General features: G+C 62.5%; 61 protein-coding genes (2 of these 61 running past the window's edge). 46 read left to right on the top strand and 15 right to left on the bottom strand.

The annotated features are described in order from the left end of the window. On the bottom strand, positions 1-302 hold the 5' end (the start) of the coding sequence (locus tag U0004_RS13030; protein WP_034784211.1) for an alpha/beta fold hydrolase. 580 nt of this gene lie to the left of the window's left edge; only the first 302 of its 882 coding nucleotides appear in the window; the start codon lies at positions 300-302; the stop codon falls past the left edge of the window. A 215-nt stretch (positions 303-517) separates the two neighbouring features. Here U0004_RS13030 and U0004_RS13025 point away from each other — a divergent pair, with 215 nt between their 5' ends. Then, positions 518-1,855: a dicarboxylate/amino acid:cation symporter gene (locus U0004_RS13025; protein WP_230521989.1), complete on the top strand. Its 1,338-nt coding sequence runs from the start codon at positions 518-520 to the stop codon at positions 1,853-1,855. Between the two features lie 235 nt (positions 1,856-2,090). After that, entirely contained in the window at positions 2,091-2,501 is a 411-nt protein-coding gene (locus U0004_RS13020; protein WP_070253676.1) for a DoxX family protein, read from the top strand. A 50-nt stretch (positions 2,502-2,551) separates the two neighbouring features. Here U0004_RS13020 and U0004_RS13015 read toward each other — a convergent pair whose 3' ends face one another. Continuing rightward, positions 2,552-3,202: a CoA transferase subunit B gene (locus U0004_RS13015; protein ID WP_070253603.1), complete on the bottom strand. Its 651-nt coding sequence runs from the start codon at positions 3,200-3,202 to the stop codon at positions 2,552-2,554. A gap of 20 nt (positions 3,203-3,222) precedes the next feature. Next, positions 3,223-3,924 carry a CoA transferase subunit A gene (locus U0004_RS13010; protein WP_034784215.1) on the bottom strand — a complete coding sequence of 234 codons (702 nt, stop codon included), beginning with the start codon at positions 3,922-3,924 and terminating at the stop codon, positions 3,223-3,225. A gap of 147 nt (positions 3,925-4,071) precedes the next feature. Here U0004_RS13010 and U0004_RS13005 point away from each other — a divergent pair, with 147 nt between their 5' ends. Then, positions 4,072-4,638: a LuxR C-terminal-related transcriptional regulator gene (locus U0004_RS13005; RefSeq protein WP_034784217.1), complete on the top strand. Its 567-nt coding sequence runs from the start codon at positions 4,072-4,074 to the stop codon at positions 4,636-4,638. A 22-nt stretch (positions 4,639-4,660) separates the two neighbouring features. On the opposite strand, the gene U0004_RS13000 is transcribed toward U0004_RS13005, so the two are convergent. Continuing rightward, positions 4,661-5,437, bottom strand: a complete 777-nt coding sequence (locus tag U0004_RS13000; protein ID WP_034752351.1) for an SDR family oxidoreductase — start codon at positions 5,435-5,437, stop codon at positions 4,661-4,663. A gap of 264 nt (positions 5,438-5,701) precedes the next feature. Here U0004_RS13000 and U0004_RS12995 point away from each other — a divergent pair, with 264 nt between their 5' ends. The 13 genes from U0004_RS12995 to U0004_RS12935 all read left to right on the top strand — a co-directional run bounded on the left by U0004_RS12995 (position 5,702) and on the right by U0004_RS12935 (position 21,171). After that, a complete protein-coding gene (locus tag U0004_RS12995) occupies positions 5,702-7,378 on the top strand; it encodes an electron transfer flavoprotein-ubiquinone oxidoreductase (protein ID WP_174718100.1) in 1,677 nt (558 codons plus the stop codon). Positions 7,379-7,564: 186 nt separating this feature from the next. Beyond that, the gene (locus U0004_RS12990; RefSeq protein WP_070253607.1) at positions 7,565-8,293 is read left to right on the top strand and encodes an LbetaH domain-containing protein; all 729 of its coding nucleotides are present in this window, start codon (positions 7,565-7,567) and stop codon (positions 8,291-8,293) included. A 172-nt stretch (positions 8,294-8,465) separates the two neighbouring features. After that, positions 8,466-11,678, top strand: coding sequence for a tetratricopeptide repeat protein (locus U0004_RS12985; RefSeq protein ID WP_081345403.1), 3,213 nt, complete (start codon positions 8,466-8,468; stop codon positions 11,676-11,678). After that, positions 11,675-12,823 (top strand): dTDP-4-amino-4,6-dideoxy-D-glucose aminotransferase VioA, encoded by a 1,149-nt coding sequence (vioA, locus tag U0004_RS12980; protein ID WP_070253609.1) that lies wholly within the window; start codon positions 11,675-11,677, stop codon positions 12,821-12,823. The genes U0004_RS12985 and vioA overlap by 4 nt, the downstream gene beginning before the upstream one ends. Then, on the top strand, positions 12,820-13,530 hold the full coding sequence (locus U0004_RS12975; protein ID WP_070253611.1) for a WbqC family protein: 711 nt from the start codon (positions 12,820-12,822) through the stop codon (positions 13,528-13,530). The genes vioA and U0004_RS12975 overlap by 4 nt, the downstream gene beginning before the upstream one ends. A 106-nt stretch (positions 13,531-13,636) precedes the next feature. Beyond that, complete coding sequence (locus U0004_RS12970; RefSeq protein ID WP_070253613.1) at positions 13,637-14,626, top strand: glycoside hydrolase family protein; 990 nt, start codon at positions 13,637-13,639, stop codon at positions 14,624-14,626. After that, complete coding sequence (locus tag U0004_RS12965) at positions 14,623-15,594, top strand: glycoside hydrolase family protein (protein WP_070253614.1); 972 nt, start codon at positions 14,623-14,625, stop codon at positions 15,592-15,594. Before U0004_RS12970 ends, U0004_RS12965 begins: the two co-directional genes overlap by 4 nt. Further along, complete coding sequence (locus U0004_RS12960; protein ID WP_070253615.1) at positions 15,594-16,046, top strand: GNAT family N-acetyltransferase; 453 nt, start codon at positions 15,594-15,596, stop codon at positions 16,044-16,046. The genes U0004_RS12965 and U0004_RS12960 overlap by 1 nt, the downstream gene beginning before the upstream one ends. A gap of 10 nt (positions 16,047-16,056) precedes the next feature. Beyond that, entirely contained in the window at positions 16,057-16,821 is a 765-nt protein-coding gene (locus tag U0004_RS12955; protein WP_034784226.1) for a class I SAM-dependent methyltransferase, read from the top strand. Positions 16,822-16,959: 138 nt separating this feature from the next. Beyond that, positions 16,960-17,835 (top strand): flagellin N-terminal helical domain-containing protein, encoded by an 876-nt coding sequence (locus U0004_RS12950; RefSeq protein WP_070253616.1) that lies wholly within the window; start codon positions 16,960-16,962, stop codon positions 17,833-17,835. A 242-nt stretch (positions 17,836-18,077) separates the two neighbouring features. Further along, on the top strand, positions 18,078-18,950 hold the full coding sequence (locus U0004_RS12945; protein WP_070253617.1) for a flagellin N-terminal helical domain-containing protein: 873 nt from the start codon (positions 18,078-18,080) through the stop codon (positions 18,948-18,950). Positions 18,951-19,131: 181 nt separating this feature from the next. Then, entirely contained in the window at positions 19,132-20,007 is an 876-nt protein-coding gene (locus tag U0004_RS12940; RefSeq protein ID WP_070253618.1) for a flagellin N-terminal helical domain-containing protein, read from the top strand. Positions 20,008-20,064: 57 nt separating this feature from the next. Next, positions 20,065-21,171 carry a hypothetical protein gene (locus U0004_RS12935; RefSeq protein WP_070253619.1) on the top strand — a complete coding sequence of 369 codons (1,107 nt, stop codon included), beginning with the start codon at positions 20,065-20,067 and terminating at the stop codon, positions 21,169-21,171. A gap of 67 nt (positions 21,172-21,238) precedes the next feature. Here the strand turns inward: U0004_RS12935 and U0004_RS12930 are convergent, their stop codons facing one another. The 8 genes from U0004_RS12930 to U0004_RS12895 all read right to left on the bottom strand — a co-directional run bounded on the left by U0004_RS12930 (position 21,239) and on the right by U0004_RS12895 (position 28,073). Continuing rightward, positions 21,239-23,326, bottom strand: coding sequence for a flagellar biosynthesis protein FlhA (locus U0004_RS12930; protein ID WP_070253620.1), 2,088 nt, complete (start codon positions 23,324-23,326; stop codon positions 21,239-21,241). Then, the gene (gene flhB / locus U0004_RS12925) at positions 23,323-24,462 is read right to left on the bottom strand and encodes a flagellar type III secretion system protein FlhB (protein WP_034787883.1); all 1,140 of its coding nucleotides are present in this window, start codon (positions 24,460-24,462) and stop codon (positions 23,323-23,325) included. Before flhB ends, U0004_RS12930 begins: the two co-directional genes overlap by 4 nt. Then, the gene (locus U0004_RS12920) at positions 24,452-25,252 is read right to left on the bottom strand and encodes a flagellar biosynthetic protein FliR (RefSeq protein WP_070253621.1); all 801 of its coding nucleotides are present in this window, start codon (positions 25,250-25,252) and stop codon (positions 24,452-24,454) included. The genes flhB and U0004_RS12920 overlap by 11 nt, the downstream gene beginning before the upstream one ends. Positions 25,253-25,263: 11 nt before the next feature. Continuing rightward, on the bottom strand, positions 25,264-25,536 hold the full coding sequence (locus U0004_RS12915; RefSeq protein WP_034757874.1) for a flagellar biosynthetic protein FliQ: 273 nt from the start codon (positions 25,534-25,536) through the stop codon (positions 25,264-25,266). Positions 25,537-25,539: 3 nt separating this feature from the next. After that, positions 25,540-26,310 carry a flagellar type III secretion system pore protein FliP gene (fliP, locus tag U0004_RS12910; protein ID WP_034787879.1) on the bottom strand — a complete coding sequence of 257 codons (771 nt, stop codon included), beginning with the start codon at positions 26,308-26,310 and terminating at the stop codon, positions 25,540-25,542. Continuing rightward, positions 26,307-26,672, bottom strand: a complete 366-nt coding sequence (locus tag U0004_RS12905; protein ID WP_070253622.1) for a FliM/FliN family flagellar motor switch protein — start codon at positions 26,670-26,672, stop codon at positions 26,307-26,309. Before U0004_RS12905 ends, fliP begins: the two co-directional genes overlap by 4 nt. Before the next feature lies 1 nt (position 26,673). Then, positions 26,674-27,474 carry a FliM/FliN family flagellar motor switch protein gene (locus U0004_RS12900; protein WP_034787875.1) on the bottom strand — a complete coding sequence of 267 codons (801 nt, stop codon included), beginning with the start codon at positions 27,472-27,474 and terminating at the stop codon, positions 26,674-26,676. Between the two features lie 359 nt (positions 27,475-27,833). After that, positions 27,834-28,073 (bottom strand): hypothetical protein, encoded by a 240-nt coding sequence (locus U0004_RS12895; protein WP_139144042.1) that lies wholly within the window; start codon positions 28,071-28,073, stop codon positions 27,834-27,836. Between the two features lie 24 nt (positions 28,074-28,097). On the opposite strand from U0004_RS12895, the gene U0004_RS12890 reads away from it, so the two are divergent. The 17 genes from U0004_RS12890 to U0004_RS12810 all read left to right on the top strand — a co-directional run bounded on the left by U0004_RS12890 (position 28,098) and on the right by U0004_RS12810 (position 41,773). Next, positions 28,098-28,436, top strand: coding sequence for a flagellar hook-basal body complex protein FliE (locus U0004_RS12890; RefSeq protein WP_034787870.1), 339 nt, complete (start codon positions 28,098-28,100; stop codon positions 28,434-28,436). 60 nt (positions 28,437-28,496) lie between these two features. Next, positions 28,497-30,227, top strand: a complete 1,731-nt coding sequence (fliF, locus tag U0004_RS12885) for a flagellar basal-body MS-ring/collar protein FliF (RefSeq protein ID WP_070253625.1) — start codon at positions 28,497-28,499, stop codon at positions 30,225-30,227. Beyond that, positions 30,205-31,245: a flagellar motor switch protein FliG gene (locus U0004_RS12880; protein ID WP_034787864.1), complete on the top strand. Its 1,041-nt coding sequence runs from the start codon at positions 30,205-30,207 to the stop codon at positions 31,243-31,245. Before fliF ends, U0004_RS12880 begins: the two co-directional genes overlap by 23 nt. After that, on the top strand, positions 31,242-31,931 hold the full coding sequence (fliH, locus tag U0004_RS12875; protein WP_034787861.1) for a flagellar assembly protein FliH: 690 nt from the start codon (positions 31,242-31,244) through the stop codon (positions 31,929-31,931). Before U0004_RS12880 ends, fliH begins: the two co-directional genes overlap by 4 nt. Further along, entirely contained in the window at positions 31,928-33,238 is a 1,311-nt protein-coding gene (gene fliI, locus U0004_RS12870; protein WP_034787854.1) for a flagellar protein export ATPase FliI, read from the top strand. The genes fliH and fliI overlap by 4 nt, the downstream gene beginning before the upstream one ends. Before the next feature lie 8 nt (positions 33,239-33,246). Beyond that, the gene (locus tag U0004_RS12865) at positions 33,247-33,684 is read left to right on the top strand and encodes a flagellar export protein FliJ (protein WP_046684908.1); all 438 of its coding nucleotides are present in this window, start codon (positions 33,247-33,249) and stop codon (positions 33,682-33,684) included. Between the two features lie 89 nt (positions 33,685-33,773). After that, on the top strand, positions 33,774-35,186 hold the full coding sequence (gene fliD, locus U0004_RS12860) for a flagellar filament capping protein FliD (protein ID WP_034787851.1): 1,413 nt from the start codon (positions 33,774-33,776) through the stop codon (positions 35,184-35,186). A gap of 50 nt (positions 35,187-35,236) precedes the next feature. After that, positions 35,237-35,626, top strand: coding sequence for a flagellar export chaperone FliS (gene fliS / locus U0004_RS12855; protein ID WP_034757830.1), 390 nt, complete (start codon positions 35,237-35,239; stop codon positions 35,624-35,626). A gap of 31 nt (positions 35,627-35,657) precedes the next feature. Next, the gene (locus tag U0004_RS12850) at positions 35,658-35,936 is read left to right on the top strand and encodes a hypothetical protein (protein ID WP_254675965.1); all 279 of its coding nucleotides are present in this window, start codon (positions 35,658-35,660) and stop codon (positions 35,934-35,936) included. Beyond that, on the top strand, positions 35,933-37,078 hold the full coding sequence (locus U0004_RS12845) for a flagellar hook-length control protein FliK (RefSeq protein ID WP_070253627.1): 1,146 nt from the start codon (positions 35,933-35,935) through the stop codon (positions 37,076-37,078). Before U0004_RS12850 ends, U0004_RS12845 begins: the two co-directional genes overlap by 4 nt. Further along, positions 37,078-37,554: a flagellar basal body-associated FliL family protein gene (locus U0004_RS12840; protein WP_081345405.1), complete on the top strand. Its 477-nt coding sequence runs from the start codon at positions 37,078-37,080 to the stop codon at positions 37,552-37,554. The genes U0004_RS12845 and U0004_RS12840 overlap by 1 nt, the downstream gene beginning before the upstream one ends. 33 nt (positions 37,555-37,587) lie before the next feature. After that, a complete protein-coding gene (locus U0004_RS12835) occupies positions 37,588-38,331 on the top strand; it encodes a FliA/WhiG family RNA polymerase sigma factor (RefSeq protein WP_034787845.1) in 744 nt (247 codons plus the stop codon). A gap of 56 nt (positions 38,332-38,387) precedes the next feature. Continuing rightward, positions 38,388-39,302: a flagellar motor stator protein MotA gene (gene motA, locus U0004_RS12830; RefSeq protein WP_034757817.1), complete on the top strand. Its 915-nt coding sequence runs from the start codon at positions 38,388-38,390 to the stop codon at positions 39,300-39,302. Beyond that, the gene (locus tag U0004_RS12825; RefSeq protein ID WP_034787914.1) at positions 39,286-40,290 is read left to right on the top strand and encodes a flagellar motor protein MotB; all 1,005 of its coding nucleotides are present in this window, start codon (positions 39,286-39,288) and stop codon (positions 40,288-40,290) included. The genes motA and U0004_RS12825 overlap by 17 nt, the downstream gene beginning before the upstream one ends. A gap of 16 nt (positions 40,291-40,306) precedes the next feature. Further along, the gene (gene flgM, locus U0004_RS12820; protein WP_070253629.1) at positions 40,307-40,597 is read left to right on the top strand and encodes a flagellar biosynthesis anti-sigma factor FlgM; all 291 of its coding nucleotides are present in this window, start codon (positions 40,307-40,309) and stop codon (positions 40,595-40,597) included. Beyond that, positions 40,594-41,034, top strand: a complete 441-nt coding sequence (flgN, locus tag U0004_RS12815) for a flagellar export chaperone FlgN (RefSeq protein ID WP_081345406.1) — start codon at positions 40,594-40,596, stop codon at positions 41,032-41,034. The genes flgM and flgN overlap by 4 nt, the downstream gene beginning before the upstream one ends. Further along, positions 41,021-41,773 carry a glycoside hydrolase family 73 protein gene (locus tag U0004_RS12810; RefSeq protein WP_070253630.1) on the top strand — a complete coding sequence of 251 codons (753 nt, stop codon included), beginning with the start codon at positions 41,021-41,023 and terminating at the stop codon, positions 41,771-41,773. Before flgN ends, U0004_RS12810 begins: the two co-directional genes overlap by 14 nt. Before the next feature lie 6 nt (positions 41,774-41,779). Here U0004_RS12810 and flgA read toward each other — a convergent pair whose 3' ends face one another. Then, positions 41,780-42,427 carry a flagellar basal body P-ring formation chaperone FlgA gene (flgA, locus tag U0004_RS12805; RefSeq protein WP_052140608.1) on the bottom strand — a complete coding sequence of 216 codons (648 nt, stop codon included), beginning with the start codon at positions 42,425-42,427 and terminating at the stop codon, positions 41,780-41,782. A 254-nt stretch (positions 42,428-42,681) separates the two neighbouring features. Here flgA and flgB point away from each other — a divergent pair, with 254 nt between their 5' ends. The 13 genes from flgB (at position 42,682) to U0004_RS12740 (ending at position 53,904) form a co-directional block, all read left to right on the top strand. Beyond that, on the top strand, positions 42,682-43,044 hold the full coding sequence (gene flgB / locus U0004_RS12800; RefSeq protein WP_034758109.1) for a flagellar basal body rod protein FlgB: 363 nt from the start codon (positions 42,682-42,684) through the stop codon (positions 43,042-43,044). Between the two features lie 8 nt (positions 43,045-43,052). Next, positions 43,053-43,469, top strand: coding sequence for a flagellar basal body rod protein FlgC (gene flgC / locus U0004_RS12795; protein WP_034757795.1), 417 nt, complete (start codon positions 43,053-43,055; stop codon positions 43,467-43,469). A 3-nt stretch (positions 43,470-43,472) separates the two neighbouring features. Then, on the top strand, positions 43,473-44,126 hold the full coding sequence (locus U0004_RS12790) for a flagellar hook capping FlgD N-terminal domain-containing protein (protein WP_070253631.1): 654 nt from the start codon (positions 43,473-43,475) through the stop codon (positions 44,124-44,126). A gap of 58 nt (positions 44,127-44,184) precedes the next feature. Beyond that, on the top strand, positions 44,185-45,363 hold the full coding sequence (locus U0004_RS12785) for a flagellar hook protein FlgE (RefSeq protein WP_070253632.1): 1,179 nt from the start codon (positions 44,185-44,187) through the stop codon (positions 45,361-45,363). A 26-nt stretch (positions 45,364-45,389) separates the two neighbouring features. Next, on the top strand, positions 45,390-46,118 hold the full coding sequence (locus tag U0004_RS12780; protein WP_034787834.1) for a flagellar basal body rod protein FlgF: 729 nt from the start codon (positions 45,390-45,392) through the stop codon (positions 46,116-46,118). A gap of 32 nt (positions 46,119-46,150) precedes the next feature. Next, the gene (flgG, locus tag U0004_RS12775) at positions 46,151-46,939 is read left to right on the top strand and encodes a flagellar basal-body rod protein FlgG (RefSeq protein ID WP_167468652.1); all 789 of its coding nucleotides are present in this window, start codon (positions 46,151-46,153) and stop codon (positions 46,937-46,939) included. Next, a complete protein-coding gene (flgH, locus tag U0004_RS12770; RefSeq protein WP_070253633.1) occupies positions 46,939-47,613 on the top strand; it encodes a flagellar basal body L-ring protein FlgH in 675 nt (224 codons plus the stop codon). The genes flgG and flgH overlap by 1 nt, the downstream gene beginning before the upstream one ends. Before the next feature lie 9 nt (positions 47,614-47,622). Then, positions 47,623-48,735, top strand: coding sequence for a flagellar basal body P-ring protein FlgI (locus tag U0004_RS12765; RefSeq protein WP_034787825.1), 1,113 nt, complete (start codon positions 47,623-47,625; stop codon positions 48,733-48,735). A 108-nt stretch (positions 48,736-48,843) separates the two neighbouring features. Continuing rightward, the gene (locus U0004_RS12760) at positions 48,844-49,239 is read left to right on the top strand and encodes a flagellar biosynthesis protein FlgJ (RefSeq protein ID WP_370452801.1); all 396 of its coding nucleotides are present in this window, start codon (positions 48,844-48,846) and stop codon (positions 49,237-49,239) included. Positions 49,240-49,320: 81 nt separating this feature from the next. Further along, positions 49,321-50,682, top strand: a complete 1,362-nt coding sequence (flgK, locus tag U0004_RS12755) for a flagellar hook-associated protein FlgK (RefSeq protein WP_070253634.1) — start codon at positions 49,321-49,323, stop codon at positions 50,680-50,682. Positions 50,683-50,692: 10 nt separating this feature from the next. Further along, positions 50,693-51,604 (top strand): flagellar hook-associated protein FlgL, encoded by a 912-nt coding sequence (gene flgL, locus U0004_RS12750; protein ID WP_034787818.1) that lies wholly within the window; start codon positions 50,693-50,695, stop codon positions 51,602-51,604. 5 nt (positions 51,605-51,609) lie between these two features. Further along, the gene (locus U0004_RS12745) at positions 51,610-52,656 is read left to right on the top strand and encodes a hypothetical protein (RefSeq protein WP_034787803.1); all 1,047 of its coding nucleotides are present in this window, start codon (positions 51,610-51,612) and stop codon (positions 52,654-52,656) included. 147 nt (positions 52,657-52,803) lie between these two features. Next, positions 52,804-53,904, top strand: coding sequence for a glycosyltransferase family 9 protein (locus tag U0004_RS12740; RefSeq protein WP_070253635.1), 1,101 nt, complete (start codon positions 52,804-52,806; stop codon positions 53,902-53,904). On the opposite strand, the gene U0004_RS12735 is transcribed toward U0004_RS12740, so the two are convergent. Then, positions 53,889-56,054, bottom strand: a complete 2,166-nt coding sequence (locus U0004_RS12735; RefSeq protein ID WP_327076258.1) for a putative bifunctional diguanylate cyclase/phosphodiesterase — start codon at positions 56,052-56,054, stop codon at positions 53,889-53,891. The genes U0004_RS12740 and U0004_RS12735 overlap by 16 nt on opposite strands. Before the next feature lie 117 nt (positions 56,055-56,171). Next, positions 56,172-56,174: the 3' portion of a hypothetical protein gene (locus U0004_RS12730; RefSeq protein ID WP_034787797.1), read on the bottom strand. It continues 450 nt past the right edge of the window; the window shows 3 of its 453 coding nt (coding positions 451-453); its start codon lies beyond the right edge, outside the window; its stop codon occupies positions 56,172-56,174.

Genomic DNA, 56,174 nt, shown 5'->3' with positions numbered 1-56,174 from the left:
TCGCCATTGGCCAGCACGCGCGCCAGCAGGGTCACCATGTCGCTCACATATTGCGGCACGCGGTAGAACTGGGGATTGGCCAGCCAGCCCGAGCGCCCGCGTCCCACCACATCGGGGCAGATCACGCGGTAATCGCTGGCCATGGCGCGCGCCAGGTTGTCGAAGTCGTCCGCCACGCGCGTCACGCCATGGGCGCAGACGAGCACGTTCGGGTTGTCCGCCGCGCCCCACTCCTTGTACGACATGGTGTGCAAGCCTGCGGGGGAGATGCACTGGACGGATTTGATGCTCGCTTCGATCATGCCAATTCCTTATTCGATATAAAAAGAGCACCGCTTCCTGCCTGCCATGGGGTGTCCCGCGCGCGACGCTACGGCAGTGTAGCGCAGCGCGGGCAATGCTCCAAGCGCACGCCTGAAATGCTGCGCCGCAGCACGCCAGTCATGGCGCAATACCCGATATAGCGAAAATGCATATCTGCGGTTATCCACAATTGAGGCGGCCTGGCAATGAGTGGATGATCGCAGCATCAACCCGCAAGAGGAGACCACTCGTGAAAAAACCATTCTATAAAATCCTGTACGTGCAGGTGCTGTTCGCCATCGTGGCCGGCGTGCTGCTGGGCGTGTTCTACCCTTCCAACGCTGTCGACATGAAACCGCTGGGCGACGGCTTTATCAAACTGATCAAGATGATCATCGCCCCAGTGATCTTCTGCACCGTCGTCTCCGGCATCGCCGGCATGCAGGACGTCAAGAAGATCGGCCGCGTGGGCGGCAAGGCCCTGATCTACTTCGAAGTGGTCTCCACCTTCGCGCTGGCCATCGGTTTGCTGGTTGCCAACATCCTGAAACCGGGCGCCGGCTTCAACGCCGATCCGGCCCACCTGGACGCCAAGTCGATCGCGCAATACACGCACGCCGAAGGCATGACGACCATCGATTTCCTGATGAACATCATCCCGAAGACTTTCGTCGATGCGTTCGCCAAGGGCGACATCCTGCAAGTGCTGTTGATCGCCATCCTGTTCGGTTTCTCGCTGTCCCTGCTGGGCGAGCGCGGCCGTCCCGTCACCAAGCTGATCGACGAGCTGTCGCACGCCATCTTCGGCATGGTCAACATCATCATGAAAGTCGCCCCTGTCGGCGCGTTCGGCGCGATGGCATTTACCATCGGCAAATACGGCCTGGCTTCGCTGATCCCGCTGGCTAAACTGATGGGTTCGTTCTACCTGACCTGCTTCCTGTTCGTCTTCGTCGTGCTGGGCCTGATCGCCAAGTACACGGGCTTCTCCATCGGCCGCTTCTTGCTGTACATCAAGGAAGAACTGCTGATCGTGCTCGGTACCAGCTCGTCGGAATCGGCCCTGCCGGCCCTGATGAAAAAACTCGAGCGCCTTGGCTGCTCGAAACCGGTGGTCGGCCTGGTCGTGCCTACCGGCTACTCGTTCAACCTGGACGGCACCAACATCTACATGACCATGGCGGCCCTGTTCGTGGCACAAGCCACCAACACGGAACTGACGATCTGGCAAGAGCTCACCATCCTGGGCGTGGCGATGCTGACCTCGAAAGGCGCGTCCGGCATCACGGGCGCCGGCTTCATCACCCTGGCCGCCACCCTGGCCGTGGTGCCGACCATCCCCGTGGCCGGCATGGCGCTGATCCTGGGCATCGACCGCTTCATGAGCGAATGCCGCGCGCTGACGAATTTTGTGGGCAACGGCGTGGCCACCATCGTCGTGTCGAAATGGGAAAAAGAACTCGACATGGACAAGCTGCACAGCGAGCTGGCCCACCCCACCCACCCGACCGACGACGCGTATGTCGCCCCGGCCGTGAATATCGTCAAGTAAGCCGTACTCTTCATTGAAAAGCCCCGTAGAGCGATCTGCGGGGCTTTTTTCATGGCGCGCGCATCTTATCGCATCATCAACCCACAGTAAATCATGCATCAATATTTCACTGGATGATCAATGAATCAAAAACAATTACAGTTACAATACTGTTCGCCCGCAAGCTCCCGCATAATGACATTGCGTTAATGCAAGCCTGACACCGAACCATCCTCACTTTTGAATGGAGTACGTCATGTCCCTCTCGCCCGCCTTCTACGCCACCTGGAGTCCACGCCTGCTGGGCGTGCTGCGCATCATCCTCGGTTTCCTCTTCCTGCAACACGGCACGGCAAAACTGTTCGGCGCGCCGCATGTGGCCATGTTCGACGGCCTGCAACTGTTTTCCGTGATGGGGGCGGCCGGCGTCATCGAGCTGGTCGGCGGCACCTTGCTGCTGGTCGGCCTGTTTACGCGCCCCGTCGCCTTCATCCTGTCGGGCCAGATGGCGGCCGCCTACTTCATGGCGCATGCGCCAGCCGGTTTCCTGCCGATCCTGAACGGCGGCGAAATGGCCGTGATGTACTGCTTCACCTTCCTGTATTTCGCGGCAGCGGGCGGGGGCGCCTACAGCCTGGACGGGCTGCGCGGCAAGGCCGGCGCATAAAAAAAGGGCGGACATCGCTGTCCGCCCTTTTATTCCATACAACAAGCCATTTATACGGCCGAAACATCCAGCTCAGCGCCCGTGGCCTCTTGCACTTGCTCCTTGGTCACGCCAGGCGCCAGTTCCACCAGCTTCAGGCCGTTTTCCGTCACGTCGATGACGCCCAGGTCGCTGATGATGACGTCGACCACGCCCACGCCCGTCAACGGCAAGTCGCACTGTTTCAGCAACTTGTGCGACGTCGTGCCATCCTTGGCCGTGGCCACGTGCTCCATCAGCACGACGACGCGCTTGACGCCGGCGACGAGGTCCATCGCGCCGCCCATGCCCTTGACCATCTTGCCTGGAATCATCCAGTTCGCCAGGTCGCCCTTTTCCGACACCTGCATGGCGCCCAGGATGGCCAGGTTGATCTTGCCGCCGCGAATCATGCCAAACGAATCGGCCGAGCTGAAGTAGGCGGCGCCGGGCAAGGCCGTCACCGTCTGCTTGCCTGCGTTGATCAGGTCGGCATCGACCTCATCGTCCGTGGGGAACGGGCCGATGCCCAGCAAGCCGTTTTCCGACTGCAGAAACACTTCGATATTCTCCGGCACATAGTTCGCCACCAGGGTCGGCAAGCCGATGCCCAGGTTCACATAAAAGCCATCCTGCAATTCTTTCGCCGCGCGCGCGGCCATTTCGTCTCTAGTCCAAGCCATGATGTTCTCCGTATTCTTTTTTATGCTTCAGTGCGCACGGTGCGCTGCTCGATGCGTTTTTCCGGATTCGCGTTGACCACGATGCGGTGCACGAAGATGCTCGGCGTGTGGACCTGGTCCGGGTCGATCTCGCCCACTTCGACCAGTTTTTCCACTTCGACGATGGTGATCTTGCCGGCCATGGCCACGTTCGGGTTGAAATTGCGCGCCGTCTTGCGATAGACCAAATTGCCCGCGCGGTCGGCCATGTAGGCTTTCACCAGCGACACATCGGCCACCAGGCTGCGTTCCATCACGTATTGCTCGCCATCGAATTCGCGCAGCTCCTTGCCGTCGGCAACGATGGTGCCCACGCCCGTCTTGGTGAAGAAGGCGGGAATGCCGGCGCCGCCGGCACGCAGTTTCTCGGCCAGGGTGCCTTGCGGCGTGAATTCCAGTTCCAGCTCGCCGGCCAGGTACTGGCGCGCGAATTCCTTGTTTTCGCCCACATAGGAGGCGATCATTTTCTTGATCTGGCGCGTGGTCAGCAGCTGGCCCAGGCCGAAGCCGTCCACGCCGGCGTTATTCGAAATGGCCGTCAGGCCCGTCACGCCCGAGTCGCGCAAGGCGCCGATCAGGGCTTCGGGAATGCCGCACAGGCCGAAGCCGCCGACGGCGATGGTCTGGCCATCTTGGACGATACCGGCCAGCGCCGAGGCGGCGTCAGGATAAACTTTATTCATGGGTGTCCCTCTATCTTTTGTTAAGCTTTGGTCTTGAGTCCATGACTCAGGCAGCGACTCAGCATAAAATACGCGAGTGGAAAGTACAATACCGTAGAACTACCGGCGCCGTGCCGGCAATCCCCCTGTGAGAGTGATACGTATCAGATGAACGCCGCGTCAGCCATCGATTATGAAAGCATCTTCCTGCACGCGCCCGTGGGCATGTGCATGTCGGAAAACCGCATCATGCGCAGCTGCAACGAAGCGCTGGCAGCCATGTTCGGCTATGCGCGCGCCCAGCTGGACGACCAGTCGTTCGAAGTACTCTACCCCACGCACGATGAATTCCTGCGCACGGGTGACCGCATCATCCCCATCATGAACGCCAAGGGCCGCTATTCGGACGAGCGCATCATGCGCCGCAGTAATGGTGAATTGTTCTGGTGCCACGTCACGGGCCACGCCATGCTGGCCGCACAGCCGCTGGGGCCGGGCATCTGGACGTTCGAGGATGTCAGCGAGAAACGTCCCGTGACGGCGGAACTGACCCCGCGCGAGCGCGAAATCGCCGCCCTGCTGGTCGAAGGCAAGACCAGCAAGGTCATCGCCCGCCAGATCGACCTCAGCCCCCGCACGGTGGAAATGCACCGTGCCAAGCTGATGCGCAAGTTCGCCGCTTCCACCTCGTCGGAGCTGGTGCACAAGCTGGTGGGACTGCAACTGCAGCGCTAGGGCTGCAGCGCAAGCCGGTGCCTTAGAAGGTACTCATTCCACCGTCTGCAGAAATAATGGCGCCATTGATGAAATGCGAATCCTCGCCCGCCAGCAACAGCAGCAGGCCGTCGAGGTCTTCCGGCTTGCCCGGACGTTTATTCGGCAGCATTTCGATCAATTTCTTGCCCTGCTCGGTGGCAAAGTAATCTTCATTGATTTCCGTGGAAATATAGCCGGGGCAGATGGCGTTCGTGTTGATGCCGTACTTGCCCCACTCCACCGCCATGGCGCGCGTCATGTGCACCATGCCCGCCTTGCTCATGCAGTACACGCCGATCTGCGGCAGCACCTGCAAGCCTGCCATCGAGGCGATATTGATGATGCGGTGCTGTTTCTTCGGGTCGCCCTTGGCGCGCGCGATCATGCGCTTGGCCGTTTGCTGGGCCACGAAGAACGATCCGCGCAGGTTGGTGTCCATCACGAACGAGTAATCTTCGGGCGTGACGTCGACCAGGCGTTGCGTGGTGGAGACACCGGAATTGTTGACGAGGATATCGATGGGGCCCGCTTCCGTTTCCGCATGCGCGATGGCCGACTTGATGCTGGCGAAATCGGTCACGTCGAGCGACACCACGTGCGCGGCGCCGCCGTCCGCTTCGATCTCGGCGCGCAATTCCTTCAGGCGTTCGGTGCGGCGCGACGCCAGCACGACCTGTGCGCCAGCCTGGGCCAGCACTTTCGCAAAGCGCGCGCCGAGGCCGCTCGATGCGCCGGTAATCAGGGCAATCTTGCCCTCGAAATTGACTTCTATGCCCACGAGCTACTCCTGTTTTATTTTAGACAACACTTTACGCCGTGCCACTGGCACAGGGGCAAAATACCCCGCATCGCACTTGAGCAAAGGTAAACGCCATCATTACACAAAATGGCCGGATTTAGATTGCGGCGAGGGGCAATGTCACGCAAAATGGCGCCAAAGTTGCAATCCTCGCCAAAAACAAGCACACTCGTGCTTAAATTTCCCCGATGATGCTTTATTCCCTATCCTTGCTACCTAATTGAGTGACTATAAATCGAGACCATGACACAGCCTAATAACTTAGTTGAACAGTACGGACCGCGCGAAACCATGGAGTATGACGTGGTGATCGTCGGCGGTGGCCCCGCAGGCTTGGCCGCGGCGATCCGCCTGAAGCAGCTGGCCGCTGAAAAGAGCCAGGAAGTGTCCGTCTGCGTGCTGGAAAAAGGCGGCGAACTGGGCGCGCATATCCTGTCGGGCGCCATCATGGACCCGAAAGCGCTGACGGAACTGATTCCAAACTGGAAAGAACTGGGCGCGCCCCTGAACACGGAAGTGACGGAAGACCGCATCCTGTTCCTGACCGAAACCAAAGCGTATAAAACGCCAGGCTTCGCCGTGCCGGCCTGCTTTGAAAACCACGGCAACTACATTGTCTCGCTGGGCAATGTGGTGCGCTGGATGGGCCAGCAGGCGGAAAACCTGGGCGTGGAAATCTTCCCCGGCTTCCCTGCCGCGGAAATCCTCTACAACGACGACGGCTCCGTGAAAGGCGTGGCGACCGGCAACATGGGCGTCAAGCGCGACGGTGAGCCGGGCCCCGACTTCCAGCTCGGCATGGAATTGCACGCCAAGTACACCCTGTTCGCCGAAGGCGCGCGCGGCCACCTGGGCAAGCAATTGATGGCCAAGTATGACTTGAACGCCGGCAAGGATCCCCAATCCTACGGCATCGGCATCAAGGAATTGTGGGAAATCGACCCGGCCCAGCACAAGCCGGGCCTGGTGATCCACTCGAGCGGCTGGCCGCTGGACACGAAAACCTACGGCGGCTCCTTCCTGTACCACCTGGAAAACAACCAGGTCATGGTCGGCTACGTGGTGGGCTTGAACTACGAAAACCCGTACCTGTCGCCGTACGAGGAATTCCAGCGCTACAAGACGCATCCGGAAATCCGCAAGTTCTTCGAAGGCGGCAAGCGCATTTCGTACGGCGCGCGGGCGATTGCGGCCGGCGGCCTGCAATCGCTGCCGAAACTGGTGTTTGCCGGCGGCGCGCTGATCGGCTGCGATGCGGGCTTCCTGAACATGAGCCGCATCAAGGGCAGCCACGCGGCCATCAAGAGCGGCATGCTGGCGGCGGACGCGGCCTTCGGCGCGCTGGGCGAACAGCGCCAGCACGACGAACTGACGAGCTACCCTGTCGCCTTTGAACAATCGTGGCTGCATGAAGAACTGCACGTGGCGCGCAACGTCAAGCCATGGCTGTCGAAAGGCCTGTACCTGGGCAGCCTGATGACGGGCATCGACCAGCTGATCTTCCGCGGCAAGGCGCCATGGACCCTGCACCACTCGCATGGCGACCACGAATGCCTGAAACCGGCCGCCCAGTCGAAAAAGATCGTGTATCCGAAACCCGATGGCAAGCTGACCTTCGACAAGATGTCGTCCGTGTTCATCTCGAACACGAACCACGCGGAAGACCAGCCGATCCACCTGACGCTGAAGAACGCCAGCGTGCCCGTCGACGTCAACCTGGCCACGTATGCGGGTCCGGAAGCCCGTTACTGTCCCGCCGGCGTGTACGAGTTCGTGAAGAACGACGACGGTGCCGAACGCCTGCAGATCAATGCGCAGAACTGCGTGCACTGTAAAACCTGCGACATCAAGGACCCGACGCAGAACATCGTGTGGGTGACACCGGAAGGCGGCGGCGGGCCGAACTATCCGAACATGTAAGTTTCCCGCACGCCCCGGCTTCTTCGCCGGGGCGTTTTTCATACGGCCGCGATAAATTTCCTATTGGAAATTTTCCCATCGCTTCCCGCGCCAGTTACAATTCCCGCCACGGCAGCGGCCGACCTGGCCGGACAGCCGCATATCGCATCACCCTCCCGCAACTTCACCGTCACAAAGAGCAATGTAGTGCAAATCACAACAGAAGCCAATTACACAGGCACCCTGCAAGATCATCCCCTCTCCGCCCACTTCACCGTGCTCGGCTATGCCGATGGCGCCAGCAGCACCTTGCCGCCGCAGTTTTTCCGCGACTGGCTCGACCAGGAGCCGGGCTTTGGCCATTTCTTCATCGGCCGCTGCTCCGGTTTCGGCGTCGGTTCGCAAGTGAAATACGACAGCGGCAAGCAAAGCCTGTGCGTGGGGCGCTTTGTCGCCGGCGGCGCGCGCCTGCGCTTCGTGCTGAATGGCCAGCATGAAATGCGCACGATATCGACCTATATGCTCGGCGTGCTGGGCGGCGGCCTGAAATCGGCCGAGCCACCGCAGTACGACGACACCGTTATCAAGAACGATGTCTGGATCGGCGATGAAGTCATGATGTTGGGCGGCAGCGTGATTGAAAACGGCTGCGTCATCGGCGCGCGGGCGCTGCTGCCACCCAATTTCCGCTCCGAACCCTACGGAATATATGCGGGCTCGCCGGCGCGCCTGCTGCGCTACCGCTTTTCCGAAAAGGTGCGCGCCGGGCTGGTGGAACTGGCCTGGTGGGAAATGCCGCTGGCCTGGATACGCGCCAACAATGCCATGTTCATGGAAGACCTTTCCACGGATGAGGCAAAAGCGCTGCTGGTCATCGACATCCTGAAGACCAGCCGCAAGCAATGGGAACAGGAGCACGGCGCCATCGCCGTGTGAAGCCGCCGTCGGGGCGGCACTGCCATTCGCACAATATTTTCCGGTGCGCTGTGGCTTTGCGGGCACGCCGCTGCCAGCGGCGCATCGCCACGCAATAAAATTCCCATGGGAAAGTTTCTATTCCCCTCCCCAACAGTTACAATTCCAGCTGACCTTACTTTTCCCACTTGCCATGACCGATAGCGCCACCACTGAGATGCCTCTCGACAACGACCTGCAAGCAGCGCTTGCGGCGCACCAGGGGGGGCTGCTGGAGCAGGCAGAAGAGCTGTACCTGGCTATTTTGCAGGCCCAGCCTTATCACGCCATCGCCAATCACAACATGGGCTTGCTGGCGGGACAGGTTGGCCAATTCAAGGCCGGCCTGCCATACCTGCACAAGGCGCTGTCGGTGAATCCGGACGAAGGCCAGTTCTGGCTCTCCTACGCGGACGGCTTGCTGAAAGCGGGCGAGCGTGAGCAGGCGCTGGAAATCGTCAACGAAGCGATCACCCGCGGGCTGGACAACGAACAGTCGCAAACGCTGCGCAAGCGCGTGGAAACGGCGATTGCCGCCGCGCCGGGCGCACAGGAAATCCAGGCCGTCATCGACCTGTACCAGGCCGGCCGCCATGCCGAGCTGGAAGCGGCCAGCCGCGACCTGACGCAGCGCTACCCGCTCTCCGACTTTGCCTGGAGCGTGCTGGGCACCGCGCTGCAACAGCAGGGCAAGGATGCGCTGCAGGCATGGCAACGCACCGTGGAGCTGGCGCCGCACGACGCCGAAGCGCATGGCAACCTGGGCACCGCCTGCCAGGCGCGCGGCATGCACGAGGAGGCCGTCGCCAGTTATACGCGCGCGCTGCAGCTGAATCCGGACTTTGTCGAAGCTTATGGCAACCTGGCCGTGACCTTGCAGTCGCTGGGCCAACTGGAGCAGGCCGAGCAGGCTTACCGGCAGGCGCTGGCGCTGCGCCCCGATTATGCCAAGGCCCACTTCAATCTTGGCAATACGTTAAAGGCCATGCAGCGCAATGACGACGCCATCGCCAGCTACAAGGCGGCGCTGGCTCTGCTGCCCGGCGACGCGGAAGTCTACCTCAATCTCGGCAACGCCCAGCAAGACCTGAAACAATGGCAAGCCGCCATTTTCAGTTACCGCGCCGTGCTGCAGCTGGCGCCGCATAACACCGCCGTGCATGCCAACCTGGCCAGCGCGCTGCATGAAGCGGACGACTTCACGGGCGCAGCGGCCAGCTACCGGCGCGCCATCGAGGCAACACCGAACGAAGCCATGCTGTACAACAACCTGGCCCGCGCGCTGCAATCGCAGGGCCACGTCAGCGATGCCATCGCCGCCTATGAACAGGCACTGGCCATCGATGGCAACTTCGTGCAGGCGCTGAGCAGCCTGGGATTGCTGCAATGCCAGGAAAAAAATTATGCGTCGGCCATCGCCTTGTGCCAGCGCGCGCAGCTTCTGCAACCCGGCGATGCCCAGGCCTGCGGCCAGCTGGCCATCGTCTACGGCGCCGCCGAAGAGCAGGACAATGCGCTGCTGTACTTCCAGCGCGCGATCGACCTGGCGCCTGGCAGCGCCCTCGCCTACAACCAGCTGGGCGATTATTACAACACCATCCGCCGCTATGCCTTGGCCGTCGAAGCCTATCACGGCGCGACCGAGCGCGAACCGGACAACGACGAGATACACAACAATCTCGGCGTAGCGCTGCAGGCACTGCAGCGCTACGACGAAGCCCATGCCGCCTATCTGCGCGCGCTGGAACTCAACCCGAAGAACGTCTCGGCCATGTGCAACCTGGGCTCCGTGTTCCAGGCGCAAAAAAACTATGCGCAGGCGCAGACACACTACCAGGCGGCGGTTGCGCTCGACCCCACGTACGAGCGCGCCCACTTCGCGCTCGGCAACTGCCACGCGCTGACCAATGCGCCAACTGCGGCGCTGGAATGCTACCGCGCGGCGCTGGCCCTGAATCCCGACTTTCGCGACGCCTATGTCAACATCAGCGCCACCCTGAGCAATCTCGGCCGCATCGATGAAGCCATCGAAACCTGCCGCGCCGGCCTGAAAGTGTGCCCGCTGTGGGAGACCCTGTTCAGCAACTACCTGTTCCTGCTGTCGCACAGCGCCAAGCTCGATGCGGCCAGCCTGTTTGCCGAGCATCTGCGCTTTAGCGATACGTTCGAGACGCATGTGGCGAAAAGTGTCAAGGAGCACGGCAATGCGCGCGACCCGCTGCGCACCCTGAAAGTGGGCCTGGTCTCGGGCGACCTGCACAACCATCCCGTGCCACATTTCATCATCCCGGTGCTGGAGAATATCCGCGCCGAAGCGGGACTGTCGCTGCATGCCTACCATAACAATGCGCAGGATGACCACGTCACGCAGCGCTTGCGCGAAGTCATCCCCCACTGGCGCCAGGTCGAGCAGATGACCGACCTCGAACTGGCGCAGCAGATCCGCGACGACGGCATCGACATCCTGATCGACCTGTCGGGCCACACGGGCAAGAACCGCCTGCTGGTCTTTGCCAGCAAGCCGGCCCCCATCCAGGCCAGCTGGATCGGCTATCCGCTGACGACGGGCCTGCGCGCCATGGATTATTACCTGACCGATCCCTATTTCGCGCCGGACGGCATACTCGACAGTCAATTCACGGAAAAGCTGGTCCTGCTGCCGGCCTGCTCGCCGTTCCTGCCATCGGAATATGCACCCGGTATCCACCCTGCTCCCGCGCTGGCGAATGGCTACCTCACCTTCGGCAGCTTCAACCGCCTCAGCAAGATCAACCGCCAGGTCATCGCGCGCTGGTCCATGCTGCTGCGCGCCATTCCGGATGCCCGCATGCTGATCGCGGCCATGCCCACTTCCACGCCGTATCCGCTGCTCATGGACTGGTTCGAGGAAGAAGGCATCGCGCCGGAACGCCTGACCTTCGAGGGCCGCACGGGCATGACGCAGTTCATGGCAATGCACCATCGCGTCGATATCTGCCTCGACACTTTCCCGTACGGTGGCGGCACGACGACCTTCCACGCGCTGTGGATGGGCGTGCCCACCCTGACGACGGCTGGCGCCACCATGCCCAGCCGCGCCGGCACGTCGATCCTGCTGCAGGTGGGACTGGAAGAATTCATCGCCAAGGATGACGACGACTATGTGCGCAAGGCGCAGGCCATGGCGGCCAACCCGATGCTGCTGGGCGCCTACCGCTACAGCATGCGCCACCGCCTGGAACAATCGGCCATGGGCAACCCCAAGCTGATTACGGAAGGCCTGGAAAACAGCCTGCGCATCATGTGGCAGCGCTGGTGCGAAGGCTTGCCGCCCGTCTCGTTCGAGGCCCCCGTGGCCGCCCCCAACCCGCCGATTGGACTCGCATGAGCACGCAAAACAAGAATCCCGTGTATGTCACGCAGCCGCTGCTGCCTGACTTGCAGGACTTCCTGCCCTATCTGGAAACCATCTGGAAAAACAAGATCCTGACGAATGGCGGCCCGTTCCACCAGCAACTCGAACAGGCATTGTGCGACTACCTGGGCGTGAAATACATCAGTCTGTTCGCCAATGGCACCCTGGCGCTGATGACGGCGCTGCAGGCGCTGCGCATCAACGGTGAAGTCATCACCACGCCGTATTCGTTTGTCGCCACCGCGCACTCGCTGCTGTGGAACAGCATCAAACCCGTGTTCGTCGATATCGATCCGGACAGCCTGAACCTCGACCCGGCCAAGATCGAGGCCGCCATCACGCCGCAAACCACGGCCATCATGCCGGTGCACTGCTACGGCCGGCCATGCGACGTCGCCGCCATTGAAAAGATCGCCGACAACTACAACCTCAAGGTGATCTATGACGCGGCACACGCGTTCGGCGTGCGCCACCAGGGAAGTAGTGTGCTCAACCATGGCGACCTGTCCGTCCTCAGTTTTCACGCCACGAAGGTCTTCAACACCTTCGAAGGCGGCGCCATCATCTCGCCGGACGCCAAGACCAAGCAGCGCATCGACCACCTGAAAAACTTCGGCTTCGTCGACGAAGTCACGGTGGTAGCGCCTGGCATCAACGGCAAGATGAGCGAAATCAACGCCGCCTTCGGCCTGCTGCAGCTGAAAAATATCGATGCGGCACTGGCGCAGCGCAAGGAAATCGATGCGCGCTACCGGCGCAACCTGGCGCCCGTGCATGGCATCGACTGCCTGCAGCCGGCGCTGGACGCCACCACCAATCACGCGTACTTCCCCATCCTCGTGCGGCCGGAATTTCCGCTGAGCCGCGACGCGCTGTTTGCCATACTGCGCGAAAACAATATCTATGCGCGGCGCTATTTCTACCCGCTCATCAGTGACTTCCCCATGTACCGCGGCATGCCATCGGCGGCGCCCGCCAACCTGCCCGTGGCCCGCAGAGCGGCGGAACAGGTGATTTGCCTGCCCCTGTACCCGACCCTGGAAACGGCGCAGATCGACGCCATCAGCGACCTCATCGCCATGCACGGGGCGCCAGCGGCGCTGCTGAAAACAGCATGAGAGTGGCCATCATGCAGCCGTATTTCCTGCCGTACATTGGCTATTACCAGCTGATCGCGGCGGCCGACCTGTTCATCGTGTACGACAACATCAAGTACACGAAGAAAGGCTGGATCAACCGCAACCGCATGCTGCTCAACGGGCAAGACGCGACCTTCAGCGTGCCGCTGAAAAATGGCTCGGACCAGCTGCACATCGGCGAGCGCGAGGTCTCGGCCCAGTTTGACGGGGAAAAGCTGCTGAACCAGCTGAAGGCGGCGTATGCGCGCGCGCCGCACTTCCAGGACATCTTTCCGCTGCTCGAAGCGGTGGTGCGCCACCCTGCCGCCAACCTGTTCGACTTCCTGCTGCACAGCCTGCAAGCGACCTGCCGCCAACTGGGCATCGACACGCCCCTGGTGCGCTCGTCCGGCATTGCCATCGATCATGGACTCAAGAGCCAGGACAAGGTGCTCGCCCTGTGCCAGGCGGTGGGCGCGCAGCGCTACATCAATGCATCCGGCGGACAGGAGCTGTACCAGGCGGAGGCCTTCCAGGCCCGCGGCATCGCCCTGGAATTCATCCAGCCGCGCCCGGCGAGCTATGCGCAGTTCGGCGGCGAATTCGTGCCGTGGCTGTCGATCGTTGATGCCATGATGTTCAATGCCCCGCAAACATTGCAACTTGCCATCCAGAATCAGTATGATGTCATTCATCCGCCTGCCTGACAGCGGCAGCGCGCAAGCATCAGCCCATGACGACCTCTAACCATGCCCGTGCAGGCATCCACGCCATGCCAGCCGTGGACGCGCCCGGCGCAAGCAAGGAATAACAATGATTCAATCCTCCCCACGCGAAGCACCCTTCCGCTGGAAAAAACTCGGCAAGGTATTCACGCCCCAGGCCGTCGAAGGACGGCCCTGGCTGAAGGAATTTGCCCAGGCGCCTGCCACGCTCGTGTTCGACGACTACGTGCGCGTGTACTTCTCGTGCCGCCCAGGCCCCGACGCACAGGGCCAGTACGTCAGCTATTCAGCCTTTGTCGATCTCGAACGCAGCGACCTGTTCAAGATACGCCGGGTCAGCGAGCAGCCGATTCTCGCCCTGGGCGGCCTGGGCGAGTTCGATGAATTCGGCACCTATCCTGTCTCCGTGATCCGCGACGGCGGCCAGGTGCGCGCCTATTACGCGGGCTGGACGCGCTGCGAATCCGTGCCCTTCAACGTGGCTATCGGCGGCGCCGTCAGCGACGACGACGGCGTCACCTTCAGCAAGCTGGGCAAAGGTCCCGTGCTGCCCTACACGCCCGACGAGCCATTCGTCCTCAGCGGACCGAAGATCCGCCGTTTCGGCGACCTCTGGTACCTATGGTATATCGCAGGCAGCAACTGGAAGATGGTCGATGGCCGCGCCGAGCCTGTCTACAAGATCCGCATGGCCACCTCCGACGATGGGCTGCACTGGAACAAGGTCAACCGCGACCTGATCGATAGCCGCGTCGAGGCCGACGAGGCGCAAGCCAGCCCCGACGTGTTTTATGCGAATGGCAAGTATCACATGTTCTTTTGCTATCGCTATAGCGGCAATTACCGCGGCAAGGAATTTGGCTACCGCATCGGCTACGCATCCAGCAGCAACCTGCTCGACTGGGTGCGCGACGACAGCAAGGCGGGCATCGACGTGGCAGAGGAAGGCTGGGATGCTGAAATGATCAGCTATCCGCATGTCTTCGAGCTCGACGGCAGCATCTACATGGCTTACCTGGGCGACCAGGTGGGCCGCCACGGTTTCGGCCTGGCCGTATTGGAAGGAAACCTCGCATGAGCAAGACCCTGCAGTGGAAAAAGCTGGGCCATATCTTCGATCCCGCCGGACACGTCCTGCCAAATGGCTGCCAGCACTTCGCCCAGTCGCCGCAGGCGCTGGTCTTCGACGACTTCGTGCGCATCTATTTCTCGACCCGCGCGGTGGACCCCGTGAACGGCAAGTACCTGAGCCATATCGCCTTCGTCGATATGCAAAAGGACTTGCGTACCGTCATTGCAGTGGCGCAGCAGCCCGTCATCGCCCTGGGCGCCCTGGGATGCTTCGATGAACACGGCATTTTTCCCATGAGCGTCATGCGCCATGGCGACGCCGTGTATGGCTACACCTGCGGCTGGAACCGGCGCGTTTCCGTGTCCGTGGATACCGCCATCGGACTGGCCATCAGCCATGACGATGGCCTCACGTTCGAACGCATCGGCCCAGGCCCCGTACTGGGCCCGTCCCTGCACGAACCCTGCCTGGTCGGCGATGGCTTCGTCAAGCGCATCGGCGACGTGTTCCACATGTGGTACATCTTCGGCACGGGCTGGCGCCGCTACAGCGCCGACAGCGCGCCCGACCGCACCTACAAGATCGGCCATGCCGTCTCCAGCGACGGCATCAACTGGACCAAGGAAGAGGCACGCCAGATCATCAGCGACCGGCTCGGCGCCGACGAAAGCCAGGCCCTGCCCACAGTGGTGACGATCGACGGACGCCACCACATGTTCTTCTGCTATCGCCAATCGTCGGATTTCCGTGTCAACAGCGGGCGCGGCTACCGCATCGGCCATGCCTGGTCCGACGACCTGGTCAACTGGACGCGCGATGACGAGCAACCGGCGCTGCACGGCACTGATGGCGCATGGGATAGCGACATGCAATGCTATCCGCACGTGTTCGAATGCGACGGCGCAGTCTACCTGCTCTACAACGGCAACCAGTTCGGCCGCCACGGCTTCGGCCTGGCCGTGCTGGAACAATGATGCCGGTGCTCGACTACCGGCACGGGCAAGCGGGTGAAGACGCGCTGCTGGCCCACTTCCTGGCCTGCGATGCCGGTTTTTTGGCCGCTTTGCGCGCGCGCACGGAGTTGGGCGCCTATGTCAGCAAGCTGCATGCGCGGGCACTGCGCTACGAGGCGTGGTCGGGTCCGCGCCTGGCGGGCTTGCTGGCTGCCTACCAACACGACGCGTCGGCAACCGTCCACATCAGCAATGTCAGCGTACTCGGCGACTTTTGGCGCCTGGGCATCGCGGGCCGCCTGCTGGAACTGTGCCTGGAACAGGCGCGCCGCGATGGCATGCGGCACGCCTCCCTGGAAGTGGCCGGCGACAACCATGCCGCACTTGCCCTGTATGGCGCAGCGGGGTTCCTGCCGGCCGGCCCGGCGGAAGGCACGATGCTGCGCATGCAGCTACAACTAATTCACCCATAGCGAGACCGCCATGACCAATACACGTGATTACAATCAAGAAATGATCGACAGCCAGGCCAGGAAATATGCCTACGGCTTCGATTTCGATGTCATGCATCCCTATATGCTGACGTCGTTCCAGCCTTTTTTCCGCCCTGGCAGCCTGCTCGAACTGGGCAGCTTCAAAGGCGACCTGACGCGGCGTCTGGCCAGCCACTTCGACGACATCACCTGCGTCGAGGCGTCCGAAGTGGCCGCCGCGGAGGCACGCGCGAAACTGGGCACGGCGGCGCAGATCATCGTCTCGCGCTTCGAACAGGCCGTCCTGCCGCGCAAATATGACAATATCGTGCTCACGCACGTGCTGGAACATATCGATGATCCCGTTGCGGTGCTCAAGCGCATCAATGACGAATGGCTGGCCGACGGCGGCAGTTTTTTCCTCGTCTGCCCCAACGCGAACGCACCGTCGCGCCAGATCGCCGTCAAAATGGGCTTGATCAGCCACAATACGGCCGTCACACCGGCCGAGGCCGAACATGGCCACCGCTGCACCTACACGCTCGATACCCTGGAACGCGATGCGCGCGCCGCCGGCCTGAACGTGGTGCACCGCTCCGGCATCTTCTTCAAGGCCCTGGCCAATTTCCAATGGGATCGCTTGCTGCAGACGGACATCATTTCTCCCGCCTACCTGGATGGCTGTTATCAATTAGGCCAGCAATATCCGGATTTATGCTCGAGTATTTTCCTGCTCTGCACGCGCGGCCCCACGGCACCGGCACCAGCGGTTTGAGCAGTCAGGCGATATGCGGGGAAAAAATAAAAATATTTCCTCATTGCATTTAATAAGTTCCGCGGCCCGGTCGTCTTGTACTGATAGGAGCAGCTAAAAGTCGCTCCTCACCGCAACCACCCAATTAGGAATGACACCATGCTGAGCCTTCACACCAACGCTGCCTCCCTGTCGGCACAAAATTCGATCACGAATACCCAATCCAAACTGTCGACTTCGATGACGCGCCTGAGCACCGGCTTCCGCATCAACTCGGCAATGGACGATGCTGCCGGCCTGCAAATCGCAACCCGCCTGAAAGCACAAACCAGCGGCATGACCGTTGCGATGAACAACACGCAAAACAGCACCTCGCTGCTGCAAACGGCTGAAGGCGCGTTCGCCGAAGTGACCAACATGCTGGTACGCATGAAAGACTTGGCAACCCAGGCAGCCGATGCCTCGTCGACCGCCAACGACAAGACCGCCATGCAAGCTGAATACAATGCATTGGGCCAGGAACTGTACAACGTCATGACCAACACCACGTTCGGCGGCACCAAGCTGCTGGGCGACGGTTCGGCCGCTACGGCTGGCACGCTGTCGGCATCGATGACGTTCCAGATCGGCGCCAGCTCGACCGAAAAAATGAGCTTCGACGTTTCCGGCAACCTGACCTCGCTGAACGCAGCTCTGACGGGGCTGAGCACCAACTTCGCCGCTGCCGCATCGACCGGCGCCACGGAACTGACCGCCACCGCCAACGCCACCATCGGCAAGCTGGCCGCCGCCATCGACAGCGTCAGCACCGTGCGTTCGGCACTGGGCGCGACGGCTAACCGTCTGGACCACGTCAACACCAACTTGTCGAACATCGCCACCAACACCAAAGCCGCTACCGGCCGCATCATGGACACCGACTTCGCTACCGAAAGCTCGAACATGACGTCGTCGCAAATGCTGCTGCAAGCTGGCACCGCGATGCTGAAACAAAGCAACAGCATGTCCTCGATGGTCATGTCCCTGCTGCAATAATAGTGACTTGGCCGCTGGCGGCCAGTCTCTCGAAGCCAGACTCCGGTCTGGCTTTTTTTTCGTGCGCAGCTGGCGCAAGCATGCCGCAACACGGGCCAAACAGGCCGGCGGAGCAAGAAATGGCATTTATTTCAAAAAATTTCCTTAAAGCATTTAATTAAGGTGGCGGCACGGTCGTCTTGTACTGATAGGAGCAGCTAAAAGTCGCTCCTCACCGCAACCACCCAATTAGGAATGACACCATGCTGAGCCTTCACACCAACGCTGCCTCCCTGTCGGCACAAAATTCGATCACGAATACCCAATCCAAACTGTCGACTTCGATGACGCGCCTGAGCACCGGCTTCCGCATCAACTCGGCAATGGACGATGCTGCCGGCCTGCAGATCGCAACCCGCCTGAAAGCACAAACCAGCGGCATGACCGTTGCAATGAACAACACGCAAAACAGCACCTCGCTGCTGCAAACGGCTGAAGGCGCGTTCGCCGAAGTGACCAACATGCTGGTACGCATGAAAGACTTGGCAACCCAGGCAGCCGATGCCTCGTCGACCGCCAACGACAAGACCGCCATGCAAGCTGAATACAATGCATTGGGCCAGGAACTGTACAACGTCATGACCAACACCACGTTCGGCGGCACCAAGCTGCTGGGCAACGGCGCAGCCGGCAATGGCACGCTGTCGGCTTCGATGACGTTCCAGATCGGCGCCAGCTCGACCGAAAAAATGAGCTTTGACGTCTCCGCCAATCTGAGCGCGCTGAATACCGCCCTGAGCGGCTTGAGCACGAACTTCTCGTCGGCAGGCACGACGACTTCCACGGAACTGACCGCTTCCGCCAATGCCACCATCGGCCTGCTGGCTACCGCCATCGACAGCGTCAGCACCGTGCGTTCGGCACTGGGCGCGACGGCCAACCGTCTGGACCACGTCAACACCAACTTGTCGAACATCGCCACCAACACCAAAGCCGCTACCGGCCGCATCATGGACACCGACTTCGCTACCGAAAGCTCGAACATGACGTCGTCGCAAATGCTGCTGCAAGCTGGCACCGCGATGCTGAAACAAAGCAACAGCATGTCCTCGATGGTCATGTCCCTGCTGCAATAATAGTGACTTGGCCGCTCGCGGCCAGTCTCTCGAAGCCAGACTCCGGTCTGGCTTTTTTTTCGCCTGCCGTGTCTGGCATTTCCCGCATATTGAACTAAATTGCCATCACGTTTAACGATGTTGCCGGCATAGTCGCCTATACAAGGTAGAACACCGAACAATCGCCTACTGGAGCCGCCGCGTGCTGAGCATTCATACCAATACTGCCGCACTGTCAGCCCAGCGGGCCATGGGCTGGGCCCAGCAAATGCTGTCGACGTCGATGACGCGCCTCTCCACCGGTTTTCGCATCAACTCGGCCATGGACGATGCGGCAGGCTTGCAGATCGCCACCAGGCTGAGCGCCCAGACCAGCGGCATGGCAGTGGCCATGCGCAACACGCAAAACAGTACTTCCCTGCTGCAGACGGCCGAAGGCGCGTTTGGCGAAGTCACCAGCATGCTGGTGCGCATGAAGGACCTGGCCACCCAGGCGGCGGACGCCTCGTCGAACCAGAAGGACCGCGAGGCCATGCAGGGCGAATACGATGCGCTGGGCGCCGAGCTGTACAACGTGATGACAAACACCCGCTACGGCGGCACTTTATTGCTGGGCAACGGCAGCGCCGGCAAGGGCACCCTGTCGCAAGCCATGACATTCCAGATCGGCGCCACCGGCAGCGAGACCATGCAGTTCAACGTGGCGGGCGACATGGCCGGCCTGGATGCCGCCCTGCAGGCGATCTCCGTCAATTTCGCGCCAGGCGCCACAGCCGGCAGCGAATTTACCAGCAACAGCAGCGCCAACGGCATGATCGACATGCTGGTGGCGGCCGTCGACAAGGTCGGCAGCGTGCGCTCGGCGCTGGGCGCCACCGCGAACCGGCTCGGACACGTCTACAACAACCTGTCGAACATGATCACCAATACCAGGGCCGCCATCGGCCGCATCATGGATGTCGATTACGCGGCCGAAAGCGCCAACATGGCCTCGGCCCAAATGCTGCTGCAAGCGAGCACGGCCATGCTCAAGCAAAGCCAGAGCATGAGCAAGTTGATTCTTTCTTTACTACAATAGTGACTGGCAGGGCGCGATGGCGGATCGGATGAATATGTATCAGCAGGAAGCAATGGTATGGCGATAGACCGCATCTCATCGGGCAACCCGGTGCCCCTGATTACCCAGCGCTTCGACGTCAGCCCCGCGACGCCGATGGTGCCGGGCGTGGTCCAGCCGCTGGTGCCCATCGGCCCCTACATGGCGCCCGCGCCCGACGCCGGCACCCTGCCCGCCCAGCTGCAACAGAAGGGGCAAGACAGCCTGGCGTCCCTCATCAAGCCGAATGCCGATGGCACGGGCGGCGCCATGCCGCGCGACAGCAGCGCCATGCAGGTCAATCAACTGTTCTTCACGCGCCAGCTGGTCTGGCAACCGCCCGACGCGGCGCAGCTGGCCGCCTCGTGGCGCGTGATGGTCAAGACGTATGGCGAGCAATATGCGGCCCTGCAGGAGCAGGCGCGCGGCCAGCACGTGCCGGGCAACCTGTTCATGGCAGAGCAGCAACCGGCCCTGCTGCGCGAAGGCGCCCGCCCGCCCTTGAGCGTCGACAGCGAAGCATGGCGCTTCGCCGTATATGGCTGGGGCGGCCAGCGCCTGCTGCTGCGCGTGCTGGCCAGCGACGAAGACGAAGATGCCACGCCCAGGCGGCGCGGCAAGGTGGCGCTGCGCGTCGAACTGATCATCATCGGCATCGGCCGGGTCGTGATCCAGATGGAGCCGGCCGGCGACGGCGTGCTGCTGGAACTGGCCGCCGACGAGGAAGCCGCATTGCGCCATTTGCGCCTGGCCCTGCCCGAGATCGCCGACGCCGTGCGGCGCGCGGGCCTGCGCGTGGTGCGCTGCCGCCTCAACCGCCAACTGCATGCCCAGCGCGTGCACGGCAACTACCCGATGCAGGCGGGCGCCGCCTCGCTGTCGCTGGCACTGTTCCGCGCCATGGCCGAAGTGGCGCTGCTGCTGACGCAGCCGGAAGCGGAAGCGGCGGCCAATCCCGATGCGCCCGCTGCCAGCGAAGCCGCGGCGGCGGCCGAAGAGGAAACCATCGCCGTCTCGAAGGAAGTGGCGGCGCCGCTCGGTTACGACTATGGCGACGACGAAGAGACGGCGCAAAGCGGCACCGTACTGCTGCTGGCCGACGGCCAGGAGCACGACCTGCTGCCGCCCATCGACGAACAGGATTGACGCAACAGAATTGATACAGCAAAAAAAACGGCGCCCGAAGCGCCGTTTTTCTTTTCATGTCACCGTCCTATCCCACCGTGCCGATGATGCTCACTTCGCGGTTTTCCGGGATTTCGTTGTATGACAGCACATGCAGGCCAGGCGCGAACAGGCGCGCATAGCGGGCCAGCAGCGGACGGATCTGCGGCAGCACCAACAGCAGCGGCGGCGTGGCCTGCTGCTTCATCTGTTCGCGCGCCACCGGCATGTTCACTTGCAGCTGCGACAGCAGATGAGGGTCGATCGGATAGTTATCCAGGGTCACCTTGCCCGACTGGCGCGCCTGGTTCAGGGAGCCCAGCAGCATGTTTTCCAGCTCGCCGCCCAGGTTAAACGCCTGCATTTCCATCTTCTGGCCAAACAGCCCGCTGACGATCTGGCGCCGCAGCGCGCAGCGCACTTCGGCCGCCAGCAGGATCGGATCCTTGGTCGTTTCCGAGCTGTCGAGCAAGGTGGTGGCGATGGGCACGATATCTTTCAGCGATACATTTTCCGCCAGCAAGACGCGGAACACGCGCAGCAGTTGCGTGTGCGTCAGCGCCTTGTCCAGCGCGCCAGCCAGTTTCGGCGACAGGGCCGTCAGGCGCTCCATCATGTTCGAGACGTCTTCGTGGCGGAACAGTTCAGGCAGGTATTCGCGCACCATCTTCGACAAGTGCGTGGCGATCACGCTGGGCGCCTCGATGACCTGGTAGCCGAGGCCCAGCGCATGCGCCTTCTCACCCGGTTCGATCCACGTGACGGGCATGCCGTAGGCCGGCTCGATGCCGGGAATGCCGTCCAGTTGGCCATACACATTCGGCGACGGGATCGCCATCAGGCGGTCGGCCTGCACTTCCGCCTGCGCCACCACGGTGCCCGACAGCACGATGGCGTATTGCGACGGCTTCAGGGCCAGGTCGTCGCGCACGCCGATATTCGGCAGCAGCAAGCCCATCGCCTCGGACAGGCTCTGGCGCACGCCCTTGACGCGCTTGTTCAGCGGTTCGCCTTGCGTTTTATCCACCATGCCAACCAGCTTGTAGCCGAGCATCACCATCAAGGGCTGCACGGCAGGCAGTTGCTGCCACTCCAGTTCGGCCGGACGCTCGTCGCGCAAGGCTGCCTCGATGGCGGCCATGCCGGCCGCGTCGGGTCCTTTCACGCGCTTGGTCAGGCGCCAGGCAACAAAAGCCAGCACGCCGGCAAAGGTCATGAACATGAACCATGGCATGCCCGGAATCAGGGCCAGCGCCACCATCATGCCGGCCGCGCTGTAGATCACCGTTGGCGACGTCAGCACCTGGCCCGCCACTTGCTGTTCGAAGTCGCCCGAATCACTGATGCGGGTCACCAGGATGGCGGCCGCGGCCGACAGCAGCAGCGCCGGAATCTGCGCCACCAGGCCATCACCGATGGTCAAGAGTGCGTATTGACGGAAGGCATCGCCAAACGACAGGTCGTGCATCAGCGAGCCGATGGCCACGCCGCCCACCATGTTGATGATCAGGATCAGGATACTGGCGACGGCATCGCCGCGCACGAACTTCGACGCGCCGTCCATGGCGCCATAGAAATCCGCTTCGGCGGCCACGTCCTTGCGGCGGATCTGGGCTTTTTCCTGGTTGATCAAGCCGGCGTTCAGGTCGGCGTCGATGGCCATCTGCTTGCCGGGCAAGGCATCGAGGGTAAAGCGCGCGGACACTTCGGAGATACGCTCGGCGCCCTTGGTGACGACGGCGAAGTTGATGATCATCAAGATCACGAAGACCACGATACCGACGACGAAGTTACCGCCGATCACGACGTTACCAAATGCCTCGATCACCTTACCGGCCGCATCCGCGCCCGTATGGCCGTGCAGCAGCACCACGCGCGTCGACGCCACATTCAAGGTCAGCCTGAGCATGGTGGTCGCCAGGATCACCGTCGGGAAGACGGAGAAATCGAGCGGCCGCTTGGCCGACACGCTGACGAGGATGACGATCAGTGCCAGCACGATATTGAAAGTGAACAAGATATCGAGCAGCACCGGCGGCAGCGGCAAGATGATCATTGCCAGGATCACCAGCAGGAACAGCGGCGTGGCGAACTTGTGGCGGCGCATTTCAGCAACCACTCGGTTCAGGAAATTCATGGCGGTACGACCTCGCTCAGATGAGATGGCACGGCCATCTCGGTGGGTAATACGGGCTGGGCAGCACGCTGCCCGGACCGGAATGCTTTCAATTGCAGGATGTAGTTCAGCACCTGCGACACGGCCTGGTACAGCTGCACGGGAATCTGCTGCTGCACCTGGCTGGTGTTGTAGATGGCGCGCGCCAGCGGCGGCAACTCCAGCGTTTCAATATGGTGCTCCTTCGCCACTTGCCGGATATACAGCGCCATCTCGTCGACGCCCTTGGCCACGACAAACGGCGCCTCGGCGCGATCCTGGTCATACTTCAGCGCGACAGCGTAATGCTCGGGATTGACGATCACCACGTCGGCGTCGGGCACGGTCTTGCGCACGCTGCGCCGGCCGATCTGCTGCTGCAGCTGGCGGATGCGCTGGCGCACTTCGGGGCGGCCTTCGCTGCTTTTATGCTCTTCCTTGACATCCTGCTTGCTCATGCGCTGGTTGCGGGCAAAGAAAAATGCCTGCGCCGGCACGTCGATGATGGCAAACAGGACGAAGACGGAAATGAGCGCCATCAAGCCATCGAGCATCAGCGCGGAGCCATCGAGCATGGCCTGCTGCAAGGGCCGGTGCTGCAAGTCCACGTACTGCGTCAGGCTGGAGCGGCTCACATGCACCAGCACCATGCCCAGCACGACGGCCTTGGCGATGGACAAGCCGAATTCAAAAGCATGCTTGGGCGCAAACAGACGGCCCAGGTTCTTGGCGGGGCTCAGGCGTTCCATCTTCGGCATCCAGTTCTTCGTGCTGATGACCCAGCCGCCAGGAATCAATGAGCCAAGCACAACAAACAGGGGCACGCAAAACAGCGGTACGATCATCTTGATCAGCAAGCCTACCGATGTCGTAAACGCCATCGACATGGCATTTTCCAGCGCGCCCTTGCTGTCGAGCGGCATGAAAGCCATGGCGAACAGCTCGCGAAAGCTCAGCAGATAGCCCGGCAGCAGGTAAATGAAGACCTTCATGCTGATCAGGATGCCGAGCGCCGTCGACAGGTCGCGCGAACGCACCACCTGCCCTTCCTGGCGCGATTTCTTCAGCTTCTGCGCTGACGCCTTTTCTGTCTTGTCGCCCGTGCTGCTATCCGCCATGGGCCACCCGCATCTGTTCCTGGATCATGTCGAGCACGCGGTTGGTCATGGCGATGTAGTGCTCAGGAATAAAGCGCACGATCTGTATCAGCATCAGCAGGCCGAACATGGTGATCATGGAAAAACCCAGCGAAAACAGGTTCAGCGACGGCGCCACCCGGTTCAGGAAGCCAAAGCCCAGTTGCACCACCATGGTGGAAAAGACGATGGGCAAGGCCAGCAGCATGGCGGCGGCGAAGATCCACGCCACGTTATACGCCACCGTCTGCAGCAGCAGCGGCCCATAGCCCTGCCCCACGGGCCAGGCCGTGAAACTGGCGCCGATCACGCCCGTCAGCACCAGGTGGCCGTCGATGGCGAAAAACACGATCATGCACATGATGGTGAGCAAACCCGTGATCACGTCCGACGAAGTGCCGTTGAGCGGATCGTTCATCACCGCCATGGAAAAACCCACCTGGCTCGACACCAGGTAGCCGAGCACCGACATGACGGACATGGCGAAGTGGAAGGCCAGACCGAGGACGAAGCCGATGATGGCCTGCTCCAGGGTGGCGACGAGGGCGTGCAGGGAAAACGGATCGATCTTCAGCAAGTCCTGCGACACGCCCGACGCCTGCATCACGGGCAGCATCAGGATCGCCAGCACCAGCGACAGCAGCACCCGCACGGGGACGGGCACCATGGCGTCGCCGATCACGGGCGAGGCGCTGAGCATGGCCAGGATGCGGCAGAACGGCCACCACACGGCCAGCAGAAACGGCAGCACCTGATTGAAAATCTGATCCATGGCGCGCGGCGCTATCCGACCAGGGTGGCGGCGCGCTGAAAAATGGACACGCAATAATCCATCAGGTAACCGGCCATCCAGCGTCCGGCCAGGATCAGGGCCAGCAAGGTGACCAGCAGGCGCGGCAGGAAACTCATGGTCTGTTCATTGATCGAGGTAGCCGCCTGCACCAGCGCGACCAGCAAGCCCATGAGCAAACCCGGCACGACCAGGATCACCACCAGCAGCATGACGACATGCAGCGCTTCGATGATCAGGTCGACGGCGACTTCAGGGGTAAACATGGATCAATAGCCCTGTATGCTGGTAACTAAGGTGTTGACGGTCAGGGTCCAGCCATCGACCAGGACGAACAGCAGCAGCTTGAACGGCAGCGAAATGACCAGCGGCGACAGCATCATCATGCCCATCGCCATCAGCACGGACGCCACCACCAGATCGATGATGAGGAACGGGATGAACAGCATGCAGCCGATCTGGAACGCCGTCTTAAGTTCGGACAACACAAACGCGGCCAGCTTGACCGTGAAACTGTGGTCTTGCGGGCGCATGCTCGACGGTTCGCCGGCCAGATGCGCGATCTGCGCCAGCGCGGCCTTGCTCGTCTGCGCCAGCATGAAGCGCGAAATCGGCACTTCGGCGATCTTCAGGGCTTCCTGCATGCCGATCTGGTCGCGGTCGTACGGCACGAACGCTTCCTTCCACACCTGGTCGCCGATGGGGCGCATGACCAGCAGGGTGAGAATCAGCGCGATGCCGGTGACGATGCGGTTGGGCAAGCCCTGCTGCAGGCCCAGGGCCTGGCGCAGCAGGGACAGCACGATGACGAAGCGGGTAAAGCTGGTCATCATCATGACCATCACGGGCAGCAGCCCGAGCAGGGTCATGACGACCAGGATCTGCATCTTGACCGACAGGTCGGTCTTTGCGCCCGGCACCACGCCGGACAATAAATCCTGCGCCCCGGCGGCGGCGCAGCACAGCATCAGAACGGGAACAGCCAGCGCGGCAGCCAGCGCGCCGCGGCGCCGGCTCAAACCGGGTACCGCCAGCTTCATGCTGTCATCAGGTCGAGATTGAGGCCGTCGAGGTCGATGACTTTCAGGCCATAGTTCTCGCCGGCCACCACCACTTCGGCGCGGCCGATCGGCGTGCCATTGACCTTGATCACCAGCGGTTCGCCGGCCAGCATGTCGAGTTCGATCACGCTTTCAGGGCCGATGGCCATCAGCTCTTCGAGCGAGATGCGGGCCGAGCCCACTTCCAGGGTCAGGGTCACGGGAATCTTGCGCATCATCTGCGGAATGTCGCGCCGCGCGCGGCCGCTGGCCACGTCGGACACATCGCCCTGGTCGATGATCATGTCATCGCCCAGGTCTTCCAGCAGGGTTTCGCTCTGGTTGGTATCGTTCAGATTCATATTATTCGACATCTTCAAATGAGGTTAAACAGAGCTTGCCCTTGTGTTCGGAGACAGCAGCTGTAAATAAACGGGAGTCGTCGAGCATGACGTCGGTACGGCTCAGGCTGACGGGAATCACGTCGCCCACGCGCAGGTCGAACAAGGCGCCCAGTTGCACCTGTTTGCTGACGAGCCGGCCTTCCAGGGTCACTTGCAGGCGCGAAGCGAGCGGGCGCACGCTGCCACGCAAGGCTTTCTTCGCTTGCGCGCGCTCGGGCAGCAGGCCGCGCAGCACGTCGGCCATCAGGCGCTTGTCCAGCGAGAACCAGAACTGGCCGCTCTGCCCCGCCTCGACGTCGCTGAGCGCCACGGTGACGATCCAGCTGCCGCGCGCCGGATGCACGCCAGACTGTACGGCGACCTCGGCACTGGTGTCGATGTCGCTGCTCTTGCCCAGGGTTTGCAGGTTCTTGTGGACGCGGGAAAACAAGCTGTTCACCAACTGTTGTCCCAGCACCACAGCGAGGCGCTCCTCCGTGGCCGTCACGCGCACCTGCGCCGGATCGGGCAGCGCGCCCTTGGCGCCGGCACTACCATAGCGATAGTTCAGCACGCTCAAGAGTATCTGCCGTTCAAGGGCAAAGCCCGTCTGGCTGGCCGCCGTGGAAAAACTCAGCCAGCGGTTCACGCTGTCCTCGTTTTCCACGCGCGACAAGCTCACGCCATCGATCTGGAAGTTGCCCCAGTAGCGACGGCTCATCGGCTGGCGCAGGGCCACGGCCAGGTCGTCGCGCAGCTGGGCGCCGAATACATGCAGCAAATGGACAGGACGTCCAAGCAGACAAGAATCGAGGACTTGATGGCGCACAGTTTGATCTGTCTTAGTGGTTATCATGAGGGTCATGTCGTATTGCGGTGGCAGAACAAATTATACGGATCACCCGAAATTAAATACAGCATCATCTTGACCTTGCAAACCGATCCGCAAGCAAACGATTGCGCATCGTATCGCATGCTAGATGACTACGGTGCTGAACAATACATGAAAATGCTAAATATTGCCATGTATCAATATTCCTTGAGGCAATCCTCTCTTTACTTTATAGTTGCCCCGAGGTAAGCTTATAGCGACAAAATAGTGATTTGCAGTGCGCCATTCCGCTTACCTGATTCCGGTTTTTATGGCAGTTTCCAGTCCTTCTTATTGCCACCAGCAGAAACTTTTATCAGATAAATATTAGTTGTCATGGCCATGTAAATCATGTTGGCGTGGGTTTGCTGGGTTTGTTTGAGTCTGCTTGAGCGGATGGTGTGGCAACTGATAAAACTGATGGGTCCTGAAATCGGGCCGGGCAAGATGGCATTGGATGTAATGCCTGCCGGAATGGCAACACCAGTAATTTCTGATTGATACGTCACCGCATATTGAAAGTAGAGGGCAAGATGAGCAACGAACTCGCAGGTCTGATCAAGGCCGATCTGGCAGCACTGAGCAATGACGCGCGCGCCCTGGGCGCCAGCATCGCGCCTGCCGCCCAGTTCGGCGCGCCGGAACAATCCGGTTTCTCCTTTGCGCAAAGCATGAAAGACGCCATCGGCAAGGTCAACGGCGATGACCGCATGGCCGCGCAAAAAATGAGCGACGTCGACAGCGGCAAGAGCGACGACATGGTCGGCGCCATGCTGGCCAGCCAGGAAGCGAGCCTGTCCTTCTCCATGTTGATGCAAGTGCGCAACAAGGTCATGGGCGCCGTCGACGAACTCATCAAACTGCCTCTGTAATCTTCACGTCCTGATCCACGCCCAGCCTCCCAGCGAAAGTTACCCCAAGTGATTACCCCCATGAAGTCCGCATTTGCGCGCTGGCGCCTTGGCGCCCAGCCCGCCATTCCGCCAGCCCTGCTGAAAAACCTGGTTCCCATCGTCGTGCTGGCCATCGGCATCACCGCCATGGTGACCATGTATGCCTGGCGCGACCAGGCCAACTACAAGCCGGTGTTTGGCGCACGCGAAAAAGTGGCCGTGACGGACATGATGGCCACCCTGGACGCGGAACACATCCCTTACCGCCTGCATCCGGACAGCGGCCAGGTGCTGGTGCCCGACGCCATGCTGGGCAAGGTGCGCATGCTGCTCGCCTCGAAAGGCGTGACGGCGCAGCTGCCGGCCGGCCTGGAGCTGATGGACAAGAACGACCCGCTGGGCGTCTCCCAATTCGTGCAGGACGTGCGCTTCCGCCGCGGCCTGGAAGGCGAACTGGCGCAAAGCATCATGACGATGGACGCGATCGCTTCGGCGCGCGTCCATCTGTCGATTGCCAAATCGACTTCGTTTGTCGCCAGCGACGGCGACAAATCGTCCGCTTCCGTCGTGGTGGCGCTGAAACCGGGCCGCACCCTGGCGCAGGAACAGATCGCCGCCGTCATCAACATGGTGGCCGGCAGTGTTGCCAGCCTGGCGCCCACGCGCGTGAGCCTGGTCGACCAGAGCGGCAACCTGCTGTCCTCGCACATCGACCTGACGGACGGCTTCGATGCCTCGGCCGCCGGCAACGAAGGCGCGAAACGCTTCCAGGATGAAATCCGCCGCAACGTCACGGGCTTGCTGGGCCCGGTCATCGGCGAAGACAACTTCAAGCTCAGCGTAACGGCCGCCGTGAACAACGACCGCGTGGACGAAACGCTGGAAAAATACGGCGAAGCCCCGAAAGTGACGAGCGAAGCGATGCGCGAAGAGCAGGAACGCAACCGCACCGTGGCCGGCATTCCCGGCAGCCTGTCGAACCGTCCGCCAGCGGCCGCCGTGCCGGCACCGGCCGACGCCGCCGGCGCCGCCCCCGCCGATGGTGCGCCGAAGCCATCCGACGATGGCACGGCCCGCAAGAACGCCACCACGCGCCAGTACGCCTACGACCGCAGCATCACGCAGATCAAGCGCAGCCGTGGCCGCCTGGAAAAACTCAGCGTCGCCGTCGTCCTCAACAGCGCCGCCGCACCGAATCCGAAAACCGGCTGGACCCCTGCCGAACTGGGCAATATTGAAAAAATGCTGAGCAGCGGCCTGGGCATCAACGCCCAGCGCGGCGACAGCCTGAGCCTGACGGCGCTGGCCTTCCCGGCCAAGCCGCCCGTGGCGCAGTGGTGGGAAGAGCGCGATACCGTCGTCGATTTCAGCAGCTGGCTGCTGTACGCCCTGGGCGCCATCCTCGGCTACTTCCTGATCCTGCGTCCGCTGCTGCGCCTGCTGACCACGCGCCTGGCGCCGCCGCCACTGAAACAGCTCGATCCCGCCCTGGCACTGGGCGGCGCCAGCGCCGCCGGCGCGAATGGCGTGGCCGCCGCCGGCGCGCCAGCCCTGGGCGTGAATGGCAGCCCGCTGGCGCTCGAAGGCGAGGCCGCCGCCGGCAACATGCCGGTCGTGCCGCTGCTGGAAAACTATGACTTGCCGCCACCTGGCTCGGCGGTCGACGTGATGGTCGACCACTTGAAAGTGCTGGCTGAAAAAGAACCCGAGCGTGTCGCCGAAGTCGTCAAACAATGGATGCAGAAAAATGGCCGAACTCAACAACAATAATCCCTCCGACGGCGCAGAATACGAAAGCGTCAGCCTGAACCCCGTGGAACAGGCGGCCATCGTGCTGCTGAGCATCGGCGAAGAACAGGCCGCCAATGTGCTGCGCTGCCTGTCGCGTGAAGAATTGCTGGAAGTCACGCAAGTGATGTCGCGCATGAGCGGCATCAAGGTCGAATCCGTGAAAACGGCCATGCAGACCTTCTTCGACGACTACCGCCAGCAAAGCGGCGTGCACGGCGCCTCGCGCAGCTACCTGAAGCGCTCGCTGGACATGGCGCTGGGCAGCGATATCGCAAATAGCGTGCTGAACAATATTTACGGCGACGCGATCCGCCCCAAGATGGCGCGCCTGCAGTGGGCTTCGCCGAAATGGCTGGCCGAATACATCGTCAACGAGCACGTGCAGATGCAAGCCGTGTTCCTGGCCTTCCTGCCGCCCGCGCTGGCCGGCCAGATCCTCGACGCCCTGCCCGTCGAAGGCCGCGACCTGGTCTTGCTGAACCTGGCACGCCTGGACGAGATCGACCGCGACCTGCTGGTCGAGCTCGACGAACTGGTGGGCCGCTGCCTGGGCACGCTCGACACGCAAAGCACCAGCGTGGAAGGCATCCGCCAGGCGGCCGAGATTCTCAACCGCATGCCGGGCAACCGCGCCGCGCTGGTCGAACTGCTGCGCGCGCACGACCCGGAAGTGGTGTCGGAAATCGAGCTGAGCATGTACGACTTCCTGATCCTGGCCACGCAGAGCGATGTCACGCTCACGCGCATCCTGGAAGACGTGCCGATGGAACAGTGGGCCATCGCCCTCAAGGGCGCGGAACCGTCGATCCGCGACGCCGTGCTGAAAACCATGCCGCGCCGCCAGGCGCAGAGCTTCGAAGACATGATGCGCCGTTCCGGCCCCGTGCCGCTGTCGCGCATCGAACAGACGCGCCAGGAAATCATGGCCACCGTCAAGGGCCTCGCCGATGCGGGCGAGATCGAAGTGCAACTGTTTGCCGAAGCGGTGATCGAATGAAACACTTCCGCTCGTATCGTTTCCCGCCCCTGTCGCAATTCATCGCCGCCGGCCAGCGCGCCTCCAACGAGGACACGGATGGCCAGTGGCAGGCGTCCGTCTCGGAAGGCTTCGAGCAGGGCCAGCGCGACGGCTACGAAGTGGGCCTGGTGCAAGGCCAGCAGGACGGCTACGACACCGGACGCAACGATGGCATGGCGCAGGGCCGCGAAGAAGGCCGCAATGAAACCCTGGTGGCGCTGGACCGTCTGGCCCGCCCCGTCGACGCCATCCTGCGCGACCTGAAGAAAGTGCGCGCCGATTACCGCGAAGCGCAGCGCAAGGAAGTGGTCGACCTGGTAGCCAAGGTGGCGCGCCAGGTGATCCGCGCGGAACTGGCGCTGCAGCCGGTGCAATTGCTGGCCCTGGTCGACGAGACCCTGGCCTCGATGCCGCCCACGCGCGAGGAAATCGACGTCTTCCTCAATCCGGAAGAATTGAAACGCATCAGCGAACTCGATCCGAAGCGCGCCAAGCGCTGGAACCTGATCGCCGACGCGCGCCTCGACGCGGGCGAATGCCGCATCAAGGCGGGCGACAATGAAGTCGACGCGGGCTGCCATCAGCGCCTGTCGGCCTGCATGGAACAGGTCAGCAGCCACCTGGCGCTGGCCGCCGAACACGCGGACCAGGGCGCGCCTGCATGATCGCCGACACGCTGCGCAGTTTCGAGATCGGCGATATCCCGGTCGCGACACCGACCGGCCGCCTGGTCGGCGCGTCCGGCCTGCTGCTGGAAAGCGCCGGCTGCCGCCTGCACACGGGCCAGCGTTGTCAAATTGAAACTGTGAGCGGCGAGTGGCTCGATGCGCAAGTCGTCGGTTTTCGCGAAAAACTGTCTTACCTGATGCCGTTCAAGAAGGCGACAGGACTGACCACCGGCGCCAGAGTTCTCCCGTTGCCCGACAAGGCCAGCCTGCAGATCGGCCCCTCGTGGCTGGGCCGCATGGTAAATGGCCTCGGCGAGCCGATCGATGACCTGGGCCGCCTCGGTGGCGAACACATCCTGGAAGTCACGCCACCGAAGATCAATCCCCTGAAGAAACAACCGGTGGTCGAACCGCTGGACGTGGGCGTGCGGGCGATCAACAGCATGCTGACCCTGGGCAAGGGGCAGCGCGTGGGCCTGATGGCCGGTTCCGGCGTGGGCAAGAGCGTGCTGCTGGGCCTGATCACGCGCCAGACGGTGGCCGATGTCGTCGTCGTCGGCCTGATCGGCGAGCGGGGCCGCGAAGTGCGCGAATTCGTGGAAAAGTCGCTCGGCGCCGAAGGCTTGAAAAAGGCCGTGCTGGTGATCGCACCGGCCGATGAGTCGCCCCTGATGCGCATCATGGCCACAGAGCTGTGCCATTCGATCGCCGCCCATTACCGCGACCAGGGCAAGCACGTGCTGCTGCTGGTCGATTCGCTGACGCGCTATGCCATGGCCTTGCGCGAAGTGGCGCTGGCCCTGGGCGAGCCGCCGGCCACGCGCGGCTACCCGCCGTCCGTCTTCTCGAACTTGCCGCAACTGGTGGAAAGCGCCGGCAATGGCGCCCACCCGGAAGGCAGCATGAGCGCCATCTACACGGTGCTGGCCGAAGGCGACGACCAGCAGGACCCCGTGGTCGACACGGCGCGCGCGATTCTCGACGGCCACATCGTGCTCACGCGCGAACTGGCCGAGCGGGGCCACTACCCCGCCATCGACATCGCCGCCTCGATCAGCCGCTGCATGGCGCAGGTGATCACGCCCAGCCACATGCAGGCGTCGCGCGCGCTGAAAGCGTCGATGGCGCGCCATGCGCGCGTGCGCGACCTGATCCCGCTGGGCGCCTACGTGCCCGGCGCCGACCCGATCACCGACCGCGCCGTCCAGCTGCACGCGCCCATCGAAGCCTTCCTGTGCCAGGGCACCAAGGAAGAGGCGCCGATGGGACCGTGCATCGAACAACTTGAACAGATCATGGCCTAGGAGCATACGTGAGCGACGCGCATACCATCCGCAACCTGACCACCCTGGTCGGCCTGCGCAGCACCGAAGTGGAACGCCTGCAAGGCGAAATGGCGGCGCAGACGGCCGTGCGCGAGCGCTACCAGAAAAACCTGGAGCGCCTGACGGGCCTGTACACGGATAGCGGCCCCAGCGGCGCCCTGCCCCTGGCCCTGTCCGTCAACTGCGGCAACTTCAAGCAAGCCGTGATGCAGATGGCCGACCAGCACCGTACCGACCTGCACCTGCACGAAGCCAACATGGCCGTCTCGCAACGCGCGCTGAATACGGCCTGGGCCAAGCGCGAAGTGCTGGACCAGGTGCTGACGCAAAAGCAAAAGCATGTTGCAAATGAGCAACACCGAGTTGATGCCAAGCGGCAAGACGAGCTGGCGACGCAATTCTGGTTCCGCGGGCAGGTAAAATGAGGTTTGTGTAAGTTTCTTTCAGGAAAACTTCACGAAACGGGAATGGGGGTCGCCTTGTACCGGTATATCCCTTTATTCAGGAGTCTGGCATGGCAAACGTAATTACCGCACCACGATACGATCCGATCGTCACAGCAGAACAATTGGCTACCAAATCGGTGGCGGCGCAAAAGGCAGCCCTGGCGAATCAGACCACGCTGGCCAACAACACCAGCAGCGCGCTGGGCAACCTGAAATCGGCCATCTCGGCATTCCAGCTGGCGATGACGACCATGACGTCCAGCAAATCGGTGCTGAGCCAGTCCGCCACCTTCAGCAATACCGCGTATGGCACGGGCACGGCCGGCATCAAGGCGGCGCCTGGCAGCTACGCGTTCTTTGTCGAACAACTGGCCACGGCCAGCCAGACCTCGTATGGCGGCTTGAGCAGCACCACGCCTGCCAACGGCGGCAACATGACCATCCGCCTCGGCGATCCGCTGGCTGCCGTCACCGCCGACAACGCCTTCGACATCGACCTGGCCGCCGCCAACAAGGATGGCGACGCCTACCTGACGCCGCAGGAAATCGCCGCCGCCATCAATGGCAACAGCAAGAATAATGCGCGTGTCACCGCTTCCGTCATCAATATCGGCAACCAGGCGCAACTGGTGCTGACGTCGAATCTCACCGGCGTGGCCAATGCCGTCTCGATCGATACCAACAGCGTGACGGATGCGGGCCTGAAGTCAGCGCTGCAGAGCGACATAAAAGCCATCGCGGCGCCCAAGGACGCCATCGTCTGGCTGGGCGCGCAGGGTTCCGGCACCAAGATCACCCAGGCATCGAATACCTTCACCAACGTGCCTGACGTGAAAATGACGTTCACCAAGGCCATGACGGCAGGCGAGAGCCCGGTTACCGTGACCGTCGGCACCGACAGCGCCGGCACCATTGCCAATGTGCAAGCCTTCGTCGATGCCTACAACAAGCTGAAAAGCGTAATGGATGGCCTGGCCAGCCCCGGCAATCCGGAAAAAAATATCGCTGCCGGCATCTTTGCCCACGACTCCGGCCTGAACGCCCTGCGCACCAGCATGGGCGATGCCCTGCGCCTGAACGTCGATGGCGTATCGCTGGTAGCGTATGGCATTACGGCCCAGCGCGACGGCACGATCAGCCTGAATACGGCCAAGCTGACGGCCAAACTGGCGGACAATCCTGGCGGCCTGGACAAACTGTTCGGCAATAACAGCCTGTCGGCCCCAGCCGGCGTGCTCGGCGGCCTGGACAAGGTGCTGGGACAGTGGAGCAATGTCACCAAAGGCCAGATCACCCAGCGCATGGCAGCGACGGACAAGTTGCAGAAAAGCCTGGCCAAGAGCGCCGAGCGCCTGACCAACCAGTACAACACTGCTTACACCCGTTTCCTGGACCAATATTCCCGCCTGCAAGTATTGCAGGAGCAAATGACCCGGAATTCGGACATGTTCGATGCCATGTTTAGTAACGATAAATCCTAAGGCGGACGTGCCTGCCGCGCCGCCACAGTTAACATAGCGAGAAGAGAATAATGTTGAACAATGAAGCTTACGGCAGCTACCATGCCGTCAACCTGGATTCCCAGACCGCCCGCGCCACACCGGTCGAACTGGTACTGGTGCTGACGGACGGCCTGCTGGAAGAACTGGCGCGCGCGCGCGGGCACATCGTGGGCAAGCGCTACGAGCAAAAGGCCATCAGCCTGGATAAATGCACGCAGATCATCAACGGTCTGTCGAGCTCGCTCGATTTCGACAATGGCGGCGAAGTGGTGGTCAACCTGGCGCGCCTGTACGACTATTGCGTGGCGCGCCTGTACACGGCCGGCATCAAGCTCGACCCGACGCTGATCGATGAAGTGACTACCTTGATGACCACCATCAAGCGTGGCTGGGTGGGCGTCCAGGCCAATAATGCCTAGGCGCGCTGCGCTGCAGCAGCTGAGCCGGCATTTGAGCGCGGCTGTCGCCCAGGCGGACTGGGAGGCGATGGAAAAACTCTCGGCCAGCCTGGCGAAAAACATTCCGCTGCTGGCCGAACGTGGCGCATGGAATGCGCTGGAACAAACAGAATTGTTGCAATTGCGCAAAATTCACGCGCAAGCGGTTAAAATTTGCTCTGCGGAAAAAGAACGCCTGGGTCAACACCTGGGTGCATTACAGGCAAATAAGGAAGGTTGGGTCGCCTACGCCGCGCTCGGCGAATACGACTCTGAAGGGTATCAAGCATGATCATGAACTTCAACAAGGCGCCGGCCGCTCCGGCAGCGGCGGCCAATGCGGCACCGACACCAGCCTCGGCGCCAGCGCCGGCACAGACGGCCACCTTGCCTGGCACGCCAGGCTATGGCAGCAACGGCGCCGCGCCCTCCGCCCTGCCCCTGTTTGCGCAGGTGCTCGATGTGACAGGCGGGGAGTCGGCCGATGCCGGCACGCCCGCGCCCACCCCCGTCAAGGATGGCGACAGCGACAGCCAGGCCGACAGCGGCTTGCCTGCCATGGCAGCGCCCGTCATCGGCCTGCCGGTGACGATGCTGCCGCCAACGGACCCGGCCACAGCCGAGGCGCGCGCCGCCGCGCAGGCACAGACACCAGCGCAGGCGAATGTGGCACAAGCCAACCCGGCACTCAACATCAGCCTGCATCCGGCGGCAATCACCCTCACCGCACAGGGAACGGCACAGCCGGCAGGCCGCGATACGCGCGAACCGCTGGCAGCAGCCATCCCGGCGAGCGCCGCCAAGGGCAGCGCGCCCGCACAGCCGTTCGAATCGCTGCTGCAGCAAACCGCTCCGGCAAGCGCCGTCGTCGCCCCTGCCGCGCGCGATGGCGAACGCAGCGCCGCAACGCCCGCGCCAGCCGCGCCCAACCTGGGCTTGACGGGCGCCATCGGCAATACGGCTACGGCGGCCCCGGCCGGCGATACCATCAAGCTCAATGGCCCTGCCCAGCAATGGCAGGAACCGCTGCGCGAAGCGCTGGGCGAACGCCTGCAGACGCAGATCGGCCGCAACAGCGAACACGCGACGATCCGCCTCGATCCCCCCATGCTGGGCCGCATTGAAATTTCCATCCGCCACACGGCCGGCGCGCTGCAGGTAAACGTCACGGCGTCGAACTCGGAAGTGTTACGCCAGCTGCAAGGCATCGGCGAAAACATGCGCAGCGACCTGGCACAGCGCCAGTACACCGAGGTGGCCGTGAATATCAGCGCCACCCCGCGCAGCCCGGCCGCCCAGGCGTTTGCCGAAGGCGATGCGCGTGGCCAGCGTCAACCGGGCCGCCAGCAGGATGATGCCGAACCGGGCCGCGCCCTGTCCGACGGCAGCACTGCCAGTACCACTTACGCCATGCACGAGCGAGAGAGCGCCTGATGAATATGAAAATGAAACTGATCGGCGGCTTTGTCGCCGTGGCAGTGCTGGCCGCCGGCGCGGCTGGCGGCGCCATGTGGTACCTGGCCAAGCCGGTTGCCGGCCATGCCGATGCCACCGAAGCGAAAGCCCCGCCACCGCCCGCCACGGGCAAGAAGGCACGCAAGTTCATTACCCTGGACAAGGTCATCGTGATGCTGCGCCGCGGCCCCGGCGACGGTGAAACGCATTACCTGTCGGCCGACCTGGTGATCGCCACCACCGAGGAAAAGGAAAAGCTGACCAAGGACCACTTGCCGTTGATGCGCTCGATCGCCGTCAGCACCCTGTCGAGCTTTCCGATGGAAAAGGCACAGACCATGACGGTGGAGCAGTATGCCGAACAGATCAACAAGGCCTTCAATGTCAGCTATGAACGCGAGCAGATGGAAAAACCCTTCACCGAAGTCATGGTCGGCAAGCTGATCATTGAATAAGCCAACACGCCAGCCGACCTAGTGGGAGATCCCTTGGCCTATGTAGAGCAATACCAGGAAGCGTATGGCGCCGGCGAATATGCGGCCGCCAGCGCTTGCGCGGCCGTGCTCAGCGTTGCTGAAGAGCAACAACATCTGGTAGCGTACTCCCCTTTGGTGAAACGCATCGTGCGCCAGCTCAATTCGCAGGTGTCGGGCGCCATCGACCGCGACGACATGGAACAGATTGGCCTGATGGGCCTGCTGGAAGCCCTGCGCCGCTACGGCGTGCCGGACCAGTCTTTCGGCAGCTATGCCAGCCTGCGCATCCGTGGTGCCATCCTCGATGAACTGCGGCGCCAGGACTGGCGCCCGCGCGCCGTGCGCCAGGAAAGCCACCGCCTGCGCGACAGCGTGCGCGCCCTGACCCGGCGCCTGGGGCGCGAGCCGCTGGAAGCGGAAATCATGGCGGCCCTGAAACTGACGCCGGAAGCCTTCCAGGAATATCAATTGGCGGAAAACGCCGAGCTGATCGCCAGTTTCGACGAAGTGCTGCAGGAAAGCCTGGGGCAAGCCGACAGCGCACCGAGCCCGGAAGAGCAATTGATGGTGCGGCGCAGCCTGGAACAGGCGCTGCGCACGCTGGACGAACGGGAACAGCGCGTGGTGCAGATGTATTACGAATTCGAACTGAGCTATAAAGAAATTGCCGCCGTGCTGGACCTGAGCGACGCCCGTGTCTGCCAGCTCAACAAAACGGCGCTGGGCAAGATGAAAGCCATGCTGCAAGACGCATAAGAGTAAGCAAGATCCATCAAATTGACGCAGCACAATGACGCAGAAAGGCAGTTGACATGGTAATTATCGGTATCTTAATCGTGATGGGGTGTGTATTCGGAGGCTTCGCCCTGATGGGCGGCACCGTCCACGCGATCTGGCAACCGGTCGAGTTGATCATCATCATCGGCGCCGCCGTTGGCGCCCTGGTGCTGGGCAATCCCAAGCATGTACTCGGTGAAATGCTGCACCAGATGCGCAAGATCGTCACGCACAAGAAGCAAGGCTCGGAATTCCAGCGCCAGTTGCTGCTGCTGATGTATGAACTGCTGCAAACGGCCGCCGGCGGCCTTAAGGCGCTCGATGCCCACGTCGAGGCACCGCGCGAAAGCGCCCTGTTCCAGCGCTATCCGCTGGTGCTGGAAGAGCCGAAGCTGCTGGCCTTCATCGTCGACAACTTCCGTTTGATGGCGATGGGCAAGATCAACGCGCATGAGCTCGAAGGCGTGCTGGAGCAGGAACTGGAAGCCATCCACGACGAGTTGCTGCAACCGTCGAAGTCCCTGCACAAGATCGCCGAAGCCATGCCAGGTTTCGGTATCCTGGCTGCCGTTCTGGGCATCGTGATGGCCATGAATTCCGTGGCCGACGGCGCCGATGCGGCGGAAATTTCGGAAAAAGTGGGTGCCGCCATGGTCGGTACCTTCATCGGCATCTTCTTTTGCTACGGCGTGCTCGATCCGATGTGCAACATGATGAAGCAATTGGTGGGCGAGGAAGGCTCGACCATGGAGTGCGTGAAGGTCGTGCTGGTCACGCACGTGGCGGGCAAGCCGCCCCTGCTGGCGATCGATGCGGGCCGCCGCCTGGTGCAGCTGAACATCAAGCCGAGCTTCGCCCAGCTGGAAAGCTGGATCAATGCGCTGGAAGATGGCGGCGCAGAACAAGAGCAGGGCCAAGGCCGGGGAGGCCGCCGTGCTAAAGCCGCATGAGAAACATGAACAGGCCATCATCAAGCGTGCTGGCCGCAAGCATGACGACGATGGCCATGGCGGCGCCTGGAAAGTAGCATTCGCCGACTTTTGCCTGGCCCTGCTGTCGCTGTTCCTCGTGCTGTGGCTGATGGCCGCGCGCGAGCAGCAGGCAATGAAGGAAATCATGATGGATGCGTCGGCCAGCAGCCGCCAGGGCGAAGGCCAGGGCGTCATGCCGGAACAGAGTGGCGGTCCGCGCGGCAGCCTGATCGAGCGCTTCCCCATGCCCCGCAAGGGCTCGGGCGACACGCGCACGGAAGGCAAGCAGATGCAGGACGGCAAAGCCGGCTCCGCGCCGCAAAACCAGACCAAGGTCAGCTACCAGTCGCCGGAAGACTTGATGGCATTGTCGCGCGCGCTCGACAAGCTCAGCGACGAAGCGGGACTCAAGAGCAACCTGCAATCCGTGATCACGCCATACGGCTTGCGCGTCATGCTGCACGATACGGACAAGCAAGGCATGTTCGTGCGCGGCAGCGCCGTGCCGACCGACCGCTTCCGCAAGCTGCTGCGCCAGATGGGTCCCGTGTTTGCGCAAATGGAAAACCAGATGCTGATCGTCGGCCACACGGATTCCTTGCAATACGCCAATAACGGCTATGAAGGCTATTCGAACTGGACCCTGTCGGCCAACCGCGCCATGTCGGCGCGAGCGCAATTGCTGATCGGCAGCATGAGTCCGGACAGCGTGCTGCAAGTGGTGGGCATGGCCGACCGCGCGCCGCTGGACGTGAAAAACGCCAGCGCCGGCATCAACCGCCGCATCGAACTGTTAATATTGACGCGTGGCCAGGCAGACAGCATCGCCGCCATGTTCGGCATGGCCGGGCAAAAGCCGCAAGGCGACGAACTGCAAGTGGGTGAACCGGATGCGGGCACCTTGCAGCGCCTGCGCGAAAAACTGGGCCTGCCCGCAAAGAAGGAGCGGGATGAGCATGCAAATTAAGGGCAAGGGACAACGTATGAAAATCTCCTCCGGCAATACCGGTGCTGCCGTGCGCAGCAGCGCCGTCGCGCCGGCCGAGGCGATCGCCGAGAACGCGGGCGCCGCCGGCGCCATGGGCGGCTCGTCGGCCGGGACGGAATTGCAATCGGCCGTGCTGCAACCGGCCATGGCCGCCCTGCGCGCCATGCCCGAGATCGACCACGAGCGCGTGGCCATGCTGCGCGATGCGCTGGCCAAGGGCGAATTGCCGTTCGATCCGTCAAAACTGGCAGGCTTGATCCAGCGTTTCCACGGCGGTGAATCGTGACCGCAGCGCGCAAGGGCATCACGCGCCAGGAAGCCGTGCGCCGCGTGCTGCAAGGCATGAAAGACGACAGTATCGGCTATGCCGCCCTGCAAACCTTATTGGAAGAGCAATTCCAGGCCACCCTGCACCACCGCAGCGCGCAGCTGACGGCGCTGGCCGACCAGGTCATCGCCGCCGTCGAACCGCTCGATGCGCGCCGCCGCCAGCGGGTCAGCCTCGTCACGGCCCTGCTGGGCCCGCAAGGCGACATGGCCCAATTGTTTGCGCTGTTGCAAGAAGACGCGCGTACGAGCGCCGAACGCGACTGGGCCGCGCTCGAGCAGATGGTGCTTGAATGCAAACGCCTGAACGCCCGCAACAGTGATTTATTAACAGAGCAGTACAGCATCATGCAGCGCGTGCTGCATGGCGAGGAAGATACGTATGCGCCAGGCTGATTTCCTGACAACCCGCGCCACGGCGGCAACGCCGTCGACGGCAGCCACGTCCGCCGTGCAGAGCAATATGCGCGCCACCGACGCCACCAGTTCCAGCGGCAACTTCAGCAGCGTGTTCCGGCAAGTACAGGGCGAAGTGGCCCGCTTCATCGAACAGGGCGGCGGCAATGCCACCAGCCTGAACCCGCAAGGCCGCGCCTACCTGGAACAGAGCCAGCCCGTCAATGTGCTGGGCAGCATCAACCAGGGCGGAGAAATCGGCGAAGTACAGCAGCAATTTCTCGCCTCGATCAAGCCGTGGACGCAAGAAACGGGCGCGCGCCTGGGCGTGGCGCCGGAAATCGTCGCCGCCCACGCGGCACTGGAATCGGGCTGGGGCCAGCGTCCGCTGCGCCAGGGCACGGGGGCGGACACGAATAATCTGTTCGGCATCAAGGCCGGCGGCAAATGGCAGGGCGACGTGGCCAGCAATGTCACCACCGAATACGAGGCGGGCAGCGGCACGGCCCTGAAGAAAACGGAACGTTTCCGCAGCTACCCGGACCAGGCCAGCGCTTTCCGCGACTATGCGCAGGTCTTGCTCGACAATCCGCGCTACCGCGCCGCCCTGAACACGGGTGCCGACGCGGGCGCCTTCGCGCAGGGCCTGGCGCGCGGCGGCTATGCCACCGATCCGAATTACGCCGCCAAGCTGACGCAGCTGGCGACGCGTCTGCAGCGCACGGCCGCCGCAGACTGATTTTCCTTAACGGCCGGGAAGTTCGGCCGGTTCCACCACGCCCGCATCGACCACCCTGGCACGTATCACCGTGCCGCTGGTGGCGTTGCGCACGCGAATCACCTCGCCCAGCGCGCCCGGGTCCATCGCTTCGCCGGCCATGCTCACTTCCACCTGCTCCTTGCGCGCCACGATATTCACCGCACTGCCCCGCTTGATCAGCACGGGCGATGCCAGTTGTCCCTGACGCAACACTTCGCCGGCACGCAAACTGCGCCGGCTCGACAGGCCAACGGCGCCGGGCAAGGAGGCAATACTGTCGGGCACCATCGTCACGTCGCGCCGCGCCAGGGTCACGTCGCCCGCCTGCAACGGCGTATTGGCCGTGACGGGGACGCTGGTGACGGCCACCTGGGCCGTGATGCTGCCGCGCGCCAGCATTTCATAACGCCAACCGTTGCTCCCAGGACACACTGCGACAAAGCGCATGCGCTGCGCCGAGCGGCTGTCCGCCGTTTCCAGCGCAACGGGCGCCGCGCACGCCGGCACGGGGCGCGTGCTTTTTACCACGGTGACTTGAAACTGCGGTTCCAGCAATCCGGCCGAGGCTGCCTGCTGCGCCAATTGCTCGCGCGCCAATTGTTCCACACGCGAAAATATATTGTCGGCTGGCAATTCTGCGCGTCCTGCACTACTATATAGGCTGGTCAGTAAAAAGAGGCCCGGAAGCAGTATGTGACGACATTGCGCCTTGTTCCACATCACGGAATAGTTCTCAAAGTAAATCATTGCTAACCTTAATCAAAGATACTGAAGCGGCATGACCTTACCATGCGTCAACATGACCAGGCTGGGATTTTACCTCTGCACCACCTATTTTCTAGCCCGAACCGCAAAAAGCACGAACGAATTCAACACAAAGGATGACCATGGGGATTAATTTCAAGGATGCGCTGGGCGTGCACGCCGATGCGCTCGCGCTGCGTGCCGACCGCACACGCGTACTGGCCGCCAACATCGCCAATGAAAACACGCCCGGCTTCCAGGCCATGGACATGGATTTCGGCAGCGCCCTGCAGCAGCTGCAGGACAACGAAGCCGGCCTGCTGTCGACCGATGACGATGCCAGCGCCCTGTACCGCGTCCCCTATCACCCCAGCCGCGACGGCAATACCGTCGAAATCGGCGTCGAGCAGGCGGCGTTCTCGCAGAATGCCACCGACTTCCAGACCAGCCTGACTTTCGTCAACATGAAACTGAAGGGTCTGTCCAAGGCCATTTCCGGACAATAAGGATCAGCATGAGCTTCCAGGATATTTCCAAGATCGCCGGTTCGGCGATGGCGGCGCAAACCGTGCGCCTCAATACCATCGCCAGCAACCTGGCCAATGCCGATTCCGTGGCCGGTTCCGAAGGCGAAACCTACCGCGCGCGCAAGCCCGTATTTGCGGCCGTGATGGATGGCCCCGGTGCCAGCGGCGCCGGTGGAAGAGTGCAGGTGCTCGACGTGGTGCAAAGCGACGAGCCACTGCGCAAGGTGTATGAACCGGGCCACCCGATGGCCAATGCCGATGGCATGGTGTTCTACCCCAACGTCAATCAGGTGGCCGAAATGACCGACATGATGTCGGCGTCGCGCGCGTTTGAAACCAATGTCGAAGTTCTGGGCCGCATCAAGTCGATGCAGCAATCGCTCCTCAAATTAGGTGAAGCATAATCCATGGAAACCAATCTCTTTACAAACAACACCAGTGGCAGCAACAGCGGCAGCAATGCCGTCAAGTCGCAAAGCAATGCTACCCAGGATATGTTCACCAAATTGCTGGTGGCCCAGATCAAGAACCAGGATCCCCTCGCACCGACCGATCCGAGCCAGTTCGTCAATCAATTGACGCAGCAGGCGCAGACGGAAGCGATGCAAAATCTGTCGGCGCTGACCAGCGCCAATGCCAGCGTGCTGCAATCGATGCAAGTGCTGGCCCTGGGCGCGCAAGTGGGCTCCGAAGTGATGGTCAACAGCGAAACGGTCCAGCTCGACAAGAGCAAGGTCAGCGGCAGCATCGCGCTCGCGGCCGGCACCACCAAGACCACGGTGACCCTGAAAGGCATCGACGACAAGGAATACAAGATCGAACTGGGCGCCAAAGGTGCCGGCACGGTACCGTTTACCATCGATCCCGTGGCCCTGGGCTTGCCTGCTGGCACCTATACCATGGCGGTGACGACCAGTGGCACCGAAAAACCGACGGTCGACATCGCAGGCAAGCTCAATAGCGTGCGCCTGTCGGCCGGCGGCAGCATGATTCTGAGCGTGTCGAACCTGGGCGAAGTCAACCCTGGCGCGATCACCGGTTTTAACGGTAAGACGGCCTGATCCGCCCTTCCCTTCGTTTCCTGAACACTAATCTCGTCCTTCACTAAAGGAAGTCAACATGAGTTTCGACATCGCCCTGTCCGGTATCCAGTCCATCAACCAACAGTTGAACAGCACCAGTAACAATATCGCCAACGCCGGCACCTACGGCTTCAAGAGCAGCCGCGCCAACTTTTCGGCCATGTACGCCGGTTCGCGCGCCACGGGCACGGAAATCGGCTCGCTGACGCAAAGCATGTCGCTCAATGGCGGCGTGCTGAACACGGGCCGCGCGCTTGACGCGGCCATCGATGGCCGCGGCTATTTCGTCACGCGCGATGCGCAGAACACCATGACCTACAGCCGCGTCGGTATCTTTTCGGCCAGCAATGAAGGCAAGCTGATCGATGCGAATGGCCGCCTGGTGCAGGGCTATGCCGCCGTCAAGGGCAGCACCACCTTGGGCACCATGGGCGACATGCTCATTCCAACGGGCCAGATTCCCGCCGTGGCCTCGACCAAGCTGGCGTATGCCGCCAATATGTCGTCCGAATGGACCGTGAAAACGCCGCCGTTCAACAAGACCAACGAACTGAGCTACAACAGCGCCAAGTCCTCGATCGTCTACGATTCGCTGGGTGCCAAGCACTCGCTGGGCCAGTATTTCGTCAAGACGGCAACGGGCGTGGACGTGCACTACACCTTCGACAACGCCGATGTGACGCCGGTGACGAGCATGACCTTCGACACGAACGGCAAGCTGGTGACCGGCACGGGCGCCACGCCAGTGCTGCCGACGCCGCCTGGCGCGGCGCCGCTGTCGGTCGTCATCGACTACACGGGCACCACCCAGTTCGCCGGCGAAGCCACCACCTCGACCGACCGCGCCGACGGCTATGCCTCGGGCACCTACACGGGCGTGGAACTGGCCGATGACGGCTCCGTCGTGGCGAAATACACGAACGGCCAAAAACAGAGCATCGGCGTGATCGCCCTGGCTACCTTCCCTGATGAAGGCGCATTGACGGCCGTCAACGATACCAGCTGGGTCGCCTCGACCACCTCCGGCACCGCCATGTATGACCGTCCGGGCGTCGGCATGGCCGGCAAACTGGTGACGAGCTCGCTGGAACAGTCGAACGTCGACATCACCTCCGAACTGGTGGGGCTGATGACGTCGCAGCGTAACTACCAGGCCAACTCGAAGGTCATCTCGACCGAGAACGCCATGCTGCAATCGCTGATGCAAGCGCTGTAATCCACGATACGCAAAGGTAAAGAGCAATGGATGCGCTGATTTATACCGCCATGAGCGGGGCCGACCGTGCCCTGCGGGCACAGCAGGTACACGCCAACAACCTGGCCAACATCGAAACGGGCGGCTTCCGCGCCAACCTGGAAGTGTCCACTGCCCAGCCGTTGCAAAACGGCTATGGCTACGACGACCGCCACATGACGCAGACGCAGTCGAGCGCCATCGGCACGCGCACGGGCGCCATCAAGGAAACGGGACGCGAACTCGACGTGGCAGTCACGGGCCCCGGCTTTCTCGCGGTACAGTGGCAAAACGGCGAAGCCTACACGCGCGCCGGCGCCATGGACCTCGATGAAACGGGCGCGCTGACCATCAACGGCCGGCCGGTGCTGGGCGAAGGCGGTCCGATCACGATTCCCGAGCACACCAGCCTGTCGATCGGCGGCGATGGCACGATTTCCATCCAGGTGCCGGGCACTGCGCAAATGCAGACGGTCGACAAGCTCAAGCTGGTCAACGCCGAAGCGGGCGAGCTGACCAAGAACGAAGCGGGCCTCATCGTGGCGCGCGGCGGCGAAGACCTGCAAGCTGATCCGACGGTACGCATCCGCGACCGCCATCTGGAAGGCAGCAACGTCTCGGCCGTCGAGGAAATGGTCGCCACCATGAGCCTGAACCGCAGTTTCGAGATGCAGATGAAAGTTTTCAAGGCCAGCGATTCCATGACGGAATCGGGCAACCGCCTGCTGGGCGCTTAAGCCCAACGCCAATCTATTATTAGGAGCAATACATGAATCCAGCAATGTGGATCAGCAAGACCGGCGTGCAGGCACAAGATGCCAAACTGCAAGCCATCGCGAATAACCTGGCCAACGTCAATACGGTCGGCTTCAAGCGCGACCGCGTCGTCTTCGAAGACCTGTTTTACCAGGTCGAGCAGCAGCCGGGCACGCAACGCGCCGACAACACCCTCTCGCCATCGGGCGTACAGCTGGGTAACGGTACGCACATGGTCGGCACGCAAAAGGTGTTTACCACCGGCAGCCTGCAAACGACCAGCCGCGAATTCGACGTCGCCATCACCGGCAACGGTTTCCTGCAAGTGCTGCGCCCGAACGGCGAAGCGGCCTACACGCGCGCCGGCCAGCTGGGCATCAATGAAAATGGCGTGATGGTCAACGCCCAGGGCTTGCCCCTGGTGCCGCAGATCACCGTGCCGAACAACGCCACGGCCATCACCATCGGTGAAAACGGCATGGTCACGGCCACCGTGCCGGGCAATGTCGCCGGTACCGAACTGGGCCAGCTGAACCTCTCCAGCTTCGTCAACCCGACCGGCCTGCTGGCACTCGGTGAAAACCTGTTCCAGGAAACGGCATCGAGCGGCACGCCGACGGAAGGCCGTCCCGGCGAAGGCGCCCTGGGCAAATTGAAGCAATTCGCGCTGGAAGGCTCGAACGTGCAAGTGGTCGAAGAGATGGTCGACATGATCGCTGCCCAGCGCACCTATGAAATGAATACCAAGGTGCTGTCGGCCGCCGACAATATGCTGCAATACCTGGCGCAAGCGGCACGTTGATGAAGGCCGCACTGAAAGCCGGAGCGGCCCTGCTGCTGATCCTGGCGGCCGGTTGCGCCAGCCAGCCGGTGGCCCCTCTGGCGCCCAGCTTTTCCGATACGCCGCTGCCCGTGGCGCCGCGCAGCGCTGCGCGCGGCGGCGTGGCCGGCGGCGTCTTCAATCCCGATGCGGGCCTGGCCCTGACTTCCGACAGCCGCGCTTTCCGCGTCGGCGACGTCGTCACGGTGGCCCTGCAGGAAACCACGCAGGCGAGCAAGAAGGCGGGCACCTCGTTCAACAAGGGTTCGTCCGTCGGCGTGCAGGCGGCCAATATCCTCGGCAAGACCTTCCCCAAGACGGGCATCGACCTGTCTGCCGACCGCAACTTCGCCGGCGACTCGACCAGCACGCAGCAAAACGCGCTGTCCGGCGCCATCACGGTAATCGTGCAGGAAGTGCTGCCGAACGGCTTGCTGCGCGTGCAGGGCGAAAAAACCCTGACCCTGAACCAGGGCGAGGAATTCGTGCGCCTGCGCGGCTACCTGCGCGCGGCCGATATCGATTCCAACAACCAGGTGTCATCGTTGCGCATCGCCAATGCGCAGATCGCCTATTCCGGCCAGGGCACCCTGGCCGAAGCCAACAAACCAGGCTGGCTGACGCGTTTCTTCGTCGGCCCATGGATGCCGTTTTAAGGTGACCTCATGAAATTTCGTTCCGCCCTGCCCCTGGCAGCCATGCTCGCTGCGCTGTCCGGCTTTGCCCTGCCTGCCAGCGCCGCGCAAGTGCTGCGCAACCTGGTCAGCATCGAGGGCGTGCGCGACAACCCGCTGGTCGGCTACGGCCTCGTCGTGGGCCTGAACGGCAGCGGCGACACCACGCAGGTGAAGTTTTCCAGCCAGTCCGTGGTCAACATGCTCAAGCAGTTCGGCGTGAAAATGCCGGACGGCGCCGAATCGAAAAGCAAGAACGTCGCCACCGTCATGGTCAGCGCCGTGTTTCCTCCGGGATACCGCCGTGGCCAGGCCATCGACGTGACCGTATCGTCCTTGGGCGATGCGAAAAGCTTGCGCGGCGGCACCTTGCTGCTGACGCAATTGCGCGCGGCCGACAATGAAACGTATGCGCTGGCGCAAGGCAACGTCGTCGTCGGCGGCTTGAACGCCACCGGCAAGAGCGGTTCGTCCGTCACCGTCAACACGCCCACCTCGGGCCGCATTCCCAACGGCGGCAACATCGAGCGCGAAATCCTCAGCGATTTCTCGACCAAGCCGACCGTCACCCTGAATCTGCGCCACCCGCATTTCGAGACGGCCATCAATATCGTCGAAGCCGTCAACCGCCGCTTTGGCGCCGTCGCCACCACCAGCGACGCCACCAGCGTGGAAGTGCTGGCGCCGGAAAACCCGACCCAGCGCGTGGCCTTCATGGCCAAGCTCGAAGCCTTGAGCGTCGATGTCGGCGTCGATACGCCGAAGGTGGTCTTCAATTCGCGCACGGGCACCGTGGTCATCGCGGAAGGCTTGCGCGTGAAAGCGGCCGCCGTCACGCATGGCTCGCTCAAGGTCGTCATTTCCGAAAGCTCGGCCGTCAGCCAGCCGGCACCGTTCGGCCGCGGCCAGACCACCGTCACGCCGCAATCCAAAGTGTCCGTCGACCAGGGCAACGGCAATATGTTCAAATGGCCTGCCGGCGCCAAGCTGCAATCGATCATCGACGTGGTCAACAGCCTGGGCGCCTCGCCCGATGACATCATGGCAATTCTGCAAGCCCTCGACCAGGCGGGAGCCATCGAAGGCGAACTGGTGGTGATCTAACGTGCCCGTCAAAAAGCCCAGGACTGCGTTGCACTGCCTCGTCGTACATTCGTACTGCCTTCGGCAATGCGCCTTGCCCTGAACATTTTGACGAACACTGAAAGCTGAATGGAAATGAATGTAAACGACAGCAGCAGCGCCCTGCCCTCGGCGCTCGACGACCGCTCCCCTGCCGCCGCCACGCCGGCTGATCCGCGCTACGCGGCCAAGGCCACCGAGGCGGCCGTCAAGTTCGAAGCGTTCTTCATCTCGCACATGCTGCGCCAGATGCGTTCGGGCACGCGCGAGATGGCGGGCGAAGACAGCGTCTTCAAGGATCCCATCAACAACGACATGCTGGAAATGGCCGACAACCTGGTGGCCGACAAGATGGCCGGCCAGCGCGCCTTCGGCATCGCCGACGCCATCCTGCGCCAGCTGCTGCCGGCGGCCAGCACCCCGGTGGCAGCCAAAAGCACTGTCAAGACCGACAATATTGCAGCGCCGCTTAATAAATCCGTCTGAAGCGTCGCCTGTACAAGGTAACAACGATTCAATGCCTGCCCACCCGCACGCGCCACTCTCTTCACGAAAGAAACTTGCCCAATGAGCATCATCAGCAATGCATTGTCAGGCAGCATCGCCGCCCAGGCCGCACTCAATGCGGCCAGCCAGAACATCGCCAACCTGCAAACGGCGGGCTATACGCGCCAGGGCGTGCTGTTGTCCTCGCTTGGTGCCGGCGCGGGCGTGCGCTCGGCCGGCAATGGGGTGGAAGTGTCCGCCCTGCTGCGCTTTGCCGATGCTTATAAAAGCCAGCAAATGTGGCGCGCAGCGTCCGACCAGGGCGCCCGTTCGCAGACCCAGCCTTACCTGACGCAGCTCGAGCGCGTGATGGGCGACGATGCTTCCAGCATCAGCAACGGCATCGACGGCTTTTTCGCCGCCCTCAACGCCTCGGCCGTCGACCCGACCTCGACGCCCCTGCGCCAGCAGATCGTCACCTCCGCCGACGCCATGGCGCAGCGCTTCAACAGCATCAGCACCGTCATGGGCAACCAGTTGCTGTCGGTGCAGCAGCAACGCGCAGCGATCGTGCCGCAAGTCAATACCACCCTGGCCAATATCGCCGCGCTGAACCAGCGCATCAGCACCTCCACCGCCGCCGGCACGAATGTGTCGTCGCTGATGGATGCGCGCGACCAGCTGATCGACGGCCTGGCCTCGCAAATGGGCATCGAGGTCCTCGACCAGCCGGACGGTTCGCGCAATATCGCGCTGAAGTCGGGCCAGCCGCTGGTGATCGGCAGCCTGGCCGGCACCATGAGCAGCAACATGACGAACACCGGCGAACAGACGCTGAGCCTTGATTTCGCCAAGTCCTCGTACAAGCTCGACCCGGTCGCTATCGGCGGGCAGATGGGCGGCCTGGGCGAGTTCGAGCAAAATACCCTGAAACCGCTGCAGCAGTCGCTGCAAGACATGGCCACCCAGTTGACCAACAAGGTCAACGCACAGCTGGCACTGGGCAAGACCATGGCCGGGACCCCAGGTGGTCCCCTGCTTGCCTACGCAAATGGCAAGCTGAGCATTACCCCCGGCTTCAACGCCAAGGACCTGGCCCTGTCGCTGACGGGCCAGGCCGGCGACAGCGGCAACTTGCAGAAATTAATCGAGATCAAGAATCAGCCGATCACCGTCAGCTGGGTCGGTTCTGTCCTCATGAGCGACGCGGATACGCAGCTGGTCGGCAAGCTGGGCATTTACAGCCAGCAGAACCAGGCCTTGCTGAAGACGGCCAACACGGTGCGCGCCCAAGCGATCGACGACTGGAAGTCCACCAGCGGCGTGAACAAGGATGAAGAAGCGATGAGCCTGGTCGAATTCCAGAATATGTATCAAGCAAACATGAAAGTCATTTCTGTGGCGAATAGCTTGTTTGACGCCACTTTGCAAATGATGGGTTAAGGAGAAGATCATGCGTGTCGCCAGTAGCCAGTACCAATCGCTGATCAATATTTCGCTTCAGCAAAATCAGGAACGCATCAACTTCCTGACGCAGCAAATGTCTTCCGGCTTGCGCATCCAGCTGCCATCGGACGATCCGATCGGCAACGTGCGCATTTCGCGCCTGACGCGCGAGCAAGCCATGGTCACGCAGTACCAGGACAATATCGCCACAGTGAAAGTGCGCCTGCTGAAGAATGAAAACTACCTGTCGAGCATGGTCACCGACATGGGCCAGGCGCGCGACTTGCTGGTATGGGCCGCCGACGGCAGCAATACCCCGGGCGACCTGAATGCGATGACGCAATCGCTGACGGCCATGCGCGACAGCGTGCTGTACACGGCCAACCTGAAAGACCAGGAAGGCCGCTACATGTTTTCCGGCACAGCGACCGACCAGCCCGCAATCAAGTACGACCCGACGGCAGCCGCCGGCTCGCGCTACAGCTACATCGGCAACACCGACACGCAGACCGTGGTAGTGGGCAATGGCGTGACGCAGGCGGCCAACGTCGACGTGAAGAACCTGGAAGTGTGGCTCAACAAGATCGACCAGGTCATCACCACGCTCGGCACGCCAGGCGTCAACCCCAACGACCCGGCAGTGCGCGCTATCGTCAACGACGGCCTGGGCGGCACCGATGATGGCATGGATTTGCTTTCTGGCAAGATCGCCATCTTCGGCGGCGCGCAAAACATCCTCACCACGCTGTCCGGCAACCTGGCCAATGTGTCGCTGTCGAACAATTCGGCCCTGCTGGACCTGAAAAAGACCGACATGGGCGCGGCGGCGATTGAACTGACCGGCTACCAGACGGCCTTGCAGGCAACCTATAAAGCCTACACCAAGGTTGGCACTATTTCCCTGTTTGATCTTCTCTGACCATCATGCAAATCGTTCAGACTTCCTCCTCTTCCGGCGTCAATGCCAAAGGCGCCGGCACAGCCCGCGTCGTCGATGACGCGTCCGCCGCAGTCAAAAGCAGTGCCAGCGCGCGCAGCGAGGCGCCGGCAGCGAGGAGTTCGACGGCGAGCCTGCAGCGTGGCCTGAGCAACTGGGATCACCAGCTGCAGGGGGAAATTTCTAACGCACAACAAACCCTCGACTACCTGGAACGCAGCAGCAGCCAGTTGCAAGCGCTGAAAAGCGAACTGGCGGCCAAGCTGGCCGCGCGCCAGGGACGCGAAGGGCAAGTCGAAGCCAGAGTACGCCAGTTCAGCAATACCTGGCGCCAGCGCGCCAGCGCCTCGGGCGGCACGCTCGATGCACAGCTCGGCTATACCAGCCCGCAGGCGGCACAGCAGAACTTCAGCATCCGCGGCCTGACCATGGCCAGCCTGCAGGAAGGCCCGCAGGAAGTGCTGGCCTTTTCCGTCGGCGGCGCGAGCCAGGCCTTGCGTTCGGTGAATATCGAACCTGGCCTGAGCGAGAACGAAATCGTCTCCCGCTTCGACCGCGCACTGATGCCGTCAGGCATAGGCGTCAAGCTGGGCGAGAATGGCGAACTGGTGTTCAGCACGTCGGAAGCGGCCTGGGCCAGCGTGCGCGACAGCCTGTCCGTGCGCGGCAGCGGCATCCGCTACCCGACCGGCCAGATGAGCCGCGTGCGCACGGATGCGGAACCGGCCGCCATCGCCCCGGAAGAATGGAGTACCGGCGACGTGGAAGCCCTGCGCGCCACCTTGCAGCAAGTGGTGCAGGCGCTGGCGCAGTTGCAGGCGGCGCGCAGCTCCGTCAGCCTGGCCCTGGCGCAAGCGACGGGGCGGGTCGCCCGCGCGCAACCGGTGCAGCAAGTCAACGTCAGCATGGATACCTTGGCGGAAAACTTCACGGAAAAAGCCAGCCAGCCCGGCTATGAATCACTGCTGGCGATCAGCTCGGCGCTGGTCGGCATCAGCCGCGAGCGCGTCGTCGCGCTGCTGGGCCTGGAATAACCCCCTGCCGCGTGCGCTGACTTGGCGCACGCGGCAATAATGGGGCACACCCCCTAGCTCAGGACGGTGGAAATCCGTAAGATGCTGCTGTCGCTGGCGCTTTGTCCCATACGCCAGCGCATCCCGTCATCCACCTCCGGAGTTCCCTTGATAAAGACCGCCGCCCGGCTGATCAGCTACGCCCTGCTGGACAAATCCGGCAAGCACCCCCTCGATCTCGCCAAGGTGCGCAAGGTATTAATTTTGCGCAACGACAAGATCGGCGACATGATCGTCACCACGGCCCTGCTGCGCGAACTGAAGAAAAACTATCCGCACTGGCAGATCGATGTGGCCGCCAGCAGCGCCAACCGGGCCGTGCTCGCCGATAATCCGCATGTCGGCGAAATCCTCATCTGGGACAAGCAGCCGCTGCTGCGCGACTTGCGCACCACCATCGCCGAGCTGCGCCGACGCCGCTATGACGTCATCTTCAACCCCTACAACCGCTTTTCGATTCCCTTGCTGCTGCGCATCAAATGGCTGGGTGCGCGCTATTTGACGGGCTTTGCCATTCCCAAGTACGGCACTTCGACGGCGAATCTGGGCATGTTCGACCATACGGTGCCCTGCGACCGCAGCCGCCACATCCTGCACAGCTATTTCGCCACGTTCGGGCAATTTGAGCTGCGCGACATCGATATGCGCTATGAACTGTTCGGCGTGGATGCGCACGCGGCACGGGTCGACGCCGCCTGCGATACCCTGCTGCGCACGCATGAAGGCTTGTTTTGCCTGAATTTCCAGGGCAGCAATGCGCAACGCACGGTCAGCGTGGCCGATGCCCAGCGCTGCTGCGCGGCCCTGGCGGCGCGCTACCCGCGCCATGCGCTGCTGGTGATCGCCGCGCCGGGCAGCGAGGCGCGCGCCGCCGAGATCGTGCGCGGCGCCGGCCATGCCAACGTGATGGCCGCGCCGCCCACCGGCCACATCCTGGAGCTGGCGGCCCTGATCCGCCGCTGCGAACTGGTGCTGTCGCCCGACACGTCGGTGATCCACATCGCCTCGGCGTATGACAGGAAAATCGTCGGCTACTACATCCGCACCGACAACTACCGCTGGTTCTATCCGGCCAGCCGCCATTACCGCGTGATCCTGGCGCCCGGCCTGACCCTGGCCACGGTCAGCGCCGCCGAGACCCTGGCCGCCGTGGAACAGTTGATGCAGGACGATGGGCAGGCGCAAGCGACGCTTCAAGCCGCCGGCTGAGCCGCCAGCAAGCCATCCATCTGCCCTGCCAGCAGCGCGCGGGAAAAGAAATATCCTTGCGCATAGTCGCAGCCGGCGGCGCGCAGCAAATCGCGCTGCGACGCCGTCTCCACGCCTTCGGCCACGACTTTCACTCCCAGCCGCTGCGCCAGTGCAATGATCGCCTCGCACAAGCCCAGCCCGGCATCGTCGCGTCCCAGTTCGCCGACCAGCGAACGGTCGATCTTGAGAAAGTCGATATCGGCCTTCTTGATGCATCCCAGCGATACCTGGCCGCTGCCGAAATCGTCGAGCGCCAGCGCCAGGCCCATGGCGCGGAACTGGCGCAGGCGGTCGCCCACCTGGCGCGCCTTGTCGAGCAGCACGGCTTCCGTTGTTTCGATGACGATGGCGTCCGGCGCCAAGCCCGCCCGCGCCAGGGCATTGCCCCAGTCCTGGTACAGCGCGGCATCGCAGCGAAATTCCGCGGGCGACTTGTTGATACAGATCGGGAACGGGCCGCCATGCTCGCCCTGCCACTGGCGCGCCTGGCGCACGACCTGCTGAAACACCCACTCGCCGATATCGATGATCAAGCCGTTTGCCTCGGCAAAGGCGATGAAATCGGCGGGCACGAGCAAGCCGCGCAGCGGATGGCGCCAGCGCAGCAGCGCCTCGGCCCGCTCGATCGCGCCATCGCACAGGCGGATGATGGGCTGGTAATGCACTTCGAACTGCTCCTGCGCCAGCGCCAGGCGCATCTCGCGCACTGTGGCGCGGCGCAGGTCGGCCGCCTGCTGCAAGGCCGGCGTGAAATAGCTGTAACCGTTGCGTCCCGCACTCTTGGCCGCATACATGGCCTGGTCGGCATGCCGCAGCAAGGTTTCCGTTGCCTCGGCGTCGGCCGGATACAGCGCCACGCCCACGCTGGCCGACACTTGCGCCGTGTCGCCGTCGAGCACGAAAGGCAGGGCCAGCGCCGTCGTCAATTCCTGCAGCACGCGTTCGATGCCGCCCAACTGCCCCACGCCGGCCAGGATGACGGTGAATTCGTCGCCGCCCAGGCGCGCTACCGTGTCGGTGGCGCGCACGCGCTCGCTGATGCGCAGCGCCGCCTGGCGCAGCAGCATGTCGCCCTTCTCGTGGCCGAGGCGGTCATTTACCTGCTTGAAATGGTCGAGGTCGATGAACAGCAGGGCCAGGCAACCGCCTTCGCGGCTGGCGTGGCGCGCCTCGTGCTGCAAGCGGTCGAGGAACATGTGGCGGTTCGGCAAGCCCGTCAAGGGATCGAAATTGGCTTGCCGCCAGATGCGCTCGGACGCGGCGCGCTGGGCCGTGATGTCGCTGACGAGCGCCAGCGCGCCCAGGTAGGTGCCGCTGGAATCGAAGATGGGATTGGTGGCCAGGGTGGCCCACAAGGTGCTGCCGTCACGCCGCAGGAACTTGAATTCGTGGCGCTCGGCGATGCCATCCTGGCGCCGCGCAATGTTGCGCTCCAGGATGGCGCGCCCTTCGTCATCCATGAAGGCGGCCAGCGGCTGGCCCAGCATGTCCTCGATCTGGCAACCGAGCATGTGCGCCATCTTCGGATTGACAAAGCTGGTCAGCGCCTGCGCATCGATTTCCCAGATACCCTCCTCGGCGCCGTGCACGATGCGCCGGAAGCGCTCTTCGCTGCGTTCGAGCGCAGCCAGCTTGCCCTCGGCCTGCTCCAGCACCAGGCGCAGCGCCTGGCCGTTCGGATCTGCGCTGCCCAGCAGGCTGACGGGCAAGCCCGCCTCGCGCGCGCCAAGGCGCAGCCGTACCTGCAGCTGGATGCGCTCGGGCTCGCTGCTATTGAGCACGCGCTGCACGAACTGCTCGAAATCGTGGCGGAACGCCTCGTGGACATACGAACGGAACAGCACGTGGCCAAGGCGCTCGCGCACCAGGCCGAACAATTCGGCCGCCACCAGGTTGACCTGCACGATCGCGCCATCGAGGCCGAGCACGAAATAGGCGACAGGCGCCAGCAGGTATAAATCGTTGAAATAGGCTTGCTCGCGTTCGGCCTTCATCCGTTCCGGACTGAAGACGCCATCGTCAAGCAGGGGCGCGGCATGCCCCAACACGCCGTCATGGCTGTGCTGGGAGGAATCCGGATCAGGTACCGCGAGCGGTGGTATGTCCATGGCTATCCTTTGCACCGCCGCCCTGGCAACCAGGTGGGTGCAGTTGCAAGACTAGCATGCGCCACGCGCAGTGTCGAGCCAAGCCTGCCATGGATGTCACTTCTGCAACAAGGCCGCTCA

This window comes from Janthinobacterium lividum (genome assembly GCF_034424625.1).
In the GTDB taxonomy this organism is placed as follows: domain Bacteria; phylum Pseudomonadota; class Gammaproteobacteria; order Burkholderiales; family Burkholderiaceae_D; genus Janthinobacterium; species Janthinobacterium lividum.
Note: the sequence above shows the minus strand (reverse complement) of the source record. Positions and strands in the feature narration are given on the sequence as shown.

Bases quoted from the DNA above. Each gene is read 5' to 3' on its own strand.
- flgB (WP_034758109.1), top strand. From the start codon at position 42,682: ATGGGGATTAATTTCAAGGATGCGCTGGGCGTGCACGCCGATGCGCTC.
- U0004_RS12930 (WP_070253620.1), bottom strand. From the start codon at position 23,326: ATGAATTTCCTGAACCGAGTGGTTGCTGAAATGCGCCGCCACAAGTTC.
- U0004_RS13010 (WP_034784215.1), bottom strand. From the start codon at position 3,924: ATGAATAAAGTTTATCCTGACGCCGCCTCGGCGCTGGCCGGTATCGTC.
- U0004_RS12950 (WP_070253616.1), top strand. From the start codon at position 16,960: ATGCTGAGCCTTCACACCAACGCTGCCTCCCTGTCGGCACAAAATTCG.
- flgL (WP_034787818.1), top strand. From the start codon at position 50,693: ATGCGTGTCGCCAGTAGCCAGTACCAATCGCTGATCAATATTTCGCTT.
- flgM (WP_070253629.1), top strand. From the start codon at position 40,307: ATGAAAATCTCCTCCGGCAATACCGGTGCTGCCGTGCGCAGCAGCGCC.
- U0004_RS12845 (WP_070253627.1), top strand. From the start codon at position 35,933: ATGATCATGAACTTCAACAAGGCGCCGGCCGCTCCGGCAGCGGCGGCC.
- U0004_RS12735 (WP_327076258.1), bottom strand. From the start codon at position 56,054: ATGGACATACCACCGCTCGCGGTACCTGATCCGGATTCCTCCCAGCAC.
- vioA (WP_070253609.1), top strand. From the start codon at position 11,675: ATGAGCACGCAAAACAAGAATCCCGTGTATGTCACGCAGCCGCTGCTG.
- U0004_RS12840 (WP_081345405.1), top strand. From the start codon at position 37,078: ATGAATATGAAAATGAAACTGATCGGCGGCTTTGTCGCCGTGGCAGTG.
- fliI (WP_034787854.1), top strand. From the start codon at position 31,928: ATGATCGCCGACACGCTGCGCAGTTTCGAGATCGGCGATATCCCGGTC.
- U0004_RS12995 (WP_174718100.1), top strand. From the start codon at position 5,702: ATGACACAGCCTAATAACTTAGTTGAACAGTACGGACCGCGCGAAACC.
- U0004_RS12765 (WP_034787825.1), top strand. From the start codon at position 47,623: ATGAAATTTCGTTCCGCCCTGCCCCTGGCAGCCATGCTCGCTGCGCTG.
- U0004_RS12780 (WP_034787834.1), top strand. From the start codon at position 45,390: ATGGATGCGCTGATTTATACCGCCATGAGCGGGGCCGACCGTGCCCTG.
- U0004_RS12785 (WP_070253632.1), top strand. From the start codon at position 44,185: ATGAGTTTCGACATCGCCCTGTCCGGTATCCAGTCCATCAACCAACAG.
- U0004_RS12985 (WP_081345403.1), top strand. From the start codon at position 8,466: ATGACCGATAGCGCCACCACTGAGATGCCTCTCGACAACGACCTGCAA.
- fliF (WP_070253625.1), top strand. From the start codon at position 28,497: ATGAAGTCCGCATTTGCGCGCTGGCGCCTTGGCGCCCAGCCCGCCATT.
- U0004_RS13015 (WP_070253603.1), bottom strand. From the start codon at position 3,202: ATGGCTTGGACTAGAGACGAAATGGCCGCGCGCGCGGCGAAAGAATTG.
- U0004_RS12960 (WP_070253615.1), top strand. From the start codon at position 15,594: ATGCCGGTGCTCGACTACCGGCACGGGCAAGCGGGTGAAGACGCGCTG.
- fliH (WP_034787861.1), top strand. From the start codon at position 31,242: ATGAAACACTTCCGCTCGTATCGTTTCCCGCCCCTGTCGCAATTCATC.
- U0004_RS13005 (WP_034784217.1), top strand. From the start codon at position 4,072: ATGAACGCCGCGTCAGCCATCGATTATGAAAGCATCTTCCTGCACGCG.
- U0004_RS12920 (WP_070253621.1), bottom strand. From the start codon at position 25,252: ATGGATCAGATTTTCAATCAGGTGCTGCCGTTTCTGCTGGCCGTGTGG.
- flgG (WP_167468652.1), top strand. From the start codon at position 46,151: ATGAATCCAGCAATGTGGATCAGCAAGACCGGCGTGCAGGCACAAGAT.
- flhB (WP_034787883.1), bottom strand. From the start codon at position 24,462: ATGGCGGATAGCAGCACGGGCGACAAGACAGAAAAGGCGTCAGCGCAG.
- U0004_RS12975 (WP_070253611.1), top strand. From the start codon at position 12,820: ATGAGAGTGGCCATCATGCAGCCGTATTTCCTGCCGTACATTGGCTAT.
- U0004_RS12880 (WP_034787864.1), top strand. From the start codon at position 30,205: ATGGCCGAACTCAACAACAATAATCCCTCCGACGGCGCAGAATACGAA.
- motA (WP_034757817.1), top strand. From the start codon at position 38,388: ATGGTAATTATCGGTATCTTAATCGTGATGGGGTGTGTATTCGGAGGC.
- U0004_RS12810 (WP_070253630.1), top strand. From the start codon at position 41,021: ATGCGCCAGGCTGATTTCCTGACAACCCGCGCCACGGCGGCAACGCCG.
- U0004_RS12915 (WP_034757874.1), bottom strand. From the start codon at position 25,536: ATGTTTACCCCTGAAGTCGCCGTCGACCTGATCATCGAAGCGCTGCAT.
- U0004_RS12890 (WP_034787870.1), top strand. From the start codon at position 28,098: ATGAGCAACGAACTCGCAGGTCTGATCAAGGCCGATCTGGCAGCACTG.
- U0004_RS12745 (WP_034787803.1), top strand. From the start codon at position 51,610: ATGCAAATCGTTCAGACTTCCTCCTCTTCCGGCGTCAATGCCAAAGGC.
- fliP (WP_034787879.1), bottom strand. From the start codon at position 26,310: ATGAAGCTGGCGGTACCCGGTTTGAGCCGGCGCCGCGGCGCGCTGGCT.
- U0004_RS12935 (WP_070253619.1), top strand. From the start codon at position 20,065: ATGGCGATAGACCGCATCTCATCGGGCAACCCGGTGCCCCTGATTACC.
- fliD (WP_034787851.1), top strand. From the start codon at position 33,774: ATGGCAAACGTAATTACCGCACCACGATACGATCCGATCGTCACAGCA.
- flgC (WP_034757795.1), top strand. From the start codon at position 43,053: ATGAGCTTCCAGGATATTTCCAAGATCGCCGGTTCGGCGATGGCGGCG.
- U0004_RS12790 (WP_070253631.1), top strand. From the start codon at position 43,473: ATGGAAACCAATCTCTTTACAAACAACACCAGTGGCAGCAACAGCGGC.
- flgK (WP_070253634.1), top strand. From the start codon at position 49,321: ATGAGCATCATCAGCAATGCATTGTCAGGCAGCATCGCCGCCCAGGCC.
- fliS (WP_034757830.1), top strand. From the start codon at position 35,237: ATGTTGAACAATGAAGCTTACGGCAGCTACCATGCCGTCAACCTGGAT.
- U0004_RS12965 (WP_070253614.1), top strand. From the start codon at position 14,623: ATGAGCAAGACCCTGCAGTGGAAAAAGCTGGGCCATATCTTCGATCCC.
- U0004_RS12945 (WP_070253617.1), top strand. From the start codon at position 18,078: ATGCTGAGCCTTCACACCAACGCTGCCTCCCTGTCGGCACAAAATTCG.
- U0004_RS12905 (WP_070253622.1), bottom strand. From the start codon at position 26,672: ATGAATCTGAACGATACCAACCAGAGCGAAACCCTGCTGGAAGACCTG.
- U0004_RS12760 (WP_370452801.1), top strand. From the start codon at position 48,844: ATGGAAATGAATGTAAACGACAGCAGCAGCGCCCTGCCCTCGGCGCTC.
- U0004_RS12955 (WP_034784226.1), top strand. From the start codon at position 16,057: ATGACCAATACACGTGATTACAATCAAGAAATGATCGACAGCCAGGCC.
- U0004_RS13025 (WP_230521989.1), top strand. From the start codon at position 518: ATGATCGCAGCATCAACCCGCAAGAGGAGACCACTCGTGAAAAAACCA.
- flgH (WP_070253633.1), top strand. From the start codon at position 46,939: ATGAAGGCCGCACTGAAAGCCGGAGCGGCCCTGCTGCTGATCCTGGCG.
- U0004_RS12970 (WP_070253613.1), top strand. From the start codon at position 13,637: ATGATTCAATCCTCCCCACGCGAAGCACCCTTCCGCTGGAAAAAACTC.
- U0004_RS13020 (WP_070253676.1), top strand. From the start codon at position 2,091: ATGTCCCTCTCGCCCGCCTTCTACGCCACCTGGAGTCCACGCCTGCTG.